The sequence below is a fragment of the Thermocrispum sp. genome (assembly GCF_002919275.1).
GTDB classification, from domain to species: domain Bacteria; phylum Actinomycetota; class Actinomycetes; order Mycobacteriales; family Pseudonocardiaceae; genus Thermocrispum; species Thermocrispum agreste.
On the sequence record NZ_PKFA01000046.1, the window covers coordinates 1 to 57,671 of the forward strand.

Genomic DNA, 57,671 nt, shown 5'->3' on the forward strand with positions numbered 1-57,671 from the left:
GCACCAACTGGTTCGCGCACGGCGCCACGTTCGGCGGGCACCCGGTGGCGTCCGCCGTTGCCCTGGCGAACCTCGATCTGTTCGCCAGGGAAGACCTCAACGCGCACGTACGAGCCAACACCGACCTGTTCCGCTCGTATCTGGAGCGGTTGTACGACTTGCCGATCGTCGGAGACGTGCGCGGCGACGGGTACTTCTTCGGCATCGAACTGGTGAAGGACAAGAACACCCGCGAGACGTTCGACGAGGACGAGTCGGAGAGCCTGCTGCGCGGGTTCCTGTCGAAGGCGCTCTACGAGAACGGCCTGTACTGCCGTGCCGACGACCGCGGCGATCCGGTGGTACAGCTGGCGCCGCCGCTCATCTGCGAGGAACCGCATTTCGCGGAAATGGAGCAGATCCTCCGGACGGTGTTGTCGGAGGCCTGGAGCCGCTTGTGAGCGGCCAGGGGCCGATCAGCTACTGGCTGTCGACGGCAGACCTGACACCGCGCGCGGCACTCCCGGGCAGCACGGACGCCGATGTCGTCGTCATCGGCGCCGGATTCACCGGGCTGTGGACCGCCTACTACCTCGCCGCAGCGGACCCCGGGCTGCGCATCGTCGTCCTCGAGGCGCAAGTGGCCGGCTACGGGGCCAGCGGACGCAACGGCGGCTGGTGCTCGGCACTCTTCCCGGCATCGCCGGCCGCGGTCGCGCGCAAGCACGGCGTGGCCCGGGCGAGCGCCCTGGTGGCGGCCATGCGGGACACGATCGACGAGATCGGCCGGGTCGCGACGGCAGAAGGTGTCGACTGCGACTACGCCAAGGGCGGCACGGTGGTCCTGGCCCGATCGGCAGTGCAAGAAGCGCGCGGACGAGCGGTCGTGGACGCCGAGGCTCCTTTCGGCACCGGGCTGGCGTGGCTGGCGGCGCCGGAGGCGTCTGCTCTGTGCAACGCAACGCGAGTGCGCGGCGGGACCTACACACCGCACTGTGCGGCGATACACCCCGGGAAGCTGGTGCGCGGCCTGGCCGACGCGGTGGAACGGCTTGGCGTGACCATTCGCGAACAGACTCGTGTGCTGCGGCTGCAGCCGGGACGCGTCGAGACGGAAGCGGGCAGCGTGCGCGCCGAGGTGATCGTGCGCGCGACCGAGGGCTACACCGCCGGGTTGCCCGGTCACCGTCGTCTGCTGGTCCCGCTGTACTCGCTGATGGCGGTGACCGAGCCGTTGCCGGCGTCCTTCTGGGCGCATGCCGGTCTCGCGCGCCGGGAGACGTTCTCCGACTTCCGTCGCATGATCATCTACGGCCAGCGGACCGCGGACGACCGGCTGGCATTCGGCGGGCGTGGTGCGCCCTATCACTACGGCTCGCAGGTGGCGCCCGCATTCGGCCAGGACACGCGCGTCCACACCGCGATCGACCGGACGCTGGTGGATCTGTTCCCGGCGTTGGGCCCGCGGCCGCCGGTGACGCACAGGTGGGGCGGACCACTCGGTGTTCCGCGCGACTGGACGGCGTCGGTGGGACTGGACCGCTCGACCGGGCTGGCGTGGGGCGGGGGATACGTCGGTGACGGTGTCGCGACTGCGAACCTCGCCGGACGGACGCTCGCCGACCTGATCAGCGGGCGGGATTCAGCACGGGCCCGGCTGCCTTGGGTCGGTCATCGGTGGCCGCAGTGGGAACCCGAACCGCTGCGCTGGCTGGCGATCAACGCCGGCCTGCGCCTGGCCGAGTTCGCCGATGCCCGGGAAGCCAGGACGGGGCGCGTGTTCCGGCCCGCTGCGGTGCTCGGCCACCTCACCGGCGAATAGCGCACGCGAGCTCGGCGCTCACCTGATCGCCAGGTCACTGCGCAGCGCACGGCCTTGGATCGCCCGCCACACCGCGGCGGGCGTGAGCGGCATGTCGGCGTGCCGCACCCCGCAGGGCCGGAGCGCGTCCATCACGGCGTTCACCACCGCGGCCGGGGAACCGACCGTGGCCGCTTCGCCGATGCCTTTCGCCCCGACCGGGTGGTGCGGCGACGGCGTGACGGTCTCGCCGAGCTCCCACGACGGGCATTCCAGCGCGGTGGGCAACAGGTAGTCCATGAACGAGCCGCCCAGATGGTTGCCGTCGGCGTCGAAGGCGATGTGCTCCATCAGCGCCATGCCGATGCCGTCGGCCAGGCCTCGGTGGATCTGGCCGTCCACGATCATCGGGTTGATCCGCACCCCGCAGTCGTCGACGGCGACGAACCTGCGCACCGTGACCTGTCCGGTATCCGGGTCGACGTCGACCACGCACAGATACGCGCCGAACGGGAAGGTGAGGTTCGGCGGGTTGTAGACGGTGCTGGCGGCGAGCTGGCCGTCGACCCCGTCGGGAAGGTCGATGTCGGCGTGCGCGGCACGAGCGATCTCGGCCAGCGTGTGCCCGGCGCCTTCGACACCGCGCACGTACCAGCGTCCGTCACCCCACTCGAGGTCTTCGGGGTCGGCTTCCAGCATGGCGGCGGCGATCAACCGCGCTTGTTCCCGCACCTTCCGCGCCACGGTCACCGCGGCCGCTCCCGACACGGCGATCGAACGCGATCCGTATGTGCCCACCCCGAACGGCGTGTGGTCGGTGTCGCCTTGCACGACGTCCACCTCGTCCACGCCGATCCCGAGCTCGTTGGCCACCAGCTGCGCGAACGTCGTCTCGTGCCCCTGGCCTTGCGACATGCACGACACCCGCAGCACCGCGGTACCCGACGGGTGGACACGCAGTTCCGCGCCGTCGGCCATGCCGAATCCGTACATGTCCAGGTGCTTGCGTGGCCCGGCTCCGACCGCCTCGGTGAAGAAGCTCAGGCCGATGCCCATCAGCTCGCCGCGCTCACGCTTGGCCGCCTGCTCGGCGCGCAGGTCGTGGTAGCCGGCCATGTCCAGCAGCTTGGCCAGCGCCCGCGGGTAGTCGCCCGAGTCGTACCGCCACCCGGTGGCCGTGTCGTACGGGAACTGCTCGGGCCGGATCAGGTTGCGCATGCGCAGCTCGGCGGGGTCCATGTCCAGCTCGCACGCCAACAGGTCGACCATGCGCTCGACCAGGTAGACCGCCTCGGTGACGCGGAACGAGCACGAGTAGGCCACCCCGCCGGGCGCCTTGTTGGTGTAGACGCCGGTGACCGAGCAGTGGGCGGCTTGCAGGTCGTAGGAGCCGGTGAACACACCGAAGAACCCCGCCGGGTAGCGGGACGGCTGCGCGGTGGCGTTGAACGCGCCGTGGTCGGCCAGCACCCGGACGCGCAGGCCGAGGATCGTGCCGTCGGAGCGGGCGGCGATCTCGCCGCGCATGTGGTAGTCCCTGGCGAATGCCGTGCTCATCAGGTTCTCCGCCCGGTCCTCGATCCACTTGACCGGTTGCTGGGTGATCATCGACGCGACGATCGCGCACACGTATCCGGGGTAGACGCCGACCTTGTTGCCGAAGCCACCGCCGATGTCGTTGGCGATCACCCGGATCCGATGCTCCGGAATGCCGGTCAGTTGCGCGTACAGCGAGCGGTGGGCGTGCGGTGCCTGGGCGGTCGACCACACGGTCAGGCGGCCGCTGACCGGGTCCATGTCGGCCACGATCCCGCAGGTCTCCAGCGGCGCGGGATGCACCCGCGGATAGAGCATGTCCTGCTCGACCACCACGTCGGCCTCGGCGAACACCTCGGCCACGCGCTGGGCGTCGCCGGATTCCCAGTCGAAGATGTGGTTGTCCTGCTGACCGGGCCGGTCGTCGCGGATCACCGGGGCGTCCGGCGCCAACGCCTGGTGAGCGTCGACCACGGCAGGCAGCGGCTCGTACTCGACGTCGATCAGCTCGAGAGCGTCGCGCGCGGCGTAGCGGTCTTCTGCGACGACGAAAGCGACTTCCTGCCCCTGGAAACGCACCTTGTCGGTGGCCAGCACAGCTTGTTGGTCGTAGGACAGCGTGGGCATCCAGGCCATGCCGCGTTCGGCCAGCATCTCCCCGGTGATCACGGTCTTCACTCTGGGGTGTGCCAACGCGGCACTGACGTCGACCGACACGATCCTGGCGTGCGCCATCGGGCTGCGCAGCATCGCGCCGTGCAGCATGCCGGGCAGAACCACGTCGTCGACGAACTTTCCCAGCCCGCGGACGAACCGGGCGTCCTCTTTGCGGATCCGTGAGCCGAAGGCCGAGCCGTTGCCGTCCGCGGTCACGACGCCACCTCGTCTCGTTGCTCACCCGCCAGGGCCGCGGAGGAGCCGTCGTCGTCCGCCGTGTTGCTCAGCTCGGCGGCGCGCCGGATAGCCCGCACGATGTTCTCGTACCCGGTGCAGCGACACAGCTGTCCGGAAATCGCCTCGCGGATCCGCTCCTCGGAAGGATCCGGATCGCGGTCCAGCAGCCAGCGTGCGGTCATCAGCATGCCCGGGGTGCAGAATCCGCACTGGGCCCCGTGACAGTCGATGAACGCTTGCTGCACCGGATCCAGCTGCCCGTTGCGCGCCAGCGACTCGACGGTGCGTACCTGTTTGCCGTCGGCCATCGCGGCCAGCACCGTGCACGACTTGACCGGCAGGCCGTCCAACCACACCACGCACGCCCCGCAGTTGGACGTGTCGCAGCCCAGGTGGGTACCGGTCAGGCCCAGCTCGTCCCGGAGGAAGTAGGCGAGCAGCACCCGCGGCTCGATGGTGCGCCGGTACTGCCGACCGTTGACCGTCACGGTGATGTCCACGCCTCACACCTCTCGCCCTGCCCGGTGGCTTGCCAGCGTCAGCGAGCGCGCCACCAACGTCGCCGCCAGATGCCGCTTGTAGTCCGCCGGGCCGCGCTGGTCGACCGGTGGATCGCAGTGCTCGGCGGCGATGCGCCCGGCCTCGGCGAACGCCTCCGCCGACACCACTCGCCCGCGCAGGAAGTCCTCCGCCTCGACGGCGACGAAATTCTGCGCGCCGAGCGCGGACAACCCGATCCCGACCTCGGTGATCACGTCGCCCGCCAGCCACACGGCGGCGCCGACCGCGCCGACCGCCCAGTCCCCGGCGCGCCTGCTCACTTTGACGAATGCGCTGCCGCTGCCCGGCCGCACCGGCACGCGCAGCTCGACCAGCAGCTCGTCCGGCCCGACGACGGTTTCGTACGGGCCGACGAAGAAGTCTCGGATCGGCACCGTGCGCCGAATCTGCGGACCTTGGATGACCGCATCAGCGCGCAGCGCGCTGAATGCCGCGGACAAATCCTCGGACGGATCGGCCTGGCACAACGATCCGCCGACGGTGCCGCGATTCCGCACGATCGGATCGGCGATCACCCGTTCGGCGTCCACCAGAATCGGAAACAGCTGCGCCGCCTCGGCCGAATCGAGCAATTCGTTGTGCCGCACCAGCGCCCCGATCCGCAGTTCGTCGCCGTCGCGCACGATTCCGGCCAGTTCACCGACCTCGTTGATGTCGATGAGCACCTCCGGCCTGGCCAGCCGCAGCTTCATCATCGGGATCAGGCTGTGCCCGCCTGCGATCACCCGGCCGGCGCCGTTGTACTTGACCAGCAGATCCACCGCATGCGCGACGCTGGTGGCTCGTTCGTATTCGAACTGCGCGGGTACCTGCATGCGGGTCTCCCAGCTGCCTGGTGAGCAGTGCCGGCGCCGGTCATCTTCATCGGCGCATGCTCCGCTGGCAAGGCCCGGTTAAGCGATCTCTTACCTGCCGCGCCGCTATCACCCGATAGTGATTAACCAAAGCCTTATTACTCGGTTTTGCCGCACGTCCGAGGGGTGGATCATCACGGTTCCACCACATGACGCCAGCGCGTCCTGTCGAGAGGTGTCAGCCATGCGGACGGAGTCGGACGGCCACAGCCGCGGCAACCCGCGGCTGATCGAACTTTTCGCCAACGCACCGCAGGAACCGAAACCGGGCGGCAGCCCGACCGTGCAGGCCTGGCCGCAGCTGCTCGAGTTCTTCAAGGTCGCAGGCCAGCCGGTACCGGGGCCGTGGCCGCCGCACCAGCAGCCGCGGCCGGACCCCGCCGACGACACGGTGCCGATCGCGGTGCCGGAACCGCCCGACGAGAACCGGATGCGCGAGTAGCCCGGCTTCGCCCCGAGGAGGATCCATGTACCCGCCCCGCTTCGCCTACGAGGCGCCCCGTTCGCTGGACCAGGCCCAGGCGCTGCTGGCCGAGTACGGCGACGAGGCCAAGGTGCTGGCCGGCGGGCAGAGCCTGGTGCCGCTGCTCAAGCTGCGGTTCGCCGCGCCTGCGCTGCTGGTCGACCTGAACACCGTGCCCGACCTGGAGTACCACCGCACCGGGTCGGACGGCGCGCTGCACGTCGGCGCGCTGTGTCGGCACGCCGACCTGGAACGGTCGACGCTGCTCGGCAACTTCCCCGTGGTCGCCTCCGCGGCGCCGCTGGTGGCCGACCCGGTGGTGCGGCATCGCGGCACCCTGGTCGGCTCGATCTGCCACGCCGACCCGCAGGGGGACTGGTCGGCCGTACTGCTGGCACTGGACGCGTCGGTCGTGGTCGTCGGGCCGGACGGCAGGCGCACCGTGCCGATGACGGAGTTCGTCCTCGGCCCGTTCACGCCCGCGCTGCGACCGGGCGAGATCGCCGTCGAGGCGGTGATCCCGCCGCCACGGCACCAGCCCGCGGGCGCCTACTTCAAGCTGGAGCGCCGGGTGGGCGACTTCGCCACGGCGGGAGCGGCTGTCGCGGTGGAGACCGATCAGGGCCGCATCACCCGCGCAGGCATCGCCCTGACCGGCGTGGGCACGCTCGGGCAGCGGGCCACCGCCGCGGAAGAGGCGATCGTCGGTCGTGAGCTGACCGAACAGACCATCGCCGAGGCGGCCGAGCTGGCCGCGGAATCGGCCAATCCCCAGACGGACCACCGAGGCAGCGCGGACTACAAGCGCCACGTGGTGCGCACGTTCGTCAGCAGGGCGCTGCGTCGCGTCCTACCCACCCCCGCGGGAAAGGCGGCATGAGATGACGGTTGTGCACGAAGAATCCGCGACCGGCGCCGAGGTACCGATCCGCCGGATCCGCGTCACGGTCAACGGGGAGACCAAGACGGCCGAGGTGGAGCCACGGCTGCTGCTGGTGCACCTGCTGCGCCGGGGGCTCGGCCTGACCGGCACCCACATGGGCTGCGACACGACGAACTGCGGCGCCTGCACCGTGCTGGTGAACGGGCGCCCGGTGAAGTCGTGCACGATGCTCGCGGTGCAGGCCGACGGCGCCGAGGTGCAGACCGTGGAGGGTCTGTCCACGCCCAGTGAGCTGCACCCGCTGCAGGAAGGCTTCAAGGAGGAGCACGGCCTGCAGTGCGGGTTCTGCACCCCGGGGATGCTGATGTCCGCCAAGGCCCTGCTCGAGGAGAACCCGGACCCGTCGGAGGACGAGATTCGCTGGGCCCTGTCCGGAAACCTGTGCCGCTGCACGGGCTACCAGAACATCGTCAAGGCGGTGCAGTGGGCGGGCCGCAAGATGCGGGGTGAGCAAGCATGACGGCGGTCGACGAACGCAAGATCGGCGGGCTCGGCACCAGCCGCAAGCGCGTCGAGGACGACCGGTTCATCCGCGGCAAGGGCAACTACGTCGACGACATCGTGCTGCCCGGCATGCTGCACATGGAGATCCTGCGCAGCCCGGTGGCGCACGCCCGGATCAAGAAGATCGACACCAGCCGCGCATGGGAAGTGCCCGGTGTGCGCATGGTGCTGACCGGCGAGATGGCCGCCACCCGCAACCTGGCCTGGATGCCGACGCTGTCCTACGACACCCAGGCGGTGCTGGCCACCGACAAGGTGCGCTTCCAGGGACAGGAAGTGGCCTGCGTGGTGGCCGACGACCCGTACATCGCCAAGGACGCCTGCGAGCTGATCGACGTCGAGTACGAGCCGCTGCCCGCCCTGGTCACCCCGGAGCAGGCGATGGCCGAAGGCGCCCCGGTCATCCGGGACGACAAGGCGGGCCAGCAGGACAACCTCATCTACACCTGGGAAGTCGGCGACAAGGAGGGAACCGACCGCGCGTTCGAGCAGGCCGACGTGATCTCCAGGCTGCGGCTGCACTACCCGCGCTCGCACCCGTCGCCGATCGAGCCGTGCGGTGCGGTGGCCGACTTCAACCGGGCCACCGGCAAGCTCACCGTCTACATGACCACGCAGGCCCCGCACATCGTGCGCGCCGCCGTGGCCATGATCGCCGAGCTGCCCGAGCACATGATCCGTATCGTCGCCCCGGACATCGGCGGCGGCTTCGGCAACAAGGTGCCGGTCTACCCCGGCTACGTGTGCGCGATCCTGTGCTCCATCCTGCTGGAACGGCCGGTGAAGTGGATCGAGGACAAGACCGGCAACCTGATCTCCACCGGGTTCGCCAGGGACATGTACCTGGACAGCGAAATGGCCCTGTCCAAGGACGGCAGGATCCTCGGCATCCGCATCCGCGCCGACAGCGACCACGGCGCCTTCTACGCCGACGCGCAGCCGAGCAAGTTCAAGATCGGCCTGCTGCACTCCACGTTCGCCTGCTACAACGTGCCGAACGCGCACCTGGTGGCGCGCGGCGTCTACACCAACAAGGCACCAGGCGGGGTCGCCTACCGCTGCTCGTTCCGGGTCACCGAGGCGATGTACTTCCAGGAACGGATGATGCACGCCGCGGCCAACGACCTGGGCATGGACCAGGCGGAGTTCCGCAGGCGCAACCTGGTCCGTGACGACCAGTTCCCGCACCGCACGCCGTTCGGCTTCCTGGTCGACTCCGGCCAGTACCACAAGTGCCTGGAGGTCGGCCTGAAGGCCATCGACTACGACAACTTCCGCAAGCAGCAGGAGGAAGCCCGGGCCAAAGGCAGGCTGCTCGGGCTGGGCATCTCGACCATGACCGAGCCGCTCGGCGCAGGCAACAGCCGGGAGTACGACATCCTCGGCATCAAGATGTTCGACTCCGCCGAGCTGCGGATCCACCCGACCGGCAAGGCGCTGCTGCGCATCGGGTCGAAGACCCAGGGCCAGGGCCACGAGACCACGTTCGCCCAGATCGTCAGCCACGAGCTGGGCATCCCCGCCGACGACGTGGTGGTCGAGCACGGTGACACCGACACCGCGCCGTTCGGCATGGGCACCTACGCCTCACGGTCCACGCCGGTCGCCGGGGCCGCGACGGCGATGGTGGCACGCAAGATCCGGGCGAAGGCCAGGGCGATCGCCGCGCACCTGCTGGAGGCTTCGGAAGAGGACGTCGAGTGGGAGCTCGGCCGGTTCTACCTGCGCAGCTCGCCCGAGCGTGGCGTGACGATCCAGGAATGCGCCATGGCCGCCTACGGCAACATGCCGGACGGCATGGAGCCCGGGCTGGAGCACCACGCCTACTACGACCCGCCGAACATGACATGGCCGTTCGCGGTCTACATCGCCACCGTCGAGGTCGACCCGGAAACCGGCGTGTGGGACGTACTGAAGGTGGTCGCCGTCGACGACTGCGGGGTGCGCATCAACCCGATGATCGTCGAAGGACAGATCATGGGCGGTCTCACCGAGGCCTACGCCATGTCGAGCATGCAGTTCCAGACCTACGACGCGGAAGGCAACTGCATCGGCTCGAACTACATGGACTACCTGCTGCCGACCGCGTGGGAGACGCCCGGCTTCGAGCTGCACAGCGAAGTCGTCACGCCGTCGCCGCACCACCCGATCGGCGCCAAGGGCATCGGCGAATGTGCCGCCGTCGGGGGGCCCGCGGCCTTCGTCAACGCCGTGCTGGACGCGATCTCGCACACCGGGGTGCGCAACATCGACATGCCGCTGTTGCCGGACCGGGTGTGGGAAGCACTCACCAAACGCCGCGACGTCTCCGGTGCGCCGCCGGTGCGCACCGAGGACTGACGGCTGGAGTGGCCCGCGGAACCGGCGGGCCGGACGGGCAGGTGGATGGACATGGAGCACCACACCGGCTGGGGCGTGCTGGAACAGGCTGCGGCGATGGCGCAGCGGGACGAGGCGTTCGCGCTGGCCACCGTGGTGTGGCGGCAGGGGCCGTCGTCGGGCAAGGAGTGCAACCGGGCGATCGTGACCGCCTCGGGCGAGGTGCACGGCTGGATCGGCGGTGCGTGCGCCGAGCCGGTCATCGTTCGCCACGCGCGCGAGGTCCTCGCCGACGGCGAGCCCCGCCTCCTGCTGCTCGGGCCCGCCGACCAGATCACCGGCGAGGTGCGGGAAGGCACCACCGTGGTGCCGATCTCGTGCCAGAGCGAGGGCGCGCTCGAGGTGTTCGTCGAGCCGGTGCGGCCGGCACCGCGGGTCGTGGTCGTCGGGCGCTCGCCGATGGCGCACACCCTCGTCGACCTGGTCACCGCGCTGGGCTGGCGGGCGACGATGGTCGACGGCGCGGCGTTTTCCTCGGCCGACGTGCCGCCCAACGCCCTGGTCGTGGTGGCGACCCAGGGCCACCACGACGAGGAGGCGGTCGAGCAGGCGCTGGCCGCCGAGCCCGGATACGTCGCGCTGGTGGGATCCCGCAAGCGTGGCAAGGCGGTGCTCGGCTACCTCGCCGACCGCGGCGTTGCCAAGGAGCGCCTGGACATGGTGCGGGTCCCCGCCGGATTGGACCTCGGCCACGTCTCGCACCGGGAGATCGCCGTGTGCGTGCTGGCCGAACTGGTGCAGCTGCGGGCAGCAGGCGAGCTGCCGGCGAGCGGACTGCCCGCGGTCGGGCAACCCGCCGAGGCGGTGGACCCGGTGTGTGGCATGACGGTGACCGCCGACGAGTCGGGCAGGCCGTTCGAGTACCAGGGCCACACCTACTACTTCTGCTGTCCCGGTTGTCGTCGCGCGTTCAGCCGGGATCCCGCGTCCTATGTGTCGGATCAGCCGGAGGAGGCCCGATGCTGATTGCCAATCACTTCGACGTCGCGCAGCCGGTGGAGAAGGTCTGGCGCTTCTTCGACGACGTGCCCAGCGTCGCGGCGTGCCTGCCCGGCGCGGAGATCACCGAGGACCTCGGCGACGAGAACTACCTCGGGCGGGTCAGCGTGCGCATGGGCCCGGTGTCGCTGCGGTTCGAAGGCAAGGCGGCCATCGCCGAACGGGACGAGGCGGCCAAGCGGATCGTGGTCGACGCGGCAGGCTCGGAACAACGGGGCCGCGGCGAGGCGAGCATGAAGGTCACCGCGGTGCTGTCCAGACAGGGGACCGGCACCCGGGTCGACGTCACCCAGGATCTGCAGGTCACGGGCGCGGCGGCGCAATACGGCCGGGGCATGATCTCGGACGTCTCGTCGGTGCTGATGCGCGACTTCGCGGCGAATCTGCAGGACGCGATCCGCCGCAAGGAGCGCGGCGAATCGCCCGCACACGCCGCCCCGCGGCCGGCCAGGGGATTCCGTATCGGGTTCCAGGCCGCGATGTTGGCGCTGAAACGTGTCTTCGCCCGGTTCTTCCTGCCGTACCAGGGCAGCCCGAGCTGAGGAGGCAGAACCATGACGTGGTGGTGGATCGGCAACGTGGTGCTGGCAGTCGTGGTGCTGCCGGTGGTGATCGCGCTGCTCAACCGGGTGCTCGCCGCGGTGGAGCGGATCCGCGCCGCGGTGGACGACATCGCGGTGGCCGCCGGGGCGCTCGACGACGAACTGGCCGGCGTGCCGGACGCGCTGGCCGAGACCGACCGAACGATCGAGAACGTGTCCGTGGGCGCGGTCCGCTACGCGGGCAGCGTCGGGACGCTGTTGGGCTGAGGAGGAATCATGCCTGCCGCCGCCTGGGTCACGCTGATCATCGCCGCGCTGATCATCGGACTCACCGCCGTCGCATTGCTGCGGGTCATCATGCATCTGAACTACGTGCGCAAACGGCTGGCCGTCATCCACGCCGGCGCCGAGTCGATCGCCGAACGCACCGAGACCGTGCCCGGCGTGCTGACCTCGGTGAACGCCAACCTCAAGCCGGTACGCGACTTCTGCGAGGGGGTGTGAGATGACCGCGCTCGCACAAGCCGCCGACACCGACGTGACCGGCTGGGTCGTCGGCTTCGTCATCGGCGGGATCGTGGTGCTGGCCGTCGTCGCGCTGGTCACACCCATCCTGCTGCTGGCCCGCCGGATCGGGCAGCAAGCCGAGGAACTGAACAAGCCGCTGCAGCGAGCGGTGCACAACACCGCCGCACTCGAGCAGCTGCGCACCACCATCGATCACGCCGAGGTGATCGTCGCAGGCCTCGCCCGTGGCCGGGCCAGGTTGGGGGGTTGAGTCATGACGGGTACCGACGAGACGCTGTGGTGGATCGCGATCATCGCCGGCTTCGTGGTGGTGCTGGCCGTCGCCGCGCTGCTCAGCCTGCTGATCTACCTGGTGAAGGTCATCGACCGGAACGTGGTGACGGTCGGTGAGACGCTGACGGCCGCGGCCGGCAACACGGCGAACACGACCCTGATTCCGGAAACCGCGACCCGGGTGGACGCGGTGCTGGCCGAAGGCCTGCAGCACCACCTGTTCCTCGGCCGCGTCCTCGGGGAGGTGAAGTCATGAGCCTGCTCGTCTTGCTGACCGTCGTCGACATCGTGCTACTCGTCGCCGGGCTGGCGTTCTACCTCTTCTGGGCCGGCTCGCTGCTGTCCCGCATCGCGGGCAATCTGGAACAGGCCGCCGAGACCGTGCGGACCATCCACGGGCACGCGAAGCTGATCGGCCCGGGGGTGGAGCACATCAACCGCACCGGCGGCGTGGTGGCCGGTGCCCTCCCGCTGCTGTACGGGATGGCCGAAGGTGTCGTGGCAGGCACCACGGCGCAGACCGTCGACCCGAGCGTGCAGCCGCCGGTCAACCGCCCGGCCTCGGGCGTACGCCGGACGCGGCTGCACGAGACGGTCGGTTACACGCCTGCGGACGACGTGGTCGCCGCGCGCTGAAATCGCCCGCGTTCCCGGATGGCCACGAAGGTCGGGGCCCTCCGGCGTCGGGGACCAGCGCAGCGCTCACGCGCGGTGAAAATCGGTTTCGTCGGGAAGGCGGATGCACACTGGCGGCCGCCCTGGGGGTCGTGTCGTCCGCCCGGTCGACGTCCCGCGGCGCGCTGCGCTAGGGCGTGCGGGGCTCCGGCCCCTGCTCGGTCAGCGGACCGGTGGTGGTCGGAGCCTCATATGCCCCGATCCAGTGGTCTTTCCAGGCGCGTTCGTATCGCTCGACGTTGCAGCGCGGACGGTAGTGGGCCACGAGTTCCCGGACGATCTCCGCGCGGTGTGCGGCGGTGCAGCCCGGGGCGTGGAACGTGCAGATCGACAGCTTCCACTTCGACCCGGCACGTTCCACCCAGCGGTGTGCGGCGGGGTGCCGGAACGGGAACCCTTCCTGGGAGAGGTCGTCCGACTCACCGACGTAGATCACCGCGTACCGCTTGCGCCCGGGGTCGGGCTGATACACCACGGCGTACACGCCCGGCTCCTTCGGTGGAGACCAGCCGGCCAGCAGACGGGGGCCGTCGAAGACGTATCCAGCGGCCGAGCCCAGACGGATCATCGTGCCTCCTACCGCAGGTCGGGCAGCAGTGCCGCGAGTCGTTCGAGACTGCGGAGGTCGTGACCCGGCAGCATCCGGTCGACATGGGGCGCGGCCACCATCATGCCCAGCGACTGGGCACGGAAGCCAGGATCGTCGCCCAGATGCGGGTTGACCCACACCAGCCGGTGGCACTGTCGGCTGAGCCGTTCCAGCGCGGTGTCCAGCAGCTCCGGGTCACCACGGTCCAGGCCGTCCGAGCAGATGACGACCACCGCGCCTCGGGTCACGCCGCGGCGGCCCCAGCGGCGGAGGAATGCGTGCAGCGATTCGCCGATGCGCGTGCCGCCGTCCCAGTCGACGACGGCTCTGGACGCCTTGTCCAGGGCCGCGTCCGGGTCCCGGCCCTCGAGTTCCCTGGTGATCCGGGTGAGCCGGGAGCCGAAGCAGAACACCTCGACCTTGGCGGCCGCGCGCCGGGTCGAGTAGGCGAACTGCATGAGCGCGCGGGAGTAGTCAGCCATCGAGCCGGACACGTCCAGGAAGAGCACCAGTGGCCGGAGCCGGTGGCGGCGTGCCCGCCAGCGCAGGCGGAGCGGGTCGCCGCCGGTGCGCAGGGAGTTGCGCACGGTCCGGGGAAGGTCCGGCCTGCGTCCGCGCGGTGCCGGGCGGGTGCGGCGGGTCAGCCGTCGTGGGGGAGTGAGCCGGATGCGGGTCATGATCCTGCGCAGCGCCGCCCGTTCGTCCTCCGTGCACGCGGCGAATGCCTTCGCCTTGAGGATGTCCACGTCGGAGGCGGTCAGCCCGAGCGACGTCTGTTCCTCGCGCTCCTCGATCGGTTCGTCTGGCTCGGTCTGCGGAACGTTGAGCACGCCGAAGGTCTGCGCAGGGGAGTGGATGCGCAGCAGCACGTCCGGAGCGTTGAGGTCTTCGCCGAGGAAGTAGCGCGCGAAAACCTCGTCGTAGGTTTTCAGATCCGCGTGCCGGCGGATCAGCGTCGTCCGGCCGCCCCAGTACAAGTCCGCCACGTCGGTCGGATCAAGCGGATCCATGGCCGCGCAGTAGGTCAGGACGTCACCGGTTCCGACGGTGACGCCTGCGTCTCGGAGCGCCCTGGCGAAGCCGACCAAGGCGGCCACGAACGGTGCCTTACCCACCGGAGGTGACTTCCCGGAGTGTTCGCCGGACCAGGTCCAGATCGTCCCGGTCCTTGACCACGGCGCCGAGCGTGTCGGCAGCCAGGTCCTCGGTCAAATCTTCGGCGCCGAGGAACGACAGGGTGCGGGCCCAGTCGATCGTCTCCGCCACCCCCGGCGGCTTGACCAGGTCCATCGTGCGCAGGCGCTGGACGGCCGCGACCACCTTCTTCGCCAGGGTCCCGGGGATCTCCGGCTGCCTGGCCAGCACGATCTCCGTCTCGCGCTCCGGGCTCGGGTAGCCGATCCAGTGGTAGAGGCAGCGGCGCTTGAGGGCGTCGTGCAGGTCGCGGGTGCGGTTGGAGGTGAGGACGACCAGCGGTGGGTCGCCGGCGGTGACCGTGCCGATCTCGGGGATGCTGATCTGGAAGTCCGACAGCACCTCGAGCAGGAAGGCTTCGAACTCGTCGTCGGCGCGGTCGATCTCGTCGATCAGCAACACCGCGTTCGACCCGGCCCGCACCGCCGCCAGCAGCGGCCGCTCGAGCAGGAACTCGGGGCCGAACAGCGCGCGCACCGCTGCGGAGTCGGCGAGCTGGTGCTCGGACAACGCGCGGATGTGCAGCAGCTGGCGGGTGTAGTCCCACTCGTAGAGGGCCTGGTTGGTGTCGATGCCCTCGTAGCACTGCAGGCGGATCAACTGCTTGCCGTACGTGGCGGCCAGTGCCTTGGCCACCTCGGTCTTGCCGACCCCGACCTCGCCTTCCAGCAGCACGGGACGGTGCAAGGACATGCCGACCAGCAACGCGGTCGACAACCCGCGGTCGGCGAGATACCCGGTCCGGCGAAGTGCGTCGGTCAGCTCGCCGACGGTCTGCGGGTAGTCCATGCACGCTCCTTGCCGTGGGGCTGGTGGTGTTCCGTGCCGTGGGCGTGGTGGTGGGAGTCGTGGTGGTCCTGCTCGTCGGCCCGCTGACCGGGGTGGTGACCGGCCCGGTGGTGGGTGCCGGTGCCGGCCGGTCCGGGTGGGTCGCCGGATCCGAGGACCAGCTCACGCAGCGAGCCGCCGGGGCGCAGCTTGCCCTCCCTGGCCAGTCGCGCCTTCCACGCTCCGACCGGGTCGTCGGTGTCACCGGCGAGTTCCGCGTACCCGACGGCGGCCATCCGCTTGCACGACTTGCCACCCGACTCGGCGAACACCTCGGCGACGTTCTGCCCTTGGGCCCGCCAGATGTCGCGCAGCACTTCGACCGCCTCGTCCGCGTGCTGCCTGCCGTCCGCCATGACTGCCTCCCCTTCGTTGCGGGGTCGCGGGGCCGCTGGATCCCAAGCTAGCCCGGTCGGGGCTTTTCGACGTGGTGAATTAAGGGTTCGATTAAGTAGGCTTGATTTGTGATCAGCATCACGATGAATGTAGTGATGTGACCCTAGCCCAGCTCAACGCGTTCGTACTCGTCGCCAGGCTCGGATCGGTCACCAACGCCGCCAAGGCGTTGGGGGTGAGCGAGCCTGCGGTGTCGCAGGCGCTGGCGGCGCTGCGGCAGCACCACGGGGACAAGCTGTTGATCAAACGGGCCGGCGGCATGACCCTGACGCCGGGCGGGCGGCAGCTGCTGCCGATCGCGTCCCAGATGGTCGCGCTCGGCGCCGAGGCCGAGGCGGCGGTGCGGCGCGCCAACGGCGCACCCGAGCGCCTGCAGGTCGCGGTGACCAGCGAGTTCGCCGAGTTCGTCGCCAACCCGCTGTTCGAGGCCTTCGGGAAGCGATTGGCTGGCCGGATCGAGGCGACGGCGGGCTTGGCGCAGGTGTCGGAAATGCCGGTGCTGATCACCAACCGGCTGGCCGACGTGGCGATCGGGCCGCGCCTGGACAGCGAACCGGGGCAGGAGATCGACAGCGTGCCGATCTTCCAGAGCAAGTTGGTGGTCGTGGGCTCACCACGCCATCGATACGAGGGGCCGCCATCGCACTGGCAGTGGCTGGTGGACCCGGCGGGAGCCGATCCACAGACGGACACGAGCCGGCTGTTGCGTGCCCTCAACGTGCCGGACGCGGCGGTCCAGGTCTTCCCGAATCAGACCGCGGCGTGGTCGGCGGCAGCTCGCGGTGCGGGCGTCACGGTGGCGCTGGAGCACCTGGTGGCGGCGGAGCTGCGCAGGCAGGAGCTTGCCGTCGTGCCCACGCCCGCGACACCGATGCCGGTGTGCTGGCATGTCAGCACTCTGCCGGCAGATCGGCGGTCGGCCGCGGCGAACTCGCTGCGGCACTTCCTGAGCACACCGAGCGCGATGCACGTGATGAAGTCGCCGAGCAGTGGCGTGCCGCCGTCGCGCTTCAAACCGCCGGTGTACGTGACGATCTGGCGCTGACCTGCACGTCATCCGCGCAGGAAATGTCATCCGCGCAGGAAATAGAGCACTGTCGTGGTGACGGCGGTTGCCAGTAGTGCCGCACGCAGCAGCCAGGCGGGCAGGCGCCGTGCCAGTTGGGCGCCGAGGAAGCCGCCCGCTATCGCACCGGCCAGCATCACCACCAGGATCGTCGACGCGTCGAGCGCATCCGAGGCGACGAGGAACAGCACGCTTGCGCTGAGGAAGATGGCGGCGAGCTGGGTGACGCGCATGGGGTTGCTGACCGCGGGATCGAGGCCGAGGCCGACGCTCCACAGGCTCACCATCAGAATTCCGACCGCGCCACCGAAGTAGCCACCGTAAGCGGCCACGACGAACTGCCCGACCAGGACGGCGCGCGGGCTCATGGCCACGGTTCGGTTCAGCGCCGCGCTGAGCGCCTGGGACAGTCGCCGCCCGAAGGCCAGCACGACGGTGGCGAAGGCGAGCAACCAGGGCACGGCGGCGTCGAACATCGACGAGGGCAGTACGAGCAGCAGGGCGGCGCCGACACCGCTGCCGAGCACGCTGACGATCGTGACGGTTCTGGTGGACGTGGTGCCGAGCGAGACCAGGTCGTGGCGGTAGACCCACGCGCTGGTGATGGCCCCGGGCACCAGCGCGACCCGGGAAACGGCGTTGGCGGTCACGGGCGGCAGGCCGAAAGCGACGAGGGCGGGCAGCGCCACGAAGGTGCCACCGCCGCCGATGGCGTTCAGGGCACCTGCCGCGATTCCGGCCAGCAGGACGAGAACGTGCTCGAGCACGCCCACAGCATCGATGGGCGGCCGGATGGTGACAAGCACGGTCACACGCACTCGGCGGCACCGACTGGCATCGACTGGCACCGACAAGCCCGGACGGCACCGGCAAGCACCGGCCATGGCTGAGGCGTGCGCCCGGGTGGGGTCGGCTGTGCTGTGTGAACGCTGGGCGAGGACCGGCTGTGCTGGGTGAACCAGGTAGGAGTCCGGTGGGCTGTGTGAATCCGTGGTGGGAGTCAGGTGGGCTGCGCGGCCAGGTGGGGATCCGAAGGGGTGCATCACCGGGCGGAAGCCGGTGGGCTGCGCGATCCCGGGTGGGAGTCCGGAGTGCCGGGTGCCTCTGCGGTCAGCGCGCGGCGGTGGGCGGAGTCGGCTTTCGTGCCGGGGCTCCGTTGGCCGTGACGTCTGCGATCGTCCAGACCGCGCTCGTTTCCAGCCGGTGAATGGACGCGTCGTATCCCTGGCGCGTCGTTCTCGGATCGGCGTGTCCGAGCAGGTCTTGCACCTGGGCGAGGGTGGCTCCGTTGGCGAGCGCGACGGTGGCCGCCGTGCGCCGGGTGGAGTGCGGCGTGATGGTCGCCGCGCACCTCAGTCCGGCTTGCCTGGCAAGCGTGCGCAGCCGCCGCTGCACGTGCTTCTGATTCAGCGGCGCGCCGCCGGTGCGCTCCGGCTGGTGCGGATGGGGCGTGGAGACGAAGAGCGGGCCTTCGAGGTCCTGGACGGTGACGAGCTTGCCTCGTTCGGCGCTTTCCCGGCGAGCGCGCAGCGTCCAGTAGCGGGTGAGCGTTTGCAGAAGGTGCTCGGACAAGGGCACGAAGTCCCAGTCGTCGGCGGTACGGGACTTCTTGCGGTAGTAGAGCACGCAGTAGCCGGACTCGAAGCGGATGTCCTTGAACTCGGCCGTGCAGCTGGCCGTGACCCGCAGGCCGGTGGCGAACAGCAAGTGAAGGTGCGCGGCGTCCCGCCAGGCCGCTTCGGTGCCGAGCCGTTCGGCGCGGCGGATCAGCCAGTCGATGAAGCCGCACATTTCGTCGGCGGACAGTGCGGGCAGGCGCGACCGTGCCGGGGGCTTGGGCCTGCTGCCGCCCGCCGCGGGGTTGCGCACGTCGATGTCGTTCTCGGCCAGGTAGGCGTACCAGCTGGACACGACGGCCAGGCGCTTCGCGACGGTCGCCGGTGACGCCGGGATCGTGGAGACGACGTTGCCTGGGCCGACCTTGCGGGAGGTCATGCCCGCCTGCCAGGCATCGCGGTCCGCGCGGCGCGCGGCGAGCGGGTCGACGCCGTGGCGGTCGCACCAGGCCAGCCAGTCCGCCAGTGCCTGGTAGTAGCTGCGGCGGCTGGTCTCGCTCAGCCTGACTAGCCACAGCACCGTCAGGGTGCGGACGTGGTAGCGGTCGCTCGGGTCCGGCGGCGGCAGGGCGGGGAGGAGGTCGACGGCCGCGGCGATGTCGCGCATGTCGCCGCCGTCGGCCGGGCCGAGCCCGGCCAACCCGGATCCGGGGCTGGTGAGGTCAACGGCGGACATGGCTGCGGTCGGTCGTCTGGGGGCCCAGCGCGGTCACGAGGACGTCTCCATCTCCACGGACGATGGCTCTCGATCTTGACCTTACGTCACGGACAGCCCGCGGCGGCAATCCATTGATCAACGGGCGCACGACTTCGTGAGCTTGCTGCGCTCGCATTCCCGACGGTGCCTACGTCGCCTACGTCGCGAATGTCGCGGCGCCTGACGAACGCTTCTCGTTGCTCCTGCGCCCTTCAGTCCCACTCGGTTGCACCTGCGCCCTCCGGTCCCACGTGGTTGCTTCCGCGTCTCCCGGTCCCACGCCGCGCCGCTTCCTGCTTCCGTGGCGTCCCCTACAGAGCTCCCTGGTGCTGCCCCCTTACAGAGCCCGTGGTGCCCCTGCAGAGCTCCGGGTGCCGGTCGGAGGGGGATCCGTCTTTTTCCCGCGCCAGAAGGAGGGGTGAGAACAGTCATTCTCACCCCTCCCTCTCCGGTTACCTATCAAACTTGATTTAGAGATAGTCGCGAGCAACTAAAAAACTAGATCAAGTAGGATGGCGTGTAACGGAGGAACGGTGCTGGATCTGCCGCCGGACGGCGCGGTCCGGCGGCCGGGCGGGAGCAGGCAAAACGCAGGCAGGAACGAGATGTCGAACGAGAACGGAGCGCAGCGCGCGAACAGCAGGAGTGATGCGAGCGTGGGCGATGCGACAGCGTCGGGTGAGGCGACGGCGTCGGCCGGAGCGGCCGGCATTGGCGGCGCACGCCCAGCAGACGCGCCGGGTGTGGTTGGTGCGGTCGGTGCATCCGGAGGCCGGGATGCAGGCGATGTGACCAGCACCCCCGATGCGCACGAGGCCTCCGGCGGAGGCGGTGCTCGGCCGGTCAACCGCTGTCAGTGCTGCCAGCAGGTGCTGCCGGAACAGAAGGGGCGCTCGCGGCCGCGGAAGTACTGCGCCGACGGCACTGGCCGGTTCGAGGCCGAGTACGGCATCACCTGCGCGGAGCTGGGGCCGGCCCTGGAGAAGGTACGGCAGGTGTTCGGCGCCGAAGCCGTCCCGAACGCCGACCTGGATCTGCTCACCGAGCAGGTGACCACCGTGCAGCAACTGCTCGGCCCCGAGGGTGCGATCGCCGGCCTCACCGACACGCTCCACGGCGTGCGAGTCCGCCTGGACGAGACCGTCAAGGCCGCGCTTGCCCGAGCCGAGGCCGCAGAGGCCGCCGAACGGGACGCTCTCGGCCGTGCCGAAGCCGACGCCCGGTTGCGCCGCGAGGCCGAGGAACGGGCCGAGGCGGCACAGCAAGCGCAGCGGGAGGCCGAGAAGCAGCGAGAGCGAGCCGAGCGCCGCGCGCAGGAGGCCGAACGACGCCAACGGCAGGCGGAAGCGGAGGCGGCTCGCGCTCAGTCGGCCGCGGAGCAGCACGCCGGCCGGGCAGAACGGGCGGAACAAGCCGCCGAACGCGACCGCGAGCGGCTGGCGCAAACCCAGGCGGAGCTGGCCGCCTGCCAGGCGACCGTGGAAGCGTTGCGCCGGCAGCTCGCTGACGCGCAGCGCAGCGCCGAGCAGGAACGACAGCGCGCCGATTCCGCCGTCGAGGAGCGAGACCGCGCGCGGGCCGCGGCCGACGCCCGGATCGCCGAGGCCCGATCACAAGCCGCCAAAGAGATCGCTGCGGCGACGGCATCCGCCACGGCGTCCATGAAGCAGCTCGCTGAAGAGCACCGCGACGAAGTACGCCGCATCGAGCGGGAGCATGCCGCCGAGATCGTCGGCTACGAACGCAGACTCCAAGCTGCGCGAAGCGAGCTGGACTCGCGCCTACGTCGCGCCCGTGCGGCGCTGGAGAAGCTGATCCGGGAGAGCAAGCGCCGCGACCAGGACCAGCAGTACGTCGCCGTGGCCGACCTGGCGTCCTTCGCGGCCAGCTGGCTCGGCGAGCGCGGTGGCGGCGCCGAACCGGAAGCGAGCGAATCTGACCGGATCGTCACGTGATTTTCACCGATGGTGGTGCATCGACCGAGATTCGTGACGATCCGTGACGGGCCGGGCGGTGACGTACCGCTGCGGGGTGAGAATCGGGCCACCTCATTCCGTGCACGCGGGCCGCCAGGTCCTGCGTCATGTGACGATCTTGTGTCCTTCCGGCCGTCACCGGGCCGCTGCCCTCACCATGATCAACATCGGTCATGCTTTCCTGGAAGGACAAGAGAAGAGTCGCCGTCGCTGTCGGCTCGGAAGACGGATCTCAGCGGGACGGAGGACCTGGTGGCCCCAACAGCGACGCGCGACCGACGGCGAACCGCTCGGCCCGGCACGTCCGGTGACCGTGCGCTGAGCACCGTCGCAGGCACGATCGCCCGGCACGACGTCCTGGCCTCCTTGGTGGTCTTCCTGGTCGCCGTGCCCCTGTCGCTCGGCATCGCCCTGGCCTCCGGCGCGCCCATCGCCGCCGGATTGATCGCCGCGATCGCCGGGGGAGTGGTGGCAGGCGCAGCGGGCGGATCGCCACTGCAGGTCAGCGGTCCCGCGGCCGGCCTGACGGTGGTCATGGCGGAAACCATCGACCAGTTCGGGTGGGCGGTCACCTGCTTGATCACCGTGATCGCCGGGGCGATCCAGATCGCTCTCGGCCTCAGCCGGGTCGCCACGGCCGCCCTGGCCATCTCCCCGGCGATCGTGCACGGAATGCTCGCCGGGATCGGGGTGACGATCGTGCTCAGCCAGCTGCACATCGTGCTGGGCGGCAGCCCGCAGAGCTCGGCGTTGGCCAACATCGCCGACCTGCCCGGCCAACTGGCCGGGCACCACGACACCGCGGTCCTGCTCGGTGTGGGCACCATCGCCGTGCTGCTGGTGTGGTCACGCGTCCCTGCGCCGTTGCGTCACGTTCCCGGCCCGCTCGTCGCGGTGACGGCGACTACGGTCGTCGCCGCGCTGACTTCGGCCGACGTCAGCCGGGTCGACGTAGCCGGAGGGCTGCTCTCCCTGGATCTCGTTCCCGAACTCCCGCAGCGAGGCTGGCCCCAGGTGCTCATGGCCGCGCTGACCGTCGCGCTCATCGCCAGCGTCGAGTCGCTGCTGTCGGCGGTCGCCGTCGATCGGCTGCACTCCGGTCCCCGGGCCAAGCTGAACCGGGAACTCGTCGGGCAGGGCCTGGCGAACATGACCTCGGGTGCGTGCGGCGGCCTGCCGGTCACCGGCGTGATCGTGCGGAGCTCGGCGAACGTGGCGGCCGGGGCGCGCACCAGGGCCTCCGCCATCCTGCACGGCGTCTGGATCCTGCTGTTCGTGGCGCTGCTGGCCGGCCTGCTCGAACAGATCCCGCTGGCGGTGCTGGCCGGGCTGCTGGTGCACGTGGGTGCCAAGCTCGTCGCACCCCACCACATCGGAACGGTGCGTGCGCACGGGGACCTGCCGGTCTACGCGGTGACCTTGATCAGCGTCGTCGTGCTCGACCTGCTCGTCGGCGTGCTGACCGGGATCGCCGTGTCGCTGCTGCTGACGCTGCACCGCAGGGTGAGGGCCCGGATCCATGGCGAGGAGACCGGGCCCGGACGATGGCGGGTCAGCATCGAGGGAGCCGTGACCGCGCTGGCCGTGCCGCGCTTGTCGCGCGTTCTCGGCTCAGTGCAGGCAGGGTCGGTGGTGACGATCGAACTCGTCGCCGACTACGTGGACCATGCCGCGTTCGAGTACCTGTCCACCTGGAAACACGGCCACGAGCGTGCGGGCGGCCGGGTGAACGTCATCGAAGTCGGTCACACATGGTTCGGCCGGAAAGGGGCGCCGGTCCACACTTCAGGAGGTTTCCGGGCATGGCTGCATGCCCTTGCGCCGCGGCAGCGCGGCCAGAGGACGATCACCGGGCCCGGGCTGCCACAGGCGATGTCCCGCTCCGGCGCTCTGGTCATTGCGTGCACGGATGCACCGGTGCTGCCGAATCTGCACCCGCCCGCCCCAGCGGGTGACATCGTCACCGTACGCACCGAGGGCAACACCGTGCCTACCGCTCGTACCGGGCCCGCCGGTTCCGTCGTCGCGTCGATCGAGTTCGCCGTGCGTGTCCTCCACGTGCGGAAGATCGTGGTGTGCGGGCACTCCGGCTGCCGTGCCATGCGGGCCCGGAACGAGCATGCCCCGCCTCCGGCCGGCGGAGAACACCCCACCCTCGACGGTGCGCTTCCAGCCGACCCGGCCGACCGCCTGGCCCTGCGCAACGTCCTGCACCAACTGGAGCATGTGAACCGCAATCCCGTGGTCGCGGCCGCGAAGGCGGCAGGTCAGCTCCGCGTTGTCGGCATGTACGTGGACGCCGCTGACGTATACCGCGCGAACGAATCCGGTCACTTCGTTCAGCTCCGGCGCAGCGAATCGACTGACGAGGACGAGCAGGAATCCGTCGCGATTTGAGACATTTCACGCAAGCACCACGAGCTGGACGTGCGCCGGAAATACCCGTCGGTTCACCTGTGCGAACCAATTCGGCGACAACCAACGATCTTCATGCCGATCTCGTACGATGCTGGCGGGATGGCACAACACTGGGAGGACCGCCATGGAGGGGGCCGGTTTCGTCGTCGACGCCGAGGTCATGAAGAACTTCGCCACCAAGGACCTGCCGCAGTACACCGAGCAGGCGGGGAAGTTCATGGAACTGGTCGACAAGGCCGACGTCAGCAATGAATCGTGGGGCGCGGTCGGGCTGTTCACCAAACAGGGCTACACCAACATGCTCGGCTCGCTGAAGGGCTTGCTCGACCAGATGCAGGAGGGCTGCAGGCAGGCCGGGGAGAAGTTCTCCGCGGCGGCACGTGTCTACACGGAAACCGACGACGAGATCGCCGGCGCGTTCAAGTCGATCGCCGAGCGCCTGGGGGATGACTGATGGCCGAGGTCGAAGACGCCACCGAGAACGTCAAGCTGAAGTCGACCGATCCGACTGTGCAGGAGTACGCCGAGAACATCGTCAAGGCCGAACCGCTCGGGTCGGAACGGCTCGCGATGGCCAAGAGCACCGCCGGGTTGGCGACCTCGGTCGCGGACCTGATGCAAGGGCAGGCCGGCGTCGGCGACGTCGCCACCGCAGCCGCCAACGTCGTCCTCGACACCACGGATTTCGTGGCAAGCGCGGTCGGGGACATCACCAGCTTCGCGTCGGACCCGATCGCGTGGCTGGTCGGAAACGGTTTGGACATGCTGCTGGCCGTGGTGACCCCGCTGCAGGACGCGTTGCACTTCGTCACCGGTGACGGGCCGGCACTCAAAAAGGGCGCGGAGAACTTCGTCGGGATCGCCAAGGGCCTGGAGGACATGGGCAAGAACCTGTGCGAGGTCTCCGACGATCGCCTCAAGGAGTGGACAGGCGACGCCTCCGAGGCAGGCAAGAAGGCGCTGGCCGAGTTCGCCGACGGCATCAACGGCGTCAGCGCGGCCTCGGTCCGGGTCGCCGAGGTGCTGCAGAGCTCGGCCTTGCTCATGGAGACAGTCGAAACGGTCGTCAAATCGCTGATTTCCGACTTCGTGGCGGAAGCGATCAAAATCATGGTGCCGCGGCTGGCCGCAAGCGTGGTGACGTTCGGTGCGTCGATCGCCGAAGGCATGGCGGAAGTGATGGCCAAACTGGCGATCACCTTCCCCAAGATCATGAAATATGTCGAGAAGCTCACCAGGATCCTCGGCCGGATCGCCAAGTTCATGGCCAAGGTGGAGAAATTCCTCGGCGACCTTGCCGGCAAGGCCTTCGGCAAGATGTTCGGCAAGGTCGCGGGCCGGCTGATCGGCGAGGCGGCCACGGAGGTTGCCGGCAAGGTCGGCAAGACCGTCGGCGAGTCGGTGGTCAAGGCCGGTTTCAAGGGGGCCAGGAAATACGCCGACGGCAAGATCAACGGCCCGTCCCTGGGGGATCTGAAGGGCACCTACGTCGAGACCGACTCCGTCGGCGAAGGGGACAAGCAGACCAAAGAGCTGGTCGACGACGGCTTCCGCAAGGGCTACCAGCGCGACGTCTACCGAGAGCGCTACGACGACGACGGCAACCTCATCGGGGTCGAACGTTCCCGGGAACCTGTGCGCAAGAGCGTGTTCACCGGCGAACTCACCGACGACGGCACCGGTATCGCGCTCGACGACGGTGGCGCAGGCGCCGCATCGTCGGCCATCAAGGTGGTGACCGGGGGCATCCGCAAAGGCATCGACCTCGTTTCCGGCGACGACGAGGACGAGCCCGGCCAGAACGCGCCGAGCGAGGAGGAAACGCGCGGCAAGCTGGACGCGTTCTGATCCGCGGCGAACGACTGCGGCATTCGGCTGACCGAGCGGCGAAAGCGATCTTCTCCGTCGGCCACCGGGGATAGCCTCCGATCATGATCTCGGCGGTCGCGCGGGTCGCTGCGCGCGTGATCCTGGCTGCCCTGGTGCTGATCGTGCCGATCGGCTGCCTGCTGGCCGTCTTCGTGCTCAACATGGTGGCCGCGTTCAGCGACGTGTCCCCGGACACGCGACACGAGCTGGCGCTCGCCGCAGGCGTCGTGATGCTGGTCTTCTGGCTCGCGGTGTCCTGGACCCAGCTCCGGGCACCCGGCGGGGACAGGCGGAAACGTTCGCGCCTGGCGCGCATCGTCGGCTGGGGCCTGATCTACGCCACGTGGACGACCCAGGTGGCGCTGGCGTCGTTCACGACGTTCTTGTTCACGGTCAGTGTCACGACCACGGATTTCCGGCCCGCGGTCGCCGTGGCGGCCGGGAGCTACGCCCTGCTGTCGGTGATCATGAAGTTCGCCAGGTGGGTCGCCGGTTTTGCGGTGGACTGGTCGTTCCTGCGCGGCCGGAAGCTGCTCCGATGGCTGGCCGGCGTCGCGACGCGGGTGGCCATCGCCGGATACGGCGGGCTGCTCGTCGAACTCGTCAAGGTCGTCGGATGGGACATCCCCACCGGCTTCCACGCCTTCTTCCGGGACTGGACTGGCTCGGGGCTGCTGGCCGTGCCGTGCACGGCGGTGGCGTTCGTGCTCTACGTGCTCGTGGTCCTGGCCTGTGACACCGTGCTGCAGCACGTCGCCGCCCGCCTGCTCGGCCGCGACAACGCGGTCGGGGCGTGGCTGGCCGAGCACGCGCCCATTCACCTGGAGAACACCGACGAGAAGTTCGTCTTCGAGTTCCGCTTCTTCGTCCGCTTCCGCGTCCACAAACAACGCCACCCCTGGGAGATCGAGGAGAAGTACTCGAGGAAGTACGGCCCTCACGCCCGGCCGCTCGCCGCGGAGGAGCAGGCCGCGCTGGTCGATCGTGTGGCCGACGCCGTCGTCCCCCAGTTGCCGCCCGCATGGCTGAGCTGCCGGCTCGTCTACCGGGCAGTGGGCAGTCATGAAGAGGTGGTGGTCAGGGCCAGCACACTGGGCCCACCCGATCCGTTCGGTGATCCGGTCGTCGAGGTGGCCGACACGGAGCTGACCGGCTTTCCCGAGGTCGACGCGCTGCGACGGCTGCGGGCGGCCGGCTACCGCCCCGGCCGTGGGGCCGGGTTCGAGTGGGTGTTGACCTTCGACGCGGAAGGTGCCGGCACGTGGCAGGCGGACGCCGAGGCCACCAGGGGCGAGGCGACGTGGCATCGGGCGCCGATCGGCCGTGAACCGGCATGGGTTCGCTCGCCTCGGCGCAAGGACTTCCGGGACGATCTGCGCCGCTATCCCCTCAAGCGTTCGCTGCGTCCGATCTGGTTGTGGCTGCGGCTGGCCGGGATCCCGGCCAGCTCCCGCCCGGCATCACGTCGGCAAGTCCGGCAGCGGACACTCCAGCGGTGACGGTCCCCGACCGCTGACGCCGCCCTACCGCGCGGGTCCGGCCTGCAGGGCACCGTCGACGCGCCGCGGAATGCCCAGCGGGTTCGCCTCTTGCAGCTCTGCGGGCAGCAGGTCGTCCGGCACGTTCTGGTAGACCACCGGGCGGAGGAAGCGCCGGATGGCCGTGGCACCGACCGAGGTGTGCAGCACCGAGGTGGTTGCCGGCCACGGGCCGCCGTGGTGCTGAGACCAGGTCACGGCCACGCCGGTCGGCCAGCCGTTGACGATGATCCGCCCTGCCTTCTTTCGCAGGATCCCGAGCAGACCGGCCGCGGCGGGATCGTCCGGTTCCGCGTGCAGCGAGCCGGTCAAGCTGCCCGGCAAAAGGTCGAGCGCGGACTTCAGGCCCGCGGCGTCGCGATAGGACACCAGCAGCGTGACCGGGCCGAAGCACTCCTCGGTGAGCTTCGCGGCATGGGCCCGGAACGTCTCCACGTCGACGGCCAACACGGTCGGACGCACCTGATAACCCGCGCCTTCCACGCGCTCCGGGCCCAACACCGGTGTCACACCCGGGACCTCGCACAAAGCCGCGAGCCCGTCCTGGAAGGCCGAGTGGATCTTGGCGTCCAGCATCGGGACGAGCTGCGCCGACCGGGCGTGGTCCGCCACGGCCTTACGGAAGGCTTCGTCGTCCGGGGCGAACACCAGCCCGGGCTTGGTGCAGAACTGCCCGCTGCCCAGCGTGAACGAACCGACCAGCCCGGCTGCGATGTCCTCCCGCCGCGCCGCCAGAGCCGCCTCGGTGACGACCACCGGGTTGATGCTGCCCAGCTCGCCGTAGAACGGAATGGGGTCGGGGCGTCGACTGGCCAGGTCGAACAGGGCCCGGCCACCCGTCGTCGACCCGGTGAAGCCGACCGCGGTGATCGCCGGATGGGTCACCAGTCGTCGTCCGGCCTCGTATCCGTGCACGACTTGCAGGACGTCGGCGGGCACGCCGGTGCGGGCCAACGCCTGGGAAGCGATCTCCGCCACCCGGTTCGACAACCCGGGGTGACTGGGATGCGCCTTGACGACGACCGGGCAGCCGGCGGCCAGGGCGCTGGCCGTGTCGCCGCCGAGCACCGAGAAGGCGAACGGGAAGTTGCTCGCGGCGAAGACCGCCACCGGGCCGAGCGGGACGAGCATCCGGCGCAGGTCGCCGTGCGGCGGGACGGCATCGGGGTTGGCGTGGTCGATCACGGCTTCGCAGAACGACCCCTCCTCGACGACGTCGGCGAACATGTCGAGCTGCGCCGCCGTGCGGGCCAGCTCGCCCACCAGCCGCTGCTTGCCCAGCGCGGTCTCCGCATCCGCCAGTGCGACGAGCTCGTCCTCGGCATCCCGCACCGCCGTGGCGAGTGCGCGCAGCATGCCCGCCCTGCGGGTGTAGGAGGCGCCGGCCAGCCACTCGGCAGCCTGTGCAGCTCGTTCGACGCACGCGTGCACGTCCTCGGCGGTGTGGTCGGGGATGGGCTCTCCGACCGGTTGTCCGGTGCGTGGATCGATTCCCTGGCTCACCATCGTGTCCTTCCTCGACGTCGCTCGGGTCATACCACTCTGCACCGCAACGGTTCACCGGCGAGGGCCCGCGCCCCCTCTTCGGCCGCGAGCCGCTGCAGATTGTCGAGCGAGGAATCCGAGTAGAACGCGACGTGCGGCGTGAGCAAGACCTGGGGGAGGGCGCGCAGCCGCGACTCGTGCGGCAGCGGCTCCGGATCGACCACGTCCAGGCCGGCCGCGGCGATCCGGCCCGATTCGATCGCATCGGCCAATGCGTCGTGGTCGATCAGCCCGCCGCGGGAGGTGTTCACCACGATCGCGCCCCGGCGCATCCTGCCGAACGCATCCGCGTCGAGGATGTGCTTGGTCTCGCTGGTCAGCGGGGCGTGCAGAGAGATCGCGTGGGATGCGCTCAGCAAGTCCGGCAGGTCGGTCAACCGCGGTCCGTCGCCGGTGCCGACGTCGGTCCGGGCGTACGGGTCGTAGGCCAAGACGGTGCACCCGAAAGCGCGAAGCCGCTGGTGCACGGCCATCCCGATGCGCCCGATGCCGACCAGGCCCACGGTGGTCTCGGACAACCCGGGAAGCGGGCCGAGGTCTCCGGGGGCGCACCAGCCGTCCTGGCGGACCCGGCGGTCGTAGGCGGGCAGCTTCCGCAACAGCGCCAGCAGCAGGGCGACCGTGTGGTCGGCGACCGTGTCGCTGCCGTAGTCGGGCACATTGGCCACGGACACCCCGAGGTCCCGCGCAGCCGCCACGTCGACGTTGTCGTAGCCGACTCCGTAGCGGATCACCGTGGCACCGGGAGCCATGGCGCGGAGGACCCGCGCGGTGATGGGGGCGAAGTTGACGAAGACGACGTTCGCGCCTGCCACGGCCGCCTCGGTCTCGTCCTCGGTGGTGCACTGGTGCACCGAGAAGTCGGCGGCGAACCGGCGGGCGAGCGCTTCCTCGTGCTCGGTGCCGTGGAACTTGTGGTCGGTGACGACGATCTTGGTCATGCCACTGCTTCCGTCTCCTCGGCGCCACCCCGCAGCAGCCCGCGCGCCGCGAGGTTGGTCATCAGGGCGCGGATCCCGAACGTCCACTCGGGTGCCTGCTCGGCGTAGGTCACCACGTTCACCAGGCTGCCCAGCCGGGGCGAGGAAATGCACACCACGTCGCCCTTCTTGTGGGTGAACCCTTTGCCCGGCTCGTCGCGGTCGTCGGTCGGGACGAACATCGTGCCGGTGAACAGCACGAAGCCGTCGGGGTACTGGTGGTGGCGGCCGCAGGCGTGCCGGATCAGCTCGGTGACGTCGCGGCTGATCTCGCTCACCGGGTTCACCCCGCGGGAGTGGTAGCCGTCCTGGCCGGTGATCTCCAACGTCACCTCGACCTGCCTGGCGTCGTCGAGCGTGAACTGCTCGTCGAACAGCCGCAGGAACGGGCCGATGGCGCACGAGGCGTTGTTGTCCTTGGCCTCCGGCAGCAGCAGGGCGCTGCGACCTTCGAAGTCACGCAGGTTGACGTCGTTGCCGAGGGTGGCCGCCACCGGCGTGCCACCCGAGGTCACCGCGAGCACCAGTTCCGGTTCCGGGTTGTTCCAGGTCGACCGTTCCAGCACGCCGATCTCGGCGCCGGCGCCGACGGCGGACAGCACCGGTGCCTTGGTGAAGATCTCCGGGTCCGGCCCGATGCCGACCTCCAGGTACTGCGACCACAGGCCCTCCTCGACGAGCACCTGCTTGACCCGCTGCGCTTCCGCCGAGCCCGGCCGAACCTGGCTGATGTGCCCCTGGATGACCTCGGCAAGCCGTGTGCGGAGGGCTTCGGCCTTGGCCGGGTCGCCCTTGGCGCGTTCCTCGATGACCCGTTCCAGCATGCTGCGCACGAACGTCACGCCCGCCGCCTTCAGCACCTGCAGGTCCACCGGGGCGAGCAGGTGGGGGCGAGAGCGGTCCCGGGTCAGCGTGGCCTCCAGCAGGTCCTGCACCTGCCACGTGGTGCCGCCGTCGTGGTTCCGCACCACGTCGACCGCGTCGCTGCGCTCCAGCAGGCCGGCAACGGTCGGTTCGGCGGACGTGATGTCGACGGCCGTCGTGCCACGGATCGCCGCCACACAGGGGCCGCCGCACTCCGGGTCGAACACGCGAGCGAGCAGCGTGGCGCGATCGGCGTCGTCCGGGAGAACTCGATCGAAGTAGGGCAACAGATTCACGTGACCGCCTTCCTTGCTGGCGTGCTTGTCGTCGGCCGCCGGAACATCAGGCGCGGCGCATCAGCACACCGTTAGTCATATCATCGTATGAATGAACGAGCAATTGGCGAGTCACCCAGAGCACAATCGTCGGGTCGCCCGATCGGGGCCTGTCGTGCCCGGCCGGGGGTTGTCGTGCCCGGCTACCGAGCACGTTGACCCAGGTCACGCGGGCGGGCGACGAATCGTGGTCGGATCGGCCCGTCCTTAGAATCGCGCGCATGGCATCCGAACTTGGCTCACGGAAGCGCCTCCCCGAAATCCTCGCGGACACGCTGCAGGAGGAGATCCTGCAGCTGCGGGTGGGGGACCGGCTGCCGACCGAGCCCGAGCTCGCCGAACGCTTCGGGGTGAGCCGCACGGTCGTCCGGGAGACCGCCCGGCTGCTGGTCCAGCGCGGGCTGGTCACGGTCAAGCCCGGGCGCGGGATGACGGTCGCGGAGTTCGACGGCAGGCTCATCGCCGACCAGTACGGCCTGCTGCTTCGGCTCAGCGAAGGGTCGTTCGAGCAGCTGCTGGAGCTGCGCCTGGTGCTGGAGGTCGAGATGGCCGTGTTCGCCGCGGCCCGGCGCAGCGAGGAACACCTGGCCGGGCTGCGCGAGGCGAACCGGAAGCTGGCCGCGTCGATCGGCACCGACCGCTTCCTGGATGCCGACCTGTCGTTCCACGAAATCCTCGCCGAGGCCAGCGGCAACCCGTTCTTCGCGCTGGTCATCCGGCCGGTGAACAGTTTCCTGCGGCGGGTCTACCGGGACAGTCCCGGCTATCCGTCGGAGGCCAGTCACACGGTGCGGGAGCACGAGGAGATTGCCGACGCGATCGCCGCCGGTGACCCCTCCCGCGCCCGTTTCGCCAGCGAGAACCATCTGCGCCGCGTGATGCGGCACGCCGACGTGCTGGTCGGCGAGTCCGACAAGGAACGCCGTCGTCGCCCATCCGGCTGACACGGCGCGGCCGGAACTTTGCCGCGTCAAGGTCTTGCGCTTGTCCACGGCCTGCTCTATCGTCCGATCATCATACGAATTACGGCTCGGTGGACGCCGGGTTCCAGGACCGACATGCCGATTGCCGCGCCCGCCAGGGACGCAGCAACGGAAGGTGCCGGGCTGGGGCCTCCGGCGTGGACGCCGGGCGCAGGTCCCGTGCAGCCGCCCCCGGCGACGGGACGGTCAGCCGTCGGTAGGCGAGAGGCTGGTGGATCGCATGCGAGCATGGGCGGGCGCTCGTCTCGGCGGGTATACGGCTCCGGTCATCCGGTAGGCCGGGTGACCGGGCAACGGCCGCGCGAGGCTCCGTCGATCCGTTTCTCGAACAGTCCGCTGACCAACGCGAAGGGGCTCAGGAGTATCAGCCATGTCATCCCTCACCACCCCGATCACCTGCCGCAACTTCTATGCCGGCACCTGGCACGACGGCTCCGGCGACGTCATCGAGCGGAAGAACCCGGCCACCGGTGAGCTGGCGGCGATCGCGCCCCGGTCGCAGGCCGGCGACGTCGACGCCGCGGTGCAAGCCGCTGCCGAAGCGTTCCGCACGTGGCGCAAGACGCTGCCCGCTGAGCGTGCCGGGTATCTGCACCGGCTGGCCGAGGAGTGCGGCCGCAGGGTCGACGACATGGCTGCGGCGATCACCCGCGAACAGGGCAAGCCGCTCAACGAAGCGCGCGGGGAAGTGCGCAAGTTCGTCACCGCGCTGCACTATTACGCCGAGGAAGCCACCCGCGTCTTCGGCCGCACCATCCCCAACGACGTCGGCGGCTTTCTGAGCATCGTGCAGAAGGAACCGATCGGACCGGTCGCGGGCATCGCGCCGTGGAACTACCCGATCGAGCTGATCGGCTGGAAGCTGGCCGGGGCCACCGCGGCAGGCTGCACCATCGTCATCAAGCCGTCGGAGTACACGCCGGGGTGCGCCCAGATCCTCTCCGAGTGCGTGCAGGCCGCCCTGCCTGCGGGCGTGGTCAACTTCGTCTACGGCGACGGCGGCACCGGTCAGGCGCTGGTGTCGCACCCCAAGATCACCAAGGTCGGGTTCACCGGCTCGGCCGCCACCGGCCAGCAGATCATGCGCTCGGTCAGCGGCATCACCGCCCTGTCCCTCGAGCTGGGCGGCAGCTGCCCGATGATCGTCACGGCCAAGGCGGACCTCGCCGCCGCGGTCAAGGGCGCCACCCGCCGGTCGTTCCGCAACGCCGGGCAGATCTGCATCGCCATCAACCGCATCTACGTCGAGCAGCCGGTCTACGACGAGTTCGTCTCGGAGCTGGCGGCGGCCGCCGACGCGCTCGTCGTGGCCGACGGCATCAAGGACCCGGACGCCGACGTCGGGTCGATGACCATCGACGAGACGTTCCAGCGCACCCTCGACCACATCGCCGACGCGCGCAAACGCGGGGCGTCGGTGGTCGCGGGCGGCGACCGGATCGACGAGCTCGCACCCGGCTTGTTCGTCCGGCCCACGGTCGTGGCGGACACCCCTGACGACGCCCTGGTGATGAGCGAGGAGACCTTCGGCCCGCTCGTCGGCGTCGCCCCCTTCACCGACCTCGACGACGTCATCGCCCGTGCCAACGGCGTGCCGGGCGGTCTGGCGGCGTACGTCTACACCCAGGACACGCGGGAGACCTTCGCGTTGGCCTCGGATCTGGACTTCGGCAACGTCGCGGTGAACAACGTCGACGCCGGAATCATCAACGCACCCTACGGCGGCCGCCGGGAAGCCGGCTTCGGCTACGAGCACGGCCCCGAGGGGCTCGAGTCGTACCTGCAGCTGAAACACATCAGGCTTCACCACGGTGCGCGATGACGCCGTGCAACGGAGCGCGGAAAGGATCCCAGCATGTTGATCGGTATCGACCTCGGAACGTCGACCTGCAAGGTGATCGCGGTCGACGACCACGGTGAAGTCGTCGCCAAGTCCAGCCGCGACTACCCCATGATCAACCTCCGCCAGGGGTGGGCCGAGCAGGACCCGGCCGAGTGGTGGCGGGCCACCGACGAGGCCGTCGCGGCGGTGACCGCGCAGCTTCCGCAGCGCGGCCGGGAGGTCAAGGCCATCGGGCTGTGCGGCCAGATGCACGGTCTGACCGCACTCGACGAGTCCGGCGCTCCGTTGCGCCACGCGATCCTGTGGAACGACCAGCGAGCGGCTCCGCAGTGCGACTGGATCACCGAACGGGTGGGCGGCCTGGCCGAGCTGCTGCGGATGACCAGGAACCGGATGCTGCCCGGGTACACCGGCGGCAAGATCATCTGGTTCCGGGAGAACGAGCCCGATCTGTTCGAGCGCACCGTGCGCATCCTCAACCCGAAGGACTACATCCGGCTGCGCATGACCGGAAACTACGTCACGGACGTCTCGGACGCCTCCGGCACCGGGCTGTTCGACGTCGCGCGGCGCGTGTGGTCCGACGAACTGCTGTCCCGGCTGGAGATCGACCGGTCGCTGCTGCCGGACGTGGTCGAATCGATCGACGAAACCGGCACCCTGCGGGACGAGCTGGCCGAGCGCTGGAACATCCCCACCGGCACCAAGGTGTTCGGCGGTGGCGGCGACGCGGTGATCCAGACGACGGCGATGGGCCTGGTCGACCCCGGCCCGGTGGGCTTCACCATCGGGACCGCGGGTATCGTCGCAGGCGGGGCGTCCACGTGCCCGGAGAACCCAGGCGGCCGGGTACAGGTCTCCTGCGGCAACGCGCCCGGCCGTTGGCACATCATGGGCGTCTCGCTCAGCGCGGGCGGCGCGTTCCAGTGGTTGCGCGACGCCCTCGCACCGGCCACCACGACCGACCCGGTGACGTTCGAGCGGCTGGTCGGACTGGCCAAGGAGGTCAAGCCCGGCTCCGACGGCCTGCTGTTCCTGCCTTACCTGCTGGGGGAGCGTTCCCCGCACATCGCGCCGGAGGCCTCGGCATGCTGGTTGGGTCTGACGCCGATGCACAAGCTGGGCCACCTCGCGCGCAGCGTCATGGAAGGCGTGCTGCTCAACATGCGCGAGATCCTGGAGGTGTGCACGCAGGCCGGTGTGCCGTGTGAGCGGATCGTCGCCTCCGGCGGTGCGAGCAGCGAAGGGCTGTGGCTGCAGATGCTCGCCGACGTGCTGAACCGGGAGACGGTCACGGTGACCGGCGCCGCCGAAGGCGGTGCCTACGGAGCCGCGCTGGCCGCCGGCGTCGGCTCGGGGGTGTGGCGCGACTTCGACGAAGCACTGAAGGGCGTGTCGGTGGAGCGGACGTTCGTTCCTCAGCAGGCCAACGCGGAAACCTACGACCGAGTCTTCGCCGTCCACCGCAACCTCTACACCAACCTGCAGCCGGTGTACCAGGAGGCCGCGGCGTTGTGCTGAACGAACGGAATCCGGCGCCGTCCGCGGTGGTGTTCGACCTCGACGGCACGCTGGTCGACAGCGCGCCGGACATCACCGACGCGCTGAACATCGCGCTCACCGCGCACTCTCTGGACCGGCTCGACGTCGAGCAGGTTCGTCCGCTGCTCGGCCTAGGCGCCCGTGAACTGGTCGCACAAGCGGTCACCATCGCTGGCGGCCAGGAGCCGGACGTCGAGGGTGTCCTTGCTGATTACGCCGCTGCGTACGAGGCGAAGCCGGTGGAGGCGACCACGGTCAACGCCGACGCCATCCCGGCTCTGCGGCGGCTGCGGGCAGCGGGCGTGAAGATCGGCGTCTGCACCAACAAGCGGACACACATGGCTCGAGCCGTGCTCGCCGGGACCGGGCTGGCCGACCTGGTGGACGTGGTCGTGGGTATCGACGCGACCCCGCAGGCCAAGCCCGACCCGGCGCACCTCGCGGCGGCGCTGGAGGCGCTGAACGTCGCCCCGTCCGAGGCGATCTACGTCGGCGACACCGAGATCGACGCCCGGACGGCACGCAATCTGGGGGTGACCTACCGGCACGTGGCGTGGGGGAGCCCGGTCGAGGACTGCCCGGTCATCGAGCGGTTCGCCGACGTGACCGGCCCGACGCCGATGTCGTGATCGAACGGCTTGCACAGGAGAAGCGAATGGAACCGCGCACTGCACAGGACAAGGCCAAGTGGACGGCCGGGAAAGCGGCCATCGACGCCTACGTGCGGGACGGCATGAAGCTGGGGCTCGGCTCAGGCACCACGTCGCACTGGTTCGTCCGGGCGCTGGGCCAAGCGGTGGCCGACGGGCTGGACGTGGTGGGCGTGCCCACCTCGACCGCCACCCGTGACGTGGCCAAGGAGGCGGGCGTGCCGCTGACCACACTGGCCGAGGTCGACCGGCTCGACCTGACCATCGACGGTGCCGACGAGATCGACCACGACGGCGCGATGATCAAAGGTGGCGGGGCCTGCCTGCTGTGGGAACGCATCGTCGCCGACGCGTCCGATCGCATGGTGGCCATCGTCGACGACAGCAAGCTGGTCGACACGCTCGGTGCGTTCCCGCTGCCCATCGAGGTCGTCCCGTTCTCGTGGGAATCCACGCGCCGGTCCATCGCGCGCCTGCTGGCGCATCACGGCTATGCGGACCCGGAGCTGCGGTTGCGCACCCGGGACGGTGAGACCGTGGTCACCGACAGCGGGAACTACATCATCGACGCCCACCTGGGTGCGATTTCCGATCCGCTGGTGCTGGACGCCGAACTGAACTGGATTCCGGGCGTGGTGGAAAACGGTCTGTTCACCGGAATCGCGGACGAGGTCGTCATCGGTTCGGCGGACGGGACGCACGAGATCCGCGACGTCGGTTCCGCGCCGTCGGCGCGGCCGACGACCACGCGGCGCGGCCGTTCAGCGCAGACCGGCTGACCTGGGCATCCAGTAGCTCAGCGGGGATCGCGGCGGCTGTGCCGTGATGGGCGCGGTGACGGTCACGCGTCGTTCGTGATCCGCCGTCGCCTCGGCGGCGTGCCGCCGGAAAGTATTTCTCTTCTTCGACGTCGCTACCGCCGGGAATTCTTCGGGTGGTACCGGCGTGCCGTTTTCCGTCGATTTTTCGTCAGATTTCGTCAGATTTGTCAATTTCTCCGTCAATTTCTCCGTCAATTCGACACAGTGTGGGGTGATCCGTGGCCGACATCTTCTTCTCCGAGGCGCTGGGCAGCATGCTGCTGTTGCTGCTCGGCTGTGGTGTGGTCGCCAACGTCGTGCTGGCCAAGTCGAAAGGGTTCGCAGGCGGCTGGCTGCTGATCAACTTCGGCTGGGGTCTCGGTGTGTTCGCCGGCGTGTACGCCGCCGCGTACTCCGGGGCGCATCTGAACCCGGCGGTCACCGTCGGCCTGTGGGTGGCGGGCGAGGACTTCGCCGAGAACGTCCCGGCGACGTTCGGCAACTTCGTCGTCTACTTCGCCGGACAGCTGGTGGGCGCGATCGTCGGTGCGGTGCTGACGTTCGTGGCCTACAAGCGGCACTTCGACGAGGAAGGGGACCCGGCGGCCAAGCTGGGTGTGTTCGCCACCGGACCGGCGATCCGCGCCTACGGATGGAACACCGCCACCGAGGTCATCGCCACGTTCGTGCTGGTCTACGTGGTGCTGGTGTTCGGCAACACCCCGAGCGGGCTCGGCCCGCTCGCGGTCGCGATGCTGGTCGTCGGCATCGGTGCCTCGCTCGGCGGGCCCACCGGTTACGCGTTGAACCCGACCCGCGACCTCGGCCCGCGCATCGCGCACGCGCTGCTGCCCATCCCGAAGAAGGGTTCGTCCGACTGGGCCTACGCGTGGGTTCCGATCGTCGGGCCGATGCTGGGTGGTGTCATCGCCGGGCTGTTGTCCACCGTCACGCCCACCGTCGTGTCCTGACGCCGGCGTCTTCCGTGACCGACCGGGTCGCAGGATCACCGGGTCAGCCCGGCCGGGCCCCGGAGAGATCCTGCAACCCGACCACGGAGAGAAGGTCGAGACGCTCCGCGTCGGTGCTTCCCGGTTCGGCCGTGTAGACCATGATCCGCAGGTCGCTGCCCGCCACGCTCAGCACGTCGCAATCCAGCGTCACGGCGCCGACGAGCGGGTGGTCGACGGTCTTGCGGGAAGTTTCGTGAACGCCGGCGACTCCGGTGTCCCACAGCTCGGCGAACAGCGGACTGCTCGCGTACAGGTCGGCGATCAGCCGCTGTAGCCGGGGGTCGGCCGGATACCGGCCGCCGGCGGAGCGGAGATCGCCGACCAGGGCCGTTTGCAGGGCCCGCAACGACTCGGGCGTGTGGCGCACGCGCCCGGGGGAACCGTGGAAGTTGCGCCACACGGCGTTGCGGTGGTGGCCGTGCCATCCGGACGGATCCCCCATCAACGCGGAGTAGCTGGGGTTGGCCGTCAGCAGCGTCCACATGGCGTCGAAGACCGCCACCGGCGTCCCGCGGAGACGGTCCAGCAGCCGCTGCACGCTCGGCGTGAGGTGAGTGGGAATCCGTTCGGGACCCGGCGGCTGCAGCCCGGCAAGGACGAACAAGTGCCCGCGCTCGGCGTCGGACAGCCGGAGGGCCCGCGCCAGCGCGGCGACGACCTGCTCGGACGGCGCGGAAGCACGACCTTGCTCGAGCCGCACGATGTAGTCGACCGAGATCCCGGCGAGCATCGCCAGCTCCTCGCGCCGCAGCCCGGGGACTCGCCGGTTGCGCCCGCGCGGAAGGCCGACGGTGTCCGGGGCGATGCGATCGCGCCAGCGCCGCAGGGCTTGGCCGAGTTCGGTGGACGACACCCTGCCAGTATTCCTGGCGGCGGCGCAGCCTGCCTGGTACCGGCATTCCCAGGACGACCGGTCGCTGGTGGAAAGCGGTCGCCGGGGCCATGCTCGAGTCAGCCCGTCGGGGCCTGCCGTGTTTCGGCCCCGATGCCGACCCACGACTCGACAAGGACGGACCTGCCTCATGAGCGAACTCGCCCTGGTCACCGGCGCCACCTCAGGCATCGGGAACGCCTTCGCCCGCCGGCTGCTCGGCGACGGCTGTCACGTGATCGCGGTCGGCCGGCGCCAGGACCGGCTGGACCAGCTGGCCGCCGCGTATCCCGGAAAGGTGCGGACCGTGGCCGCCGATCTGGCCACCACCGCCGGAATCGACGCGGTCGCGGAACTGTGCGCCACGGAGCCGCTGGACGTGCTGGTGAACAACGCAGGGGTCGCCCACTACATGCCGCTGGCCGACCTGCCCGCCGCCAAGGCCGCCGAGCTGGTCGCCGTGAAGGTCCTGGCGCCGACCCTGCTCGCCCGCGCCGCCGTGGGGCCGATGGTCGAGCGCGGCCGGGGAACGATCGTCAACGTGGCGGGCATGATCGCTTTCAGCGGGCCGGCGCCCCACACCCAGATGCCGCACCGCGTCGTCTACGCCGGCGGGCTGGCCTACCTGGTCACGATGTCGCAGACCCTCAGCGCAGAACTGGAGGGCAGCGGCGTGCAGGTCCAGGTGTTGTGCCCGGGGGTGGTGGCCACGGAGTTCCACCAGCGCCAAGGCATCGACATGAGCGCCGTGCCGAGGATGAGCGCCGAGGACGTGGTGACCGCCAGCCTGCGCGGCCTCGAGCTGGGTGAGGTCGTGTGCGCTCCCGGAGTCGAAGACGCCGCTCTGCTCGACGCGGTGGGCGAGGCCGAACTGGCTGCGTTCTACGGGCAAAGCCCGCAACTGGCCAGCCGGTACCGCAGCGCGTAAGACCCGGGCTGCCTGCGGTATCTCACCGCGTCGGCGCGTCCGCTGCTCGGGCGGCATCACGCGGCTCGCGGGAGCGCAATGCCACGGAACCGTGGTCCCGGTTTGCTACAACTGCCGTGCGAGACGAACCCACTCGCGGAAACGGCAGGTCGGGCGTGTTCACGGTGCATCGCGCGGAGCGAGCAGACACCCTTGTCGGGGCGCTGACGGAGCTGCTGGCGACGCCACCGTCCGACGTGTTCGCGCCGGAGGTCATCGCGGTCCCGGCCAAGGGCGTGGAGCGGTGGCTGGCCCAGCAGCTGTCCCAGTCGCTCGGCGTGGCGGCCAACATCGCCTTCCCGCATCCCAGTGACCTGGTTGCCGGCGCCGTCGCGGGTGTGCAGGGAATCGATCCGGACGACGATCCATGGTCACCGGGCCGGCTCGTGTGGACCCTGCTCGAGGTGATCGACGACTGCACAGGCGAGCCGTGGTGTGCGATGCTGGCCCGCCACCTCGGCGTCGGCGACGAGGAGCAGTCGCATCGCCGCGGCCGTCGCTACAGCACCGCCGAGTCCCTGGCCCGGTTGTTCACCGCCTACGCCGAGAACCGGCCCGGCATGCTCGTCGACTGGGCCGCCGGCGGTGACAGCGACGGCGCCGGCGGATCGGTCGATCCGGATCTGCGGTGGCAGGTGCAGCTGTGGCGGCGGCTGCGCGAACGCATCGGGACGCCCAGCACCGCCGAACGCCTGACGGACACCTGCGCCACGCTGGCTGCCGACCCGAGCGTGATCGATCTGCCCGCGCGGCTGTCGCTGTTCGGTGCCACGCGACTGACCCGCGCGCAGCTGGCCGTGCTCGAAGCTCTCGCCGTCCACCGCGACGTGCACCTGTGGCTGACCCACCCGAGCCCGGCCATGTGGGACAAGCTCGCCCGCCGCCCGGCCCCGCAGCGGCGTGCGGACGACGACAGTGCGCTGGCCGTCGACCACCCGCTGCTGGCCAGCCTGGCCAGGGAAATCCGCGAACTGCAGCACCGCCTGCCCGGGGCGGACGTGCACCATCCGGGCCAGGACCCGGCCTCAGGGGTGCTGGCGGCCGTCCGCGCGGACATCGCGGCCGACCGCCCTCCGGGTTCGGCCGGGCGGGTCCCCAACGACGACAGCATCCAGATCCATGCGTGTCACGGTGCGGCCCGGCAAGTGGAAGTGCTCCGCGAGGCCCTGCTCGGCCTGCTCGCCGCCGACGACACGCTGCAGCCGCGCGACATCATCGTCATGTGCCCGGACGTGGACACGTACGCGCCGCTCATCGCTGCCGCGTTCGGGCAACCCGACGTCGCCGAACACCCGGGCCACCAGTTGCGCGTGCGGTTGGCGGACCGGAGCCCGGCGCTCACCAATCCGCTGCTGGACGTGGTGTCGACGCTGCTCCACCTGGCCGATGGCAGGGTCACTGCGAGCGAAGTCCTCGACTTGGCCGCGCGCGAGCCGGTGGCTCGCTGTTTCGGCTTCGCCGGCGACGACCTGGAGACGCTGCGCAGGTGGACCGTCACCGCAGGTGCGCGCTGGGGATTGGGCCCGCGCCAACGCGCCGCGCACGGTCTGGCCGGCGTCCCGCAGAACACTTTCGACACCGCGCTCAACCGGCTGCTGCTCGGCGTCGCCGCCGACGAGACGGACCTGGCCTGGCTGGGCTTGGCGCTGCCGCTGGACGACGTCGATTCCAGCGACGTGGATCTCGCCGGTCGATTCGCCGAGTACGTCGACCGGCTCGGCGCCGTCCTGGACCGGCTGACCGGAGAGCACCCGGCGCCGGAGTGGACCGCCACGCTCACCTGGGCGCTCGACATGCTCACGAAGGTCCCGGCCACCCAGACCTGGCAGCGCCTGCAGGCCACCAGGGAGCTGACCGCAGCCACCGAACACGCCGGTGACGTGCGGCTGCGCCTGCCGGACGTCCGGGCGATGCTCGCTCGCCGCCTGGCCGGGCGCCCCACCCGGTCCAACTTCCGCACCGGGGAAATGACGGTCTGCACCCTCGTCCCGATGCGCTCGGTGCCGCACCGGGTCGTCGCGGTGATCGGCCTGGACGACGACGCATTCCCTCGGACCACGGCCGCCGACGGCGACGACGTCCTGGCCCGCGACCCCTGCCTCGGGGAACGCGAGCCGCGCAGCGAAGACCGGCAGCTGCTGCTGGACGCGATCCTGGCCGCCACCGAACACCTCATCGTCTGCTACACCGGCGCGGATCCGGTCACCGGCGCCACCCGGCCGCCCGCCGCCCCGCTGGCCGAGCTCGTCGACGTCGTCAAAGCCACCGTCATCGACCCGGAGCAGGTCGTCACCCGTCAGCCGCTGCAGCCGTTCGACCCGGCCAACTTCGTCCCGCCGGAGCCGTTCAGCTTCGACCGGCACGCCTTCTCCGGTGCCCTGGCGTCCCGAGACCAGGCCCCGGCCCCGCGGCTGCTGGAGGCACCGCTGCCTGCGACGACGAAATCGGACGTCGACCTGGACGACCTCGTCGCGTTCTTCCGCAACCCGGCACGCGCGTTCCTCCGCCAGCGTCTCGACGTCACGGTGACCGACCCGGCCGACGACGTCGACGATGCGCTCCCGTTGGCCGTGGAAGGCCTGCACCGCTGGCAGATCGGGGACCGGATGCTCACCGCGGTTCTGGCCGGTGCGGATCCGGAGGCGCTGTGCCAGGCCGAGCTACGGCGCGGCACGCTGCCTGCGGGCAGGCTGGGTTCGACCGCTCTCGGCGCCATCAGGGACAGCATCATCGCGCTGCACAGCGCAGCGACGCAGTATCTGCGCCACCCGCCGACGAGCGTCGACGTGGCCGTCGATCTCCCTGACGGTCGTCGGCTCACCGGCACCGTGCCGGACGTCCGAGACAAGACCCTGGTGACCGTCCAGTTCTCCGCTTTGGCGCCGCAGCATCGCTTCGCCGCGTGGCTGCGCCTGCTGGCGGTCGCCGCGACGACCGGAGAACCGGACTGGCAAGCTGTCACCATCGGACCCCGGCAGGCCGGGGCACCGACCGCCCGCCGGTCGGCGCTCACCGCCCCCAGCGACCCGGAGCACCTTCTGCAGCAGCTCGTCGACGTCTACGACAAGGGACTGTGCGAACCGCTGCCGTTGGCGCCGAAGACGGCGGAGAAGTACGTGAGCCGCCGGATGGCAGGGGAGAGCGTCACCGAAGCCATGGCCGACGCGCGAGTAGTGTGGACGACGACGCGCGGTGGGTACGGCGAGAACAGCGACGCCGCCGTTCGCTACCTCCATGGACCGGACATGCCGTTCGCCGAACTGTGGGCGACGCCGCCCGGCGCGGACGAGCGGTGGTACGACGACGAGCCGAGCCGGTTCGGCGCGCTGGCCCGCCGGATCTGGGAGCCGATGCTGATCGCGGAAACGGCAGGTCTGGTGTGAGCGCGCGCGGCCGCTTCGACCTCACCGGACCGTTGCCGTCGGGCACCACGGTCATCGAAGCCAGCGCGGGCACCGGCAAGACTTACGCCATCGCCGGGCTGGCCACCCGCTACCTGGCCGAAGGGCTGGTGGATCCGCCGGAACTGATGCTGGTCACGTTCGGTCGTGCCGCCACCCACGAGCTGCGGGAACGCACCCGGGCCAGGATCGCCGCCACGGCCGCAGCGCTGGCCGATCCCCGGCAAGCCCGCTCGGACGAGGACCGCCTGTTGGCCTACCTGGCCGACGCCGACGACGAGGTCGTGCGCCTGCGGCGCAGCCGCCTGCTGCGGGCGTTGTCGGACTTCGACGCGGCAACCATCGCCACCACCCACAGCTTCTGCCAGCAGATGCTCGACGGACTGGGGATCGCGGGGGAGCGCGAGCCGGACGCCGTGCTCGTCGACTCCGTCGACGATCTCGCCGAGGAGGTCATCTCCGACCTGTACCTGGCGCGATACCGCAACGACGAATCGCTGCTGCCGCTCGACGAAGCACGAGCGGCAGCCCGCGCAGCCATCCGCGACGGCCAGGCCCGCCTGGTGCCCGACCCCGACGACGACTCCGTCGCGGGCCGCCGGGTGGCGTTCGCCTTGGCCGCACGTGCGGAAGTGGAACGACGCAAGCGCCGCCTCGGCATCCGGGACTTCGACGACCTCCTCGTGCTGCTGCGCGACACGCTCACCCACCCCGAGCACGGACCCGCGGCCTGTGCGCGCATCCGGCAGCGCTACCGCGTCGTGCTGGTCGACGAATTCCAGGACACCGACCCAGTGCAGTGGGAGGTGCTGCGGCTGGCATTCCACGGTCACCGCACCCTGATCCTGGTCGGCGATCCCAAGCAAGCCATCTACGCCTTCCGCGGCGCCGAAGTGCTCGCCTACCTCGACGCGGTCCGCCAGGCCGATCAGCACCTGGAGCTGAACGTCAACTGGCGCACCGACGCCGGTGTGCTCACCGCGCTGGAACGGGTCTACGGCGGGGCAGCGCTCGGCCACCCGGAGATCGTCGTCCACCCGGTGGCCGCACAACACACCAAGCGTCGGCTGCCGGGAGCCCCGCTGCGGCTGCGGTACCTCAAGCGCACCGACTGCCCGCCGTTGAACAGGAACGGGTTCCCCGCTGTGGACGCGGTGCGGCAACGCATCGCGGCCGATGTCGCCGACGACATCGTCGCTCTCCTGCAGGACGCACCCACCTTCGTCGACCGCGCCCTCGTCCCCAGCGACATCGCCGTCCTGGTACGTAACCGCACGCAGAGCGCTCTCGTCCGCGACGCTCTCCGCCAGGCAGGCGTGCCGTGCGTGCAGACGGCCGGCAACAGCGTCTTCGCCGCACCCGCAGCCGAGGCATGGCGGCATCTGCTGCAGGGCATCGAGCGACCACATCGCTCCGAACGCGTCCGGCTGGCGGCGCTGACGCCGCTGATCGGGATCACCCCCGCCGAGCTGGATGCCGGCGGCGACAAACTGGTCGACGAGCTGACGAGTCTGCTGCGTGAACTCGGCGCCACATTCGCCCGGCACGGCATGGCGGCGTTGTTCGAACGGCTCGCCGCCCGGACCGGGTTGAACGAACGCATCCTCCGGCAGGAAGGCGGCGAACGCACCCTCACCGACCTGCGCCACATCGCACAGCTACTGCACCAGGAGGCTCGCACGCAGCGCCTGGGCATCACCGCACTCATCCGCTGGCTGTCGGCGCGCATGGCGGAGGATCAGCCGGCCACCTCGACCGACCGCAGCCGCATGCTCGACCGGGACAGTGCCGCGGTGCAGATCGTGACCATCCACGCCTCGAAAGGCCTGGAGTACCCGGTGGTGTACCTGCCGTTCGGCTGGGACGGCAGCAAGCCACGCGACATGAAGTCGCTCCTGCTGCACCTCGACGGCCACCGTGTGCGCGACGTCGGTGGCCCGACCGGCCCGGGACATGCCGACAGGAAGAAGCAGCACCAGCGGGAGGAGGCCGCCGAGGATCTCCGTCTGCTCTACGTCGCCCTCACGCGCGCGATCTCCCGCGTCGTCGTCTGGTGGGCGCCGGCCACCAACACCAAGAGCGGCCCGCTGCACCGGCTCATGTTCGGCCGCCAGGCGGGGGCAGAGCCCACTGCCACCGCGCCGGTGCCGTCCGACGCCGAGCTGGATCGGGTGTTCGCCGAGTGGGCACGCGACAGTGACGGTGCGATCGCGGTCGAACGGGTCCCGGTGGACCGCGTGGCGCGACGCTGGCAGCCGCCCGCCGAACCGCGGCACGACCTGGCCGTGGCCACGTTCGACCGCGCACTCGATCAGATCTGGCGACGCGGTTCCTACAGCGCACTGACCGCGGCAGCGCACACTCATCCCGGCGTGGCCAGCGAGATCGACGACCGTGCCACCCTCGACGAACCCGAGCCGCCTGCCATCGAACCCCCGGGGTCCCGCACCGACAGTCCGACCGCGTCCTTGATGAACGACCTGCCCGCCGGGGCGGAGTTCGGCACCCTGGTGCACTCCGTGTTGCAGGAGGTCGACACCTCCGCGGCCGATCTTGCCGCCGAGGTGCGGTTGCGCTGCGAGCGGGCGGCCGCCCGCACCATGCCGTCGGTCGACGTCGACCTGCTGGCGCGGGCACTCACCGCCGCCCTGCGCACGCCGATCGGTCCGGGCGCCCTCGCCGACATCCCGCCCGCCGACCGGCTCGCCGAGCTGGAATTCGAGTTGCCGGTCGCGGAAACGATCAGCGTGCGGCACATGGCCGACACGATCCGTGCGCACCTGCCCGCGGACGACCCGCTGGCCGCCTACCCGGATCTGCTCGGCGAGTTGACACCGCCACCGCTGCGCGGATTCCTCACCGGCAGCATCGACGCGGTGCTGCGACAGCCGGGCCCACGGTTCACCGTGGTCGACTACAAGACCAACAAACTCGTCGCGGGCCCGGTCGACGCCACCGACTACACCCAGCAAGCGATGGCCGAGGAGATGCTGCGCGCCCACTATCCGCTGCAAGCCTTGCTCTACCTGGTGGCGCTGCACCGGTACCTGCGCTGGCGCATGCCCGGTTACACCCCCGAGCAGCACCTCGGCGGCGCCAAGTACTTGTTCGTGCGCGCCATGATCGGCCCGGACACGCCCCCCGGATGCGGCGTGTTCACCTGGTCCCCGCCCGCGTCGGCGGTGACCGCACTGTCCGACTTGCTCGAGGGGCGGCGATGACCGACCTGGAGACCTACCGGACCACCGGCCTGCTGCGCACCTTCGAACAAGCAGGGGTGCTCGCCCCGGCCGACATCCACGTCGCCACCCGGCTCGGCGCCTTGGGCCGGGAGGATCGCGAGCCGGTGCTGCTCGCCGTCGCGCTGACCGTGCGGGCCTTGCGGCTGGGATCGGTGTGCGTCGAAGTGGACCGCATCGCCGACCTGGCCGCCGACGCCGAGGTGGCCGGCCTGCCGTGGCCGGACCCCGCGGAACTGCTGGCCCAGTTGCGCGACAGCCCCCTGGTGCGCGGCAGCGACCAGGGGCCGTTGATCCCGCTCACGCTCGTACGCAGCGAGACGGGATGGCTGCTGTTCTTCACCCGGTATCACCGCGAGGAACAGACCATCCGCCAGGCGCTGGCCGAGCGGGAGCGTACCCGCCCCGAGCTCGACCTGGCCGCAGCCCGGGCCCAGTTGGACGTGCTGTTCCCGGCCCGCGGCGGACCGGACCGGCAACGCATCGCGGCAGCACTGGCCGCCACCGAGTGGACCACCATCGTCGCCGGCGGGCCGGGCACCGGCAAGACGCACACCGCCGCGCGCATCCTCGCCCTGCTGTACGCGGTGCACGGGCCGTCGTTGCGCGTCGCACTGGCCGCTCCGACCGGGCGGGCAGCCGCGCGCATGCAGGAATCCGTCCGGCAGCAAGCCGCCGAGCTCCGGCTACCGGCCGACCTGGTCGCGACCACGCTGCACCGCCTGCTCGGCCTGCGTCGGGACAGCCGCAGCCGCTTCACCCATCACGCCCGGCACCGGCTGCCCTACGACGTGGTCATCGTGGACGAGACCTCGATGGTCTCGCTGACCCTGATGGCCCGGTTGATGGCGGCACTCCGCCCGGACACCCGGCTGATCCTGCTCGGCGACCCCGACCAGCTCGCCTCGGTCGACGCCGGCGCGGTCCTCGCCGACCTGGTCGCCCGGCCCGTCGACCGTGCCGCCAACCCCGCGCTGAGCAGACTGGCCGACCTGGACGGCACCGCAGACACCGGAGAGCCGCCGCTGAGCGACCAGGAACGCCTGCGGCTCCGGGCGGGCATCGTGCGGCTGCATCGCGGCCACCGGTTCTTCGGCACCATCGCCGAGCTGGCCGACGCCGTCCGCCGCGGCGCCGCCGACGAAGCCTTGGCGCTGCTGCACGGCGGAGACGACGCGGTGCGGTTGCATCAGCCGACCGAACTGGCCGAGCTGCGCGCCGACCTCACCGCGACCGCGCGTCAGCTGCAGAGCGCGGCCGAAGCCCACGACCTTGCGTCCCTCGACCACCACCTGCACGCCCACCGCATACTATGCGCCCACCGCGAGGGCCCCTACGGCGTGCAGGAGTGGAATCGCCGCGCCATCGACTGGGTCGGTGCGGCGACCGGCCATCCGCTGGATCCGGACCGGGGCTACCCCGGGCAGCCGCTGTTGGTCACCGAAACCGACTACGACGTCGGCGTCAGCAACGGCGACACCGGCATGGTCCTCCGGCGCGACGACGGTCTCGTCGCACGGTTCGACACCGGCGTCGAGGTGCATCCCAGCAGGCTCAGCGGGGTCCAGACCGCCTACGCGATGACCATCCACCGCAGCCAAGGCAGCCAGTACGACGCCGTGTCGATCGTGCTGCCGGAAGAAGCGACCCCGATCCTCACCCGCCAGTTGCTCTACACTGCGATCACCCGCGCCCGGCACCGCGTGCGCATCATCGGCACGGACGACGCGGTGCGCGGCGCGATCGAACGGCAGGCGCTGCGTGCTTCCGGGTTGAGCAGGCGTGTGCTGAGTTCCTGATCGCCGACGTGGGACGTCGGCCGGCGCTGCTGGACGGATCCCCGCGAGGCGACCACGGCCGACGGTGACGCCGTGATCAGCACCGGCGAGCGACCTGGCGGGCACGGCAAACCGACCATTACGGAGGACGGCTGACGGTGTGGCCGCCGCGGCGTGCGGCCATTGTCAACTGGCCGAAACATTCGGTCGTCCACCAGTAACAGCCGCTGCCTAGTTTCGTCGCCGTGACAGCGGCACCGTACACCGAAGCAACCGGCGCCCGCCCGCCGATCGGCGAACCGGCGGGGACGCAGGTCGACACGCACTGCCCGTACTGCGCGCTGCAGTGCGGCATGACACTGGTGCCGGACGGCACCGGCTCGGTGCAGGTGCGGGCGCGTGACTTTCCGTCGAACGGTGGCGGGCTGTGTCAGAAGGGCTGGACCTCGGCGACGCTGCTGACCTCGCCGGACGGCTCCAGCACGTCGTCGTGCAGGCGTTCGATCTGGTCGGCGAGGTGACCGAGCAGATCGGGGGCATGCTGGCGCCACCCGCCGCCGCGGTGCGGATGCCGTGCAGGATGCGACGGTCGGTCACCGCGCTGCGGGGCAGGATGACCGCCACGCGGCATTCCACGGCGGCGGGCAGCTCCTTGTCGTGGATCTCGTCGACCGCCAGCACCACGGGAGCGCCGACGTCGCGGGCAACCCCGCGCAGCAGCCGGATCCCCGGCACGGACAGCCGGTCGAGCACCGTCCGCACCGTTCGACACAGCCGTAGCAGCCGTATCCCAACGAAAGGCCGGTCGATGGAAACCACGCAAAGCGGCATTGTCGCGTTGACCACGGACAACTTCCACGACGTGGTGAACACCGACGACGTCGTCGTCATCGACATCTCGGCGACCTGGTGCACCCCGTGCCGGGCGTTCACCGCGGTGTTCGACGAGGCTGCCGCGGAAACGCCGACGACGTCGTGTTCGCCACCATCGACACCGACGCCCAGCCGGAACTGGGCGAGGCGTTCCGCGTCGAGTCGATCCCGACCATCGCCGTGATGCGCGCAGGCGCGGTCATCTTCATGCACGAAGGATCGCTGAGCGCCACGGCACTGCGCGACGTGATCAGGCAAGCGCGCGCCACCGACGTGGAGAAGGTGCGCGCTTCGATCGCACGTTCCCGAACGGCCGGCGAGCACCAGCCGCCGGACAACTGACCGAACTGCCGAGGAGGCGGGCCCATGGCGCTCGAACCTGGTGAACGAGCCCCGGATTTCACGTTGCCGAACCACCGGCTGGAGCCGGTGACCCTGTCGTCTTTCGTCGGAGAGAAGAACGTCCTGATCGTCTACTACCCACGCGCGTTCACCCCGATCTGCCGGGGCGAACTGTGCCAGCTACGGGACGAGATCCAGATCTACAAGTGGTACAACGTGCAGATTCTGGGGGTGTCGGTCGATCAGCCGTTCAGTCTGCGCGCATGGGCCGAGGAACAGGGATGTCCGTTTCCGTTGTTGTCCGACTTCTGGCCACACGGCGAAGTGGCGACGACCTACGGGACGTTCGACGACGCCAATGGCGTCGCGCGGCGCGGCACGTTCCTGATCGACTCGCAGGGCATCATCCGGTTCGCCCACGTGCAAGACCAGGACCAGCCGCGTGACCAGCGGACATGGAAGGAAGCGGTGGCCAAGCTGCTCGACCCGGATCCCAGCTACCAACCGGCCATCACCGTGCCTGCCGCGACCGGGGAGTGGATCTCGCTCGACCACGACGGCGAGGGCGATGCCGATGCCGGATCGCACGGAGTTCGCTGCTGAGGTGCGTCATGGCGGTCAGCGATCACGTGGATTTGCCGACGTTTCTTGCCGGCGTGCGCAAACGCAATCCGGGGCAGCCGGAATTCGTGCAGGCCGTGCAGGAAGTGGCCGAGGACGTCTTCGACTACATCGCCGACAAGGCGGTCTATCACGAGTACCAGATCCTGCGCCGGATCGCCGAACCGGACCGGGTGGTCAGCTTCCGCGTGTGCTGGGAGGACGACCGGGGCAACATCCGGCTGCAGCGCGGCTGGCGGGTGCAGAACAACAACGCGATCGGCCCGTACAAAGGGGGCATCAGGTTCCACGCCTCGGTCACCGAGAGCGTGCTGAAGTTCCTGGCGTTCGAGCAGACGTTCAAGAACGCGCTCACCGGGCTGCCGATGGGTGGTGCCAAAGGCGGGGCGAATTTCAACCCGAAGGGCAAGTCCGACCACGAGATCATGCGCTTCTGTCAGAGCTTCATGACCGAGCTGTACCGGCACGTGGGTGCGGACGTGGACGTCCCGGCAGGCGACATCGGGGTGGGTCCGCGCGAGATCGGCTACATGTTCGGACAATACAAGCGCATCACCAATTCGTTCACCGGCGTGCTCACCGGCAAGGGCGTGGAGTACGGCGGGTCTCCGATACGCACCGAAGCGACCGGGTACGGCGTCGCGTACTTCCTGGCCGACATGTTCCGCACACGCGGCTGGGATCTGGACGGCAAGGTCGCTGCCGTGTCCGGTGCAGGAAATGTGGCGCTGCACGCGGCGGAGAAGCTCACCCAGCTCGGCGCCCGGGTGGTGACGCTGTCCGACAGCACCGGGTTCGTCCACGATCGCAAAGGGCTCGACGCGGAAAAGCTGGCATGGCTGAAGGAGCACAAAGCCGGCAAGCGCGCATCGCTGGCCGGCTACGCCGCTGCGTTCCCGGACGCGGAGTTCTGTCCCGATCGGCGGCCGTGGGGCGTGGAGTGCGATGTCGCCGTTCCCTGTGCCACCCAGAACGAACTCGGCGGCGACGACGCACGAGAACTGCTCCGCAACGGGTGTGTCGCCGTCGTCGAAGGCGCGAACATGCCCTGCACCCTGGAGGCGGTGCACCTGTTCAAGGAAGCAGGCATCCTCTACGCCCCCGGCAAGGCGGCGAACGCGGGCGGGGTGGCCGTCTCCGGCCTGGAGATCAGCCAGAACGCCACGCGCCGGCCGTGGACACCGCAACAAGTGGAGGACGAGCTGGTGAAGATCATGGCGCGCATCCACGACCAGTGCGCCGAGCACGGTGAACGCTTCGGCACCGGCCGGATCGACTACGTGCGCGGGGCCAACATCGCGGGCTTCAAACGGGTGGCCGACGCGATGCTCGCGTTCGGCGTCGTCTGATCGGCCCGCGCAAAGTCGCCAGGCTCCGCAATCCGGGACGTCCGTTCTGATCGATTGGTTCGTTTTTCGTGGTGGCCGGGCAGCCGGCTGGCGCACAAGGGACGAAGGCCTGCACGGCTGGTCACCCGTTCGTGACGGCCGGGATAATGACATTCCCCGGGACATTCCAGGGCGCCCGCTGGCCAATCGATGGAGCAGAACAGCGTGAACGGGACGGGCGGCGACTCGTTGTGGATCCAGCTGCTGGGTGAGGTGCGGGCGTGGCACGCCGGCCGGGAGGTGGCGCTGGGGGCGCCCAAACAGCGCGGCCTGTTCGCGCTGCTGGCCATGCGCCACGGCCACCTCGTGACGGTCAGCGAGATCATCGATGCGCTGTGGGGCGAGACGCCACCGGGTTCGGCCGAGGGCAGCATCCACACCTACGTCCACGGCCTGCGCAAAGCATGGGAGGCGGTGGGCGTCACCGGTCTGCTGGTAAGGGCGGGCGGCGGCTACCAGCTCGAGGTGACTGCCGATCAGGTCGACGTGGCGGTGGTCGAGGCGTGCGCGGCCGATGCGCGGCAGCTGGCCGCGCAGGGCCGAAAGCAGGAAGCAGCGCGCCGCCTGCAGCGGTGCCTGGGGCACTGGCACGGAACCCCGCTCAACGGCGTGCCCGGGCCGATGGCGGAAGCGGAGCGCAACCGGCTGACCGTGCTCCGGCTGAACCTGATCGAGGAGCGCGCCGGGCTGCTGCTCGACGAGGGCGGTCACCGCGAAGTGCTCGACGAACTCACCGACGCGGTGCAGGCGGATCCGCTGCGCGAGAGCCTGCGCGGCCAGCTGATGCTGGCGCTCTACCGCAGCGGCAGGCAGGCCGACGCGCTCGCGGTGTTCGAGGAAGGCAGGCGGGTCCTGGCCGAGGAGCTGGGCATCGACCCCGGCCCCGAGCTGAAAGCCCTGCACACGGCGATCCTGCGATCCGACCCGAGCCTCGCGGTGACGACGGCGAAGCCGAAGCCGCCACCGCGCACCACGGTGGTGCCCGCCCAGCTGCCGCACGCGGTCACCGGTTTCGTCGGCAGGCGTGACGAGCTGGCCATGCTCGAGCGCTGGCGGGAGCCGTCGTCGCCGGGGGTGCAGACGCTGGTCGTCTCGGCGATCGACGGTGCGGGCGGAATCGGAAAAACGGCACTGGCCCTGCAGTTCGCCCAGATGGTGCGGGAGGACTATCCGGACGGCCAGCTGTATGTGAACCTGCGCGGTTTCGATCCGAGCAGGCAGCCGCTGACGGCCGCGGAAGCGCTGACCCAGCTGTTGCAGGGGTTCGGGGTGACCACGCAACCCGGGACGGTCGACGCGCAGGCGGCGCTGTACCGGAGCCTGGTGGCGGACAAGCGGGCGCTGATCATGCTCGACAATGCGGCATCCGCCGACCAGGTGCGGCCGCTGCTGCCCGGCTCGTCGAACAGCCTGGTGCTGATCACCAGCCGGAACCAGCTCGGTGGCCTGGTGGCGCGAGACGGGGCACGCCGGTTGACCCTCGGCTTGCTCACCCAGGCGGAGGCACTGGACCTGCTGCGGCAGCTCATCGGCGCCGAACGGGTGGATGCGGCACCGCACGCCGCGGAGGAACTGGCCAAGTTGTGCGGCTACCTGCCGCTGGCCCTGCGGATCATCGGTGTTCAGGCGTCCGGGCGAACCGAGCAGAGCCTGGACGACGTGGCCAAGGAGCTGCGCGCGGTACAGCACCGGCTGGACGCGCTCGCCATCGAGGACGACGAGATGGCCTCCGTGCGTGCGGTGTTCTCCTGGTCGTACCAGGCGCTCAAACCGGAGCTGGCGGCCGCGTTCCGCATGTTCGGGCTGCATCCGGGCCAGGATTTCGCGATCGAAGCGGCGGCGACCCTGGCGGACGTGACCGTGGACGAGGCCGAGCGGATCGTGCGCAGCCTGTGCGAGGCGCACCTGCTGGAACGAACCGGCAAAGGGCGGTACCGCTTCCACGACCTGCTCCGGTTGTATTCCACCGAACTTGCCGAGAAGCACGATCCGGTGGAAGTGCGACGCCGCGCGCTGCGACGGCTGATGGTGTGGTATCTGCACACCGCGCAAGCAGCGGCCAGCCACACCGGGGTGGGCCTCGGCGACGAACACTTGCCGGACGCTCCGGAGCGGGTGCCGCCGCTGTCGTTCGAGTCGACCGGGTCGGCGGCGGCGTGGCACGCGCTGGAGATCCCCAACGTCTTCGCACTCACCGAGAAGGCGGTCGAGCTGGCATACGACGACCTGGCATGGCGGCTGGTCGTCACCACGTATCCGTACTACTACTCCACCGGCCTGCTCAGCGAGTGGATCAGGCTGTTGACCATCGGGGTCGGTGCGGCCAGGCGTGACGGGGCCAAGGTCGGGCAGGCGCGGCTGCTCAACCACCTCGGCGTGGCCAGCTCACGGATCGGCAACAACGACGAAGCCGTGCAATGCCTGCAGCAGGCCATCGCGCTGCTGAACGAGACCGACGCCGATCTGTACCGGGCGAGCCTTCTCGGCAACCTGGCGTCCGTCCTGCGGGAGATGGGCAAGCCGGGGGAGGGGCTGCAGTACGCCTTGGAGGCGGCGGAGATCGCGCGGCGCCACGGCAACGACTACTACATCATCGCTTCGTTGGACATCGTCTGCGAGATCTACGTCGAGCTGGGGCAACCGGACAAGGCGCTGGAGTACGGCACGGCCGGCCTGGCGTTGGCGGACCGGAAAGGTTCCGATCTGATCGTGGCCAACCTGCGCGCCTGTGTCGCGCACGCCTACCGCGATCTCGGGCAGTTCGAACAGGCGCGAGCCGAATACGAGCGTGCCCTGGCCAAGTGCGAGTCGATCGGCGACCGCTACCACCAGGGCCGCGCACTGCTCGGGGTCGCCGAACTGAATCGGCGGTCCGGGCAGGAGTCCAAGGCACGGGAGGCCGCACAGCAGGCACTGGAGATCTTCACCAGCCTCGACGCGGAGGAAGCTGTGGTCGCCAAGGACTTCCTGGCCGGCCTTCCCCAACAGCAGCAGTGAGCCAGCCGCCGGCTGTGCTGCCGGGTGAACCGTGCGTGACGGTTGCGGGCCGGCCACTGCGCTGCTCAGCCCGTTTCCCGGCGTTTGTCTGATTAGACCGGCTTTTCGTCTGCACATTTCCGCGGCCGGGTGGATCCGCAGTGTCGATCCGGCCGTCGTAGGGCGGAAACGACCCACGGCCCCCGGTTGGTCACCCCTTCGGCGGACTGCTGCCAGTCCGTGAAGCGCAACCGTTGCGCCTCGGTACACTGCAACGGCCAATCGGCGGGCAAGATCATCACAGGGGGAGTAATCCGCTGTGGAAGCGAATCCTGAGAGCATTCGGGCATACGGGACGTACTTGGCCGCGGAGGCTGCCTACAACCTGCCGGTCATCGAGAAGTACGCCATCGACTACGGCCTGAAGACCGACAACGTCGGTGGCGCGGCCGGGTTGTTGCTCAAGCCGCTCGGGGAGGCCATCAAGAACGTCGCCCAGCCCGCGGTGGAAGGGGTCTTCGACAAGATCAGCTTCGGCATGGCCGATCTCGGCGACGCCATGATCGACGTGGCGGACAACCTGCAGGGCCGGGACGAGACCAACGCGAGCCTGTTCGACCAGTTCCACCTCGGCGACGACGAGCCGGGGGACAGCCACGGCCGCGACTACTACGGCAAGGACGGCAAGTCGGCGTTCCAGATCGCCGAGATCGACCTGCAGCCGCCCGAGGCGGAGGACGGCGGCAACAAGGACCTCACGCAGCACCTGCGCGGGCCGGCCAAGGACGCGGCGTCGATCGCCGACTGGTTCCTGGAGGCCTGGCACGAGCTGGCAGGCAAGTTCGGCCTGCCCAAGATCGGCGAGGGCGACCCGCCGACGTTCGAGACGGTCGTGCTCGACCCGCTGCTGGGTGACTTCAACGAGCTCACCAAGAACGGCAACGCCTGGAAGGCGGTCCTGGCGGACGGCTTCGCCGAGATCATCGTCCAGATGAGCAAGAACTTCCACACGCTGGTCGACAGCCACCTGTGGACGGGCGAGGCGGCGGCCGCCGCGCAAGGGTTCATCCAGCACCACTGGTCCGAGATGGTCAAGGGCGCGGCGGAGCAGATCGGCCAGTTCATCGCCGAGGCCTTCAAGAAGATCGCGGACGTGCTGGCGCAGCTGGCCGCGCGGCTGGTGAACGCCATCGGCGAGGTGCTCAACGACATCCTGGTGAACCTGATCGCCAAGCACATCACCCGCGGTCAGCTGGGCACCATCTGGGAGACCGCCAAGGCGGTCGTGGACACGTTCCTGGAGTTCTTCGGCATCGACATCGACGACAACACCATCGTCGACGTCATCGAGCGCATCGCCAGGGTGATCGGCGACATCTTCGAGGCCTACCGGACCATGAAGGAGCTGGTCGGCCAGGCCAAGGAGATCTTCTCGCTGTTCAACGAGCTCAAGGGCGCGCTGGACAAGATCCCCGAGATCAAGATGGTCAAGAACGCCAAGGAGTTCGCCAGCGAGGTCAAGCAGATCACCGAGCAGGTGCAGAACAGCGAGGCGTTCAAGAAGCTGCAGAAGGGCGCCGAGATCTACGACAAGTACGAGGGCGACTACAAAGAGGCGAAGGAACGCGCCGATCGGCTGCGCGAAGGGCTGCCCGAGGAGAACCCGCTGCCCGAGCAGGAGAAGCCCAAGAAGGAGGACTACACGCCGGTCCAGGGCCCGTACGTCAACGAGGACGATCGCCCGTACATCAAGAACGACGGCTCGGGCGAGGTCAGGTACGGCCGGGACTTCAAGTAGGCGGCGGCTGAGTGCCGAGGCACGCAGAGCACGTGATGACGTGACGGCCCAGCCGGCGCCCGTGGTCGCCGGCTGGGCGCAGTCCCCTCACCCAACACGGTCGGAGTGGTGGAATGACGTATTACGGCAGGGTCAACTTGCCCGACCTGGACGCGCTGCGGCGCAGGCTCGACGAGACGATCGAATCCGCCTACCGGCGGATCCAGCAGGTCGAGCACTCCACGGCGGAACTGCGCGAGAAGCGTGCGCGCGACGCGGAGCGGTTGACCGACAAGCAGATCGAAGCGATGAAGGCGGGCATTCTGGCGCGCGAGCGCACGCCGGAGTGGCAGGTCGTCATGGAGCGCATCGCCAAGGGCGACTTCTCGTGGCGGCATGTGATCACCAGCTACTTCGCGGGCACGATGGATCCCGACGTCAAGGCCGCGTTCGACTCGCTGTCCGACGTCCCGCCGCTGACCCCCGAGCAGCGCGAGAAGATCAAGGCCGAGCTGAACAAGGCCGAGGCGCAGGAAGCGGAAGCCGCTGCTCAGCAGCAGGACGAGGAACACGGACCGTACGGCGGGGCTCCTCGATCCCCCTACGGCGGCACCGGCGGCAGCGTGCCACGGCGGCCCAGGCCGGACGACTGGGACGACGACGACTTCGAGCAGTTCAACTTCCTGCGCTGACCGCCACTGCTCGGTAACCGATCCCAGCGAAGAAGGTAGGGAGTCGAATTGTCCTGGCGTTCCCCGATCACCGTCGCGATCGCCGCAGTCGCCTGTCTCGGCCTGCTCGCCGGGTGCAGCGACGAGGACCCGCCGCAGAACGACGACCAGGCGTCCGGCGCACAGCCGTCGGCCGGTCCGCAGGCGCCTGCGCAGCAACCCGGGCAGGCGCCCAAGGTGGACAAGCCGCTCGACATCGCCCAGGCCGCACGCAGCAAGTGTTCGCTGATGCCCGAGGAGGCGCTGGCCGAGCTCGGTATCACCGACGCCGGCACCGAGAACGACTTCGGCGTCTGCATGTGGGACACCGGCACGGTGTCGCTGACCTTGCACGAGAACAAGGGCCTGGACGCGGTCTACCAGATGCGGGCGGATGGCAGGTTCGACGCGTTCGAACCGGGCGAGATCGCCGGCTACCCGAGTGTGACCACCACGCCGCAGAAGTCACCCACGGCCGCGTGCAGCGTGTTCGTGGGCGTGTCGGACACGGCGTCCTTCACCGTGGCCGTCACCGATCCGGACGGGCAGAAGGATCCCTGCGACGTGGCCGAGGACCTGTCCGAAGCCGTCGTCGAGAAGTTGGCCAACGGCTAGCCGGCCCATACAGCGCGCTCGCGGTGGGGTGACACGGGCGCGCCCTCAGCGGGAAAGGAGCACTACGTGAGGTACGGTCACCTGGCAAAGGTCGCGATCACGCTCGCCGGGCTCGCGCTGCTCGCCGGGTGCGACGACGGTCCGGAAGGCCAGAGCGGGGACGGCCAGGCGAGCGAACGGTCGCCGCTGGACGTCAGCGCGTACCGGGGCGACAAGGTATGCGACCTGTTGCCGAAGGAGAAGCTGTCTGCGGCCGGGTTCACCGACCCGGGAGAACCGCTCACGTTCATGGGTGGCATCGACGGCTGTGAATGGCGGGAGGACGGGATCCTCGCGCTGAGCCTGGTCGACGAAAGCCTGGAGTCGGCCGACGTGGCCAGCGACTCGAAGTACCGGTCGTCGGAATCGGGCACGCTCGGCGGGTACCCGTCGGTGACGGC

At 69.8% G+C, this 57,671-nt stretch carries 49 protein-coding genes and 3 pseudogenes (1 of these 52 running past the window's edge); 38 read left to right on the forward strand and 14 right to left on the reverse strand.

Annotation, left to right across the window (positions count from 1 at the left end; translation table 11 throughout):
- Both CXP56_RS10380 and CXP56_RS10385 read left to right on the forward strand, forming a co-directional pair.
- A partial coding sequence (locus tag CXP56_RS10380) for an aminotransferase class III-fold pyridoxal phosphate-dependent enzyme (RefSeq protein WP_286900938.1) occupies nucleotides 1-440 on the forward strand: 440 nt, incomplete at its 5' end.
- Complete coding sequence (locus tag CXP56_RS10385) at nucleotides 437-1,801, forward strand: NAD(P)/FAD-dependent oxidoreductase (RefSeq protein WP_286900939.1); 1,365 nt, start codon at nucleotides 437-439, stop codon at nucleotides 1,799-1,801. The genes CXP56_RS10380 and CXP56_RS10385, both read left to right, overlap by 4 nt.
- Nucleotides 1,802-1,819: 18 nt before the next feature.
- Here the strand turns inward: CXP56_RS10385 and CXP56_RS10390 are convergent, their stop codons facing one another.
- From CXP56_RS10390 to CXP56_RS10400, 3 genes are read right to left on the reverse strand one after another with little or no spacing between them, the layout of a single operon-like run.
- Nucleotides 1,820-4,189 (reverse strand): aerobic carbon-monoxide dehydrogenase large subunit, encoded by a 2,370-nt coding sequence (locus tag CXP56_RS10390; protein WP_028847129.1) that lies wholly within the window; start codon nucleotides 4,187-4,189, stop codon nucleotides 1,820-1,822.
- Nucleotides 4,186-4,710: a (2Fe-2S)-binding protein gene (locus tag CXP56_RS10395; protein ID WP_028847128.1), complete on the reverse strand. Its 525-nt coding sequence runs from the start codon at nucleotides 4,708-4,710 to the stop codon at nucleotides 4,186-4,188. Before CXP56_RS10395 ends, CXP56_RS10390 begins: the two co-directional genes overlap by 4 nt.
- A 3-nt stretch (nucleotides 4,711-4,713) precedes the next feature.
- Nucleotides 4,714-5,586, reverse strand: a complete 873-nt coding sequence (locus CXP56_RS10400; protein WP_286900941.1) for an FAD binding domain-containing protein — start codon at nucleotides 5,584-5,586, stop codon at nucleotides 4,714-4,716.
- Between the two features lie 223 nt (nucleotides 5,587-5,809).
- Between CXP56_RS10400 and CXP56_RS10405 the strand changes: the two genes are divergently transcribed.
- Genes CXP56_RS10405 through CXP56_RS10455 form a run of 11 tightly spaced genes read left to right on the forward strand, consistent with a single transcriptional unit; the run spans nucleotide 5,810 to nucleotide 12,892 of the window.
- Nucleotides 5,810-6,067, forward strand: coding sequence for a hypothetical protein (locus CXP56_RS10405; RefSeq protein ID WP_028847126.1), 258 nt, complete (start codon nucleotides 5,810-5,812; stop codon nucleotides 6,065-6,067).
- Between the two features lie 25 nt (nucleotides 6,068-6,092).
- The gene (locus CXP56_RS10410) at nucleotides 6,093-6,968 is read left to right on the forward strand and encodes an FAD binding domain-containing protein (RefSeq protein WP_286900943.1); all 876 of its coding nucleotides are present in this window, start codon (nucleotides 6,093-6,095) and stop codon (nucleotides 6,966-6,968) included.
- Nucleotide 6,969: 1 nt separating this feature from the next.
- Nucleotides 6,970-7,491: a (2Fe-2S)-binding protein gene (locus CXP56_RS10415; protein WP_286900944.1), complete on the forward strand. Its 522-nt coding sequence runs from the start codon at nucleotides 6,970-6,972 to the stop codon at nucleotides 7,489-7,491.
- Entirely contained in the window at nucleotides 7,488-9,875 is a 2,388-nt protein-coding gene (locus CXP56_RS10420; protein WP_286900946.1) for an aerobic carbon-monoxide dehydrogenase large subunit, read from the forward strand. The genes CXP56_RS10415 and CXP56_RS10420 overlap by 4 nt, the downstream gene beginning before the upstream one ends.
- A gap of 51 nt (nucleotides 9,876-9,926) precedes the next feature.
- Nucleotides 9,927-10,880: an XdhC family protein gene (locus tag CXP56_RS10425; RefSeq protein WP_286900947.1), complete on the forward strand. Its 954-nt coding sequence runs from the start codon at nucleotides 9,927-9,929 to the stop codon at nucleotides 10,878-10,880.
- A complete protein-coding gene (locus tag CXP56_RS10430; RefSeq protein WP_028847121.1) occupies nucleotides 10,874-11,455 on the forward strand; it encodes an SRPBCC family protein in 582 nt (193 codons plus the stop codon). Before CXP56_RS10425 ends, CXP56_RS10430 begins: the two co-directional genes overlap by 7 nt.
- Before the next feature lie 12 nt (nucleotides 11,456-11,467).
- Complete coding sequence (locus tag CXP56_RS10435; RefSeq protein ID WP_028847120.1) at nucleotides 11,468-11,722, forward strand: hypothetical protein; 255 nt, start codon at nucleotides 11,468-11,470, stop codon at nucleotides 11,720-11,722.
- 9 nt (nucleotides 11,723-11,731) lie between these two features.
- Nucleotides 11,732-11,959: a hypothetical protein gene (locus CXP56_RS10440; RefSeq protein ID WP_028847119.1), complete on the forward strand. Its 228-nt coding sequence runs from the start codon at nucleotides 11,732-11,734 to the stop codon at nucleotides 11,957-11,959.
- Between the two features lies 1 nt (nucleotide 11,960).
- Nucleotides 11,961-12,233: a hypothetical protein gene (locus CXP56_RS10445; protein ID WP_038044772.1), complete on the forward strand. Its 273-nt coding sequence runs from the start codon at nucleotides 11,961-11,963 to the stop codon at nucleotides 12,231-12,233.
- A gap of 3 nt (nucleotides 12,234-12,236) precedes the next feature.
- Nucleotides 12,237-12,512 (forward strand): hypothetical protein, encoded by a 276-nt coding sequence (locus CXP56_RS10450; protein WP_028847117.1) that lies wholly within the window; start codon nucleotides 12,237-12,239, stop codon nucleotides 12,510-12,512.
- On the forward strand, nucleotides 12,509-12,892 hold the full coding sequence (locus CXP56_RS10455) for a hypothetical protein (RefSeq protein ID WP_028847116.1): 384 nt from the start codon (nucleotides 12,509-12,511) through the stop codon (nucleotides 12,890-12,892). The genes CXP56_RS10450 and CXP56_RS10455 overlap by 4 nt, the downstream gene beginning before the upstream one ends.
- A 169-nt stretch (nucleotides 12,893-13,061) precedes the next feature.
- Here the strand turns inward: CXP56_RS10455 and CXP56_RS10460 are convergent, their stop codons facing one another.
- Genes CXP56_RS10460 through CXP56_RS10475 form a run of 4 tightly spaced genes read right to left on the reverse strand, consistent with a single transcriptional unit; the run spans nucleotide 13,062 to nucleotide 15,898 of the window.
- Nucleotides 13,062-13,499: a hypothetical protein gene (locus CXP56_RS10460; RefSeq protein WP_028847115.1), complete on the reverse strand. Its 438-nt coding sequence runs from the start codon at nucleotides 13,497-13,499 to the stop codon at nucleotides 13,062-13,064.
- An 8-nt stretch (nucleotides 13,500-13,507) separates the two neighbouring features.
- Nucleotides 13,508-14,635 (reverse strand): vWA domain-containing protein, encoded by a 1,128-nt coding sequence (locus CXP56_RS10465; protein WP_028847114.1) that lies wholly within the window; start codon nucleotides 14,633-14,635, stop codon nucleotides 13,508-13,510.
- A complete protein-coding gene (locus tag CXP56_RS10470) occupies nucleotides 14,628-15,503 on the reverse strand; it encodes an AAA family ATPase (RefSeq protein WP_038044771.1) in 876 nt (291 codons plus the stop codon). Before CXP56_RS10470 ends, CXP56_RS10465 begins: the two co-directional genes overlap by 8 nt.
- Nucleotides 15,473-15,898 (reverse strand): hypothetical protein, encoded by a 426-nt coding sequence (locus tag CXP56_RS10475; RefSeq protein WP_028847113.1) that lies wholly within the window; start codon nucleotides 15,896-15,898, stop codon nucleotides 15,473-15,475. Before CXP56_RS10475 ends, CXP56_RS10470 begins: the two co-directional genes overlap by 31 nt.
- Before the next feature lie 137 nt (nucleotides 15,899-16,035).
- Here CXP56_RS10475 and CXP56_RS10480 point away from each other — a divergent pair, with 137 nt between their 5' ends.
- A complete protein-coding gene (locus tag CXP56_RS10480; RefSeq protein ID WP_028847112.1) occupies nucleotides 16,036-16,983 on the forward strand; it encodes a LysR family transcriptional regulator in 948 nt (315 codons plus the stop codon).
- A gap of 26 nt (nucleotides 16,984-17,009) precedes the next feature.
- Here CXP56_RS10480 and CXP56_RS10485 read toward each other — a convergent pair whose 3' ends face one another.
- A complete protein-coding gene (locus tag CXP56_RS10485) occupies nucleotides 17,010-17,816 on the reverse strand; it encodes a sulfite exporter TauE/SafE family protein (protein ID WP_245566595.1) in 807 nt (268 codons plus the stop codon).
- A gap of 298 nt (nucleotides 17,817-18,114) precedes the next feature.
- Nucleotides 18,115-19,296: a tyrosine-type recombinase/integrase gene (locus CXP56_RS10490; RefSeq protein WP_028847110.1), complete on the reverse strand. Its 1,182-nt coding sequence runs from the start codon at nucleotides 19,294-19,296 to the stop codon at nucleotides 18,115-18,117.
- Nucleotides 19,297-20,105: 809 nt separating this feature from the next.
- Between CXP56_RS10490 and CXP56_RS10495 the strand changes: the two genes are divergently transcribed.
- The 5 genes from CXP56_RS10495 (at nucleotide 20,106) to CXP56_RS10515 (ending at nucleotide 27,079) form a co-directional block, all read left to right on the forward strand.
- Nucleotides 20,106-21,272, forward strand: a complete 1,167-nt coding sequence (locus CXP56_RS10495; RefSeq protein ID WP_051310019.1) for a hypothetical protein — start codon at nucleotides 20,106-20,108, stop codon at nucleotides 21,270-21,272.
- 360 nt (nucleotides 21,273-21,632) lie between these two features.
- Nucleotides 21,633-23,690, forward strand: coding sequence for a SulP family inorganic anion transporter (locus tag CXP56_RS10500; protein WP_051310071.1), 2,058 nt, complete (start codon nucleotides 21,633-21,635; stop codon nucleotides 23,688-23,690).
- A 145-nt stretch (nucleotides 23,691-23,835) separates the two neighbouring features.
- Entirely contained in the window at nucleotides 23,836-24,165 is a 330-nt protein-coding gene (locus CXP56_RS10505) for a type VII secretion target (RefSeq protein WP_028847109.1), read from the forward strand.
- Nucleotides 24,165-25,559, forward strand: coding sequence for a WXG100 family type VII secretion target (locus CXP56_RS10510; protein ID WP_286900952.1), 1,395 nt, complete (start codon nucleotides 24,165-24,167; stop codon nucleotides 25,557-25,559). The genes CXP56_RS10505 and CXP56_RS10510 overlap by 1 nt, the downstream gene beginning before the upstream one ends.
- A gap of 83 nt (nucleotides 25,560-25,642) precedes the next feature.
- The gene (locus CXP56_RS10515; protein WP_286900954.1) at nucleotides 25,643-27,079 is read left to right on the forward strand and encodes a hypothetical protein; all 1,437 of its coding nucleotides are present in this window, start codon (nucleotides 25,643-25,645) and stop codon (nucleotides 27,077-27,079) included.
- Nucleotides 27,080-27,103: 24 nt separating this feature from the next.
- Here CXP56_RS10515 and CXP56_RS10520 read toward each other — a convergent pair whose 3' ends face one another.
- Genes CXP56_RS10520 through CXP56_RS10530 form a run of 3 tightly spaced genes read right to left on the reverse strand, consistent with a single transcriptional unit; the run spans nucleotide 27,104 to nucleotide 30,803 of the window.
- Nucleotides 27,104-28,624: an aldehyde dehydrogenase (NADP(+)) gene (locus CXP56_RS10520; RefSeq protein ID WP_084609118.1), complete on the reverse strand. Its 1,521-nt coding sequence runs from the start codon at nucleotides 28,622-28,624 to the stop codon at nucleotides 27,104-27,106.
- A gap of 26 nt (nucleotides 28,625-28,650) precedes the next feature.
- Nucleotides 28,651-29,604, reverse strand: coding sequence for a C-terminal binding protein (locus CXP56_RS10525; protein ID WP_286900956.1), 954 nt, complete (start codon nucleotides 29,602-29,604; stop codon nucleotides 28,651-28,653).
- The gene (locus CXP56_RS10530) at nucleotides 29,601-30,803 is read right to left on the reverse strand and encodes a fumarylacetoacetate hydrolase family protein (RefSeq protein WP_028847105.1); all 1,203 of its coding nucleotides are present in this window, start codon (nucleotides 30,801-30,803) and stop codon (nucleotides 29,601-29,603) included. Before CXP56_RS10530 ends, CXP56_RS10525 begins: the two co-directional genes overlap by 4 nt.
- 260 nt (nucleotides 30,804-31,063) lie before the next feature.
- Between CXP56_RS10530 and CXP56_RS10535 the strand changes: the two genes are divergently transcribed.
- The 5 genes from CXP56_RS10535 (at nucleotide 31,064) to rpiA (ending at nucleotide 36,639) form a co-directional block, all read left to right on the forward strand.
- Nucleotides 31,064-31,786, forward strand: coding sequence for a FadR/GntR family transcriptional regulator (locus CXP56_RS10535; RefSeq protein WP_028847104.1), 723 nt, complete (start codon nucleotides 31,064-31,066; stop codon nucleotides 31,784-31,786).
- A gap of 409 nt (nucleotides 31,787-32,195) precedes the next feature.
- Nucleotides 32,196-33,647, forward strand: a complete 1,452-nt coding sequence (locus CXP56_RS10540) for an aldehyde dehydrogenase family protein (protein ID WP_286900958.1) — start codon at nucleotides 32,196-32,198, stop codon at nucleotides 33,645-33,647.
- A 33-nt stretch (nucleotides 33,648-33,680) separates the two neighbouring features.
- On the forward strand, nucleotides 33,681-35,189 hold the full coding sequence (gene xylB, locus CXP56_RS10545) for a xylulokinase (protein WP_028847102.1): 1,509 nt from the start codon (nucleotides 33,681-33,683) through the stop codon (nucleotides 35,187-35,189).
- Complete coding sequence (locus CXP56_RS10550; protein WP_028847101.1) at nucleotides 35,183-35,839, forward strand: HAD family hydrolase; 657 nt, start codon at nucleotides 35,183-35,185, stop codon at nucleotides 35,837-35,839. Before xylB ends, CXP56_RS10550 begins: the two co-directional genes overlap by 7 nt.
- 26 nt (nucleotides 35,840-35,865) lie before the next feature.
- Entirely contained in the window at nucleotides 35,866-36,639 is a 774-nt protein-coding gene (rpiA, locus tag CXP56_RS10555) for a ribose-5-phosphate isomerase RpiA (RefSeq protein ID WP_028847100.1), read from the forward strand.
- Here the strand turns inward: rpiA and CXP56_RS10560 are convergent.
- Entirely contained in the window at nucleotides 36,622-36,876 is a 255-nt protein-coding gene (locus CXP56_RS10560) for a hypothetical protein (RefSeq protein WP_156899143.1), read from the reverse strand. The genes rpiA and CXP56_RS10560 overlap by 18 nt on opposite strands.
- 23 nt (nucleotides 36,877-36,899) lie before the next feature.
- Here CXP56_RS10560 and CXP56_RS10565 point away from each other — a divergent pair, with 23 nt between their 5' ends.
- Nucleotides 36,900-37,631 (forward strand): MIP/aquaporin family protein, encoded by a 732-nt coding sequence (locus CXP56_RS10565; protein WP_028847099.1) that lies wholly within the window; start codon nucleotides 36,900-36,902, stop codon nucleotides 37,629-37,631.
- Between the two features lie 43 nt (nucleotides 37,632-37,674).
- Here the strand turns inward: CXP56_RS10565 and CXP56_RS10570 are convergent, their stop codons facing one another.
- Nucleotides 37,675-38,526, reverse strand: a complete 852-nt coding sequence (locus CXP56_RS10570; RefSeq protein ID WP_286900961.1) for a helix-turn-helix transcriptional regulator — start codon at nucleotides 38,524-38,526, stop codon at nucleotides 37,675-37,677.
- Nucleotides 38,527-38,695: 169 nt separating this feature from the next.
- On the opposite strand from CXP56_RS10570, the gene CXP56_RS10575 reads away from it, so the two are divergent.
- From CXP56_RS10575 to CXP56_RS10635, 13 genes and pseudogenes are all read left to right on the forward strand, one after another.
- On the forward strand, nucleotides 38,696-39,472 hold the full coding sequence (locus tag CXP56_RS10575) for an SDR family NAD(P)-dependent oxidoreductase (protein WP_286900963.1): 777 nt from the start codon (nucleotides 38,696-38,698) through the stop codon (nucleotides 39,470-39,472).
- A 155-nt stretch (nucleotides 39,473-39,627) separates the two neighbouring features.
- Nucleotides 39,628-42,894: an exodeoxyribonuclease V subunit gamma gene (gene recC, locus CXP56_RS10580; RefSeq protein WP_286900964.1), complete on the forward strand. Its 3,267-nt coding sequence runs from the start codon at nucleotides 39,628-39,630 to the stop codon at nucleotides 42,892-42,894.
- Entirely contained in the window at nucleotides 42,891-46,133 is a 3,243-nt protein-coding gene (locus tag CXP56_RS10585; RefSeq protein WP_286900966.1) for a UvrD-helicase domain-containing protein, read from the forward strand. Before recC ends, CXP56_RS10585 begins: the two co-directional genes overlap by 4 nt.
- Nucleotides 46,130-47,950 carry an exodeoxyribonuclease V subunit alpha gene (gene recD, locus CXP56_RS10590; protein WP_286900968.1) on the forward strand — a complete coding sequence of 607 codons (1,821 nt, stop codon included), beginning with the start codon at nucleotides 46,130-46,132 and terminating at the stop codon, nucleotides 47,948-47,950. Before CXP56_RS10585 ends, recD begins: the two co-directional genes overlap by 4 nt.
- A gap of 269 nt (nucleotides 47,951-48,219) precedes the next feature.
- A pseudogene (locus CXP56_RS10595) lies at nucleotides 48,220-48,426 on the forward strand (hypothetical protein); the annotation flags it as partial.
- Nucleotides 48,427-48,737: 311 nt separating this feature from the next.
- Nucleotides 48,738-49,144: pseudogene (locus CXP56_RS10600) on the forward strand (thioredoxin family protein).
- 24 nt (nucleotides 49,145-49,168) lie between these two features.
- A pseudogene (locus CXP56_RS10605) lies at nucleotides 49,169-49,624 on the forward strand (peroxiredoxin); the annotation flags it as partial.
- A gap of 131 nt (nucleotides 49,625-49,755) precedes the next feature.
- The gene (gene gdhA / locus CXP56_RS10610) at nucleotides 49,756-51,114 is read left to right on the forward strand and encodes an NADP-specific glutamate dehydrogenase (RefSeq protein WP_286900969.1); all 1,359 of its coding nucleotides are present in this window, start codon (nucleotides 49,756-49,758) and stop codon (nucleotides 51,112-51,114) included.
- 204 nt (nucleotides 51,115-51,318) lie between these two features.
- Entirely contained in the window at nucleotides 51,319-54,150 is a 2,832-nt protein-coding gene (locus CXP56_RS10615) for an AfsR/SARP family transcriptional regulator (RefSeq protein WP_286900970.1), read from the forward strand.
- A 340-nt stretch (nucleotides 54,151-54,490) separates the two neighbouring features.
- Nucleotides 54,491-55,927, forward strand: coding sequence for a BAR domain-containing protein (locus CXP56_RS10620; protein WP_028847090.1), 1,437 nt, complete (start codon nucleotides 54,491-54,493; stop codon nucleotides 55,925-55,927).
- 113 nt (nucleotides 55,928-56,040) lie between these two features.
- Entirely contained in the window at nucleotides 56,041-56,598 is a 558-nt protein-coding gene (locus CXP56_RS10625) for a hypothetical protein (RefSeq protein WP_028845940.1), read from the forward strand.
- A gap of 48 nt (nucleotides 56,599-56,646) precedes the next feature.
- Nucleotides 56,647-57,231, forward strand: a complete 585-nt coding sequence (locus CXP56_RS10630; protein ID WP_286900971.1) for a DUF3558 domain-containing protein — start codon at nucleotides 56,647-56,649, stop codon at nucleotides 57,229-57,231.
- A 66-nt stretch (nucleotides 57,232-57,297) separates the two neighbouring features.
- A protein-coding gene (locus tag CXP56_RS10635) for a DUF3558 family protein (RefSeq protein WP_028845942.1) crosses the window boundary here: on the forward strand, nucleotides 57,298-57,671 show its 5' portion. The gene runs 157 nt beyond the window's last position; the window shows 374 of its 531 coding nt (coding positions 1-374); it begins with the start codon at nucleotides 57,298-57,300; its stop codon lies beyond the right edge, outside the window.

What these genes read in the sequence shown, in the direction of transcription:
- CXP56_RS10400 (WP_286900941.1), bottom strand. Translation starts at nt 5,586, where the DNA reads ATGCAGGTACCCGCGCAGTTCGAATACGAACGAGCCACCAGCGTCGCG.
- CXP56_RS10405 (WP_028847126.1), top strand. Translation starts at nt 5,810, where the DNA reads ATGCGGACGGAGTCGGACGGCCACAGCCGCGGCAACCCGCGGCTGATC.
- CXP56_RS10410 (WP_286900943.1), top strand. Translation starts at nt 6,093, where the DNA reads ATGTACCCGCCCCGCTTCGCCTACGAGGCGCCCCGTTCGCTGGACCAG.
- CXP56_RS10415 (WP_286900944.1), top strand. Translation starts at nt 6,970, where the DNA reads ATGACGGTTGTGCACGAAGAATCCGCGACCGGCGCCGAGGTACCGATC.
- CXP56_RS10420 (WP_286900946.1), top strand. Translation starts at nt 7,488, where the DNA reads ATGACGGCGGTCGACGAACGCAAGATCGGCGGGCTCGGCACCAGCCGC.
- CXP56_RS10425 (WP_286900947.1), top strand. Translation starts at nt 9,927, where the DNA reads ATGGAGCACCACACCGGCTGGGGCGTGCTGGAACAGGCTGCGGCGATG.
- CXP56_RS10430 (WP_028847121.1), top strand. Translation starts at nt 10,874, where the DNA reads ATGCTGATTGCCAATCACTTCGACGTCGCGCAGCCGGTGGAGAAGGTC.
- CXP56_RS10435 (WP_028847120.1), top strand. Translation starts at nt 11,468, where the DNA reads ATGACGTGGTGGTGGATCGGCAACGTGGTGCTGGCAGTCGTGGTGCTG.
- CXP56_RS10440 (WP_028847119.1), top strand. Translation starts at nt 11,732, where the DNA reads ATGCCTGCCGCCGCCTGGGTCACGCTGATCATCGCCGCGCTGATCATC.
- CXP56_RS10445 (WP_038044772.1), top strand. Translation starts at nt 11,961, where the DNA reads ATGACCGCGCTCGCACAAGCCGCCGACACCGACGTGACCGGCTGGGTC.
- CXP56_RS10450 (WP_028847117.1), top strand. Translation starts at nt 12,237, where the DNA reads ATGACGGGTACCGACGAGACGCTGTGGTGGATCGCGATCATCGCCGGC.
- CXP56_RS10455 (WP_028847116.1), top strand. Translation starts at nt 12,509, where the DNA reads ATGAGCCTGCTCGTCTTGCTGACCGTCGTCGACATCGTGCTACTCGTC.
- CXP56_RS10460 (WP_028847115.1), bottom strand. Translation starts at nt 13,499, where the DNA reads ATGATCCGTCTGGGCTCGGCCGCTGGATACGTCTTCGACGGCCCCCGT.
- CXP56_RS10470 (WP_038044771.1), bottom strand. Translation starts at nt 15,503, where the DNA reads ATGGACTACCCGCAGACCGTCGGCGAGCTGACCGACGCACTTCGCCGG.
- CXP56_RS10475 (WP_028847113.1), bottom strand. Translation starts at nt 15,898, where the DNA reads ATGGCGGACGGCAGGCAGCACGCGGACGAGGCGGTCGAAGTGCTGCGC.
- CXP56_RS10490 (WP_028847110.1), bottom strand. Translation starts at nt 19,296, where the DNA reads ATGTCCGCCGTTGACCTCACCAGCCCCGGATCCGGGTTGGCCGGGCTC.
- CXP56_RS10505 (WP_028847109.1), top strand. Translation starts at nt 23,836, where the DNA reads ATGGAGGGGGCCGGTTTCGTCGTCGACGCCGAGGTCATGAAGAACTTC.
- CXP56_RS10510 (WP_286900952.1), top strand. Translation starts at nt 24,165, where the DNA reads ATGGCCGAGGTCGAAGACGCCACCGAGAACGTCAAGCTGAAGTCGACC.
- CXP56_RS10515 (WP_286900954.1), top strand. Translation starts at nt 25,643, where the DNA reads ATGATCTCGGCGGTCGCGCGGGTCGCTGCGCGCGTGATCCTGGCTGCC.
- CXP56_RS10520 (WP_084609118.1), bottom strand. Translation starts at nt 28,624, where the DNA reads ATGGTGAGCCAGGGAATCGATCCACGCACCGGACAACCGGTCGGAGAG.
- CXP56_RS10525 (WP_286900956.1), bottom strand. Translation starts at nt 29,604, where the DNA reads ATGACCAAGATCGTCGTCACCGACCACAAGTTCCACGGCACCGAGCAC.
- CXP56_RS10535 (WP_028847104.1), top strand. Translation starts at nt 31,064, where the DNA reads ATGGCATCCGAACTTGGCTCACGGAAGCGCCTCCCCGAAATCCTCGCG.
- CXP56_RS10540 (WP_286900958.1), top strand. Translation starts at nt 32,196, where the DNA reads ATGTCATCCCTCACCACCCCGATCACCTGCCGCAACTTCTATGCCGGC.
- xylB (WP_028847102.1), top strand. Translation starts at nt 33,681, where the DNA reads ATGTTGATCGGTATCGACCTCGGAACGTCGACCTGCAAGGTGATCGCG.
- rpiA (WP_028847100.1), top strand. Translation starts at nt 35,866, where the DNA reads ATGGAACCGCGCACTGCACAGGACAAGGCCAAGTGGACGGCCGGGAAA.
- CXP56_RS10575 (WP_286900963.1), top strand. Translation starts at nt 38,696, where the DNA reads ATGAGCGAACTCGCCCTGGTCACCGGCGCCACCTCAGGCATCGGGAAC.
- recD (WP_286900968.1), top strand. Translation starts at nt 46,130, where the DNA reads ATGACCGACCTGGAGACCTACCGGACCACCGGCCTGCTGCGCACCTTC.
- gdhA (WP_286900969.1), top strand. Translation starts at nt 49,756, where the DNA reads ATGGCGGTCAGCGATCACGTGGATTTGCCGACGTTTCTTGCCGGCGTG.
- CXP56_RS10625 (WP_028845940.1), top strand. Translation starts at nt 56,041, where the DNA reads ATGACGTATTACGGCAGGGTCAACTTGCCCGACCTGGACGCGCTGCGG.